60 protein-coding genes and 1 tRNA gene (1 of these 61 running past the window's edge) are annotated in these 53996 nt (G+C 66.1%); 31 read left to right on the top strand and 30 right to left on the bottom strand.

Annotation, left to right across the window (positions count from 1 at the left end; genetic code table 11):
- From GGR43_RS15125 to hemE, 11 genes are all read right to left on the bottom strand, one after another.
- Nucleotides 1-224, bottom strand: partial view of a nitroreductase family protein gene (locus tag GGR43_RS15125; protein ID WP_188072826.1) — the 5' end (the start) only. Its footprint begins 361 nt before the window's first position; only the first 224 of its 585 coding nucleotides appear in the window; its start codon is at nucleotides 222-224; the stop codon falls past the left edge of the window.
- A gap of 52 nt (nucleotides 225-276) precedes the next feature.
- Nucleotides 277-1281, bottom strand: coding sequence for a ParB/RepB/Spo0J family partition protein (locus GGR43_RS15120; protein WP_188072922.1), 1005 nt, complete (start codon nucleotides 1279-1281; stop codon nucleotides 277-279).
- Nucleotides 1282-1283: 2 nt separating this feature from the next.
- The gene (locus GGR43_RS15115) at nucleotides 1284-2063 is read right to left on the bottom strand and encodes a ParA family protein (RefSeq protein WP_188072825.1); all 780 of its coding nucleotides are present in this window, start codon (nucleotides 2061-2063) and stop codon (nucleotides 1284-1286) included.
- Nucleotides 2060-2707, bottom strand: coding sequence for a 16S rRNA (guanine(527)-N(7))-methyltransferase RsmG (rsmG, locus tag GGR43_RS15110; RefSeq protein ID WP_188072824.1), 648 nt, complete (start codon nucleotides 2705-2707; stop codon nucleotides 2060-2062). The genes GGR43_RS15115 and rsmG overlap by 4 nt, the downstream gene beginning before the upstream one ends.
- A complete protein-coding gene (mnmG, locus tag GGR43_RS15105) occupies nucleotides 2704-4557 on the bottom strand; it encodes a tRNA uridine-5-carboxymethylaminomethyl(34) synthesis enzyme MnmG (RefSeq protein ID WP_188072823.1) in 1854 nt (617 codons plus the stop codon). The genes rsmG and mnmG overlap by 4 nt, the downstream gene beginning before the upstream one ends.
- A 151-nt stretch (nucleotides 4558-4708) precedes the next feature.
- On the bottom strand, nucleotides 4709-6022 hold the full coding sequence (gene mnmE / locus GGR43_RS15100; RefSeq protein WP_188072822.1) for a tRNA uridine-5-carboxymethylaminomethyl(34) synthesis GTPase MnmE: 1314 nt from the start codon (nucleotides 6020-6022) through the stop codon (nucleotides 4709-4711).
- A gap of 27 nt (nucleotides 6023-6049) precedes the next feature.
- Nucleotides 6050-6310 (bottom strand): DUF6489 family protein, encoded by a 261-nt coding sequence (locus tag GGR43_RS15095; protein WP_188072821.1) that lies wholly within the window; start codon nucleotides 6308-6310, stop codon nucleotides 6050-6052.
- A gap of 46 nt (nucleotides 6311-6356) precedes the next feature.
- Nucleotides 6357-7082 carry a YjbE family putative metal transport protein gene (locus tag GGR43_RS15090; RefSeq protein WP_188072820.1) on the bottom strand — a complete coding sequence of 242 codons (726 nt, stop codon included), beginning with the start codon at nucleotides 7080-7082 and terminating at the stop codon, nucleotides 6357-6359.
- A 35-nt stretch (nucleotides 7083-7117) separates the two neighbouring features.
- Nucleotides 7118-8374: a transcription termination factor Rho gene (rho, locus tag GGR43_RS15085; protein ID WP_188072819.1), complete on the bottom strand. Its 1257-nt coding sequence runs from the start codon at nucleotides 8372-8374 to the stop codon at nucleotides 7118-7120.
- A gap of 168 nt (nucleotides 8375-8542) precedes the next feature.
- Nucleotides 8543-8986, bottom strand: coding sequence for a CopD family protein (locus GGR43_RS15080; RefSeq protein ID WP_188072818.1), 444 nt, complete (start codon nucleotides 8984-8986; stop codon nucleotides 8543-8545).
- Nucleotides 8983-10032 (bottom strand): uroporphyrinogen decarboxylase, encoded by a 1050-nt coding sequence (hemE, locus tag GGR43_RS15075; RefSeq protein ID WP_188072817.1) that lies wholly within the window; start codon nucleotides 10030-10032, stop codon nucleotides 8983-8985. Before hemE ends, GGR43_RS15080 begins: the two co-directional genes overlap by 4 nt.
- A 290-nt stretch (nucleotides 10033-10322) precedes the next feature.
- On the opposite strand from hemE, the gene GGR43_RS15070 reads away from it, so the two are divergent.
- From GGR43_RS15070 to GGR43_RS15025, 10 genes are all read left to right on the top strand, one after another.
- Entirely contained in the window at nucleotides 10323-11162 is an 840-nt protein-coding gene (locus GGR43_RS15070; RefSeq protein ID WP_188072816.1) for a pyruvate, water dikinase regulatory protein, read from the top strand.
- Nucleotides 11159-11767, top strand: coding sequence for a Maf family protein (locus GGR43_RS15065; RefSeq protein ID WP_188072815.1), 609 nt, complete (start codon nucleotides 11159-11161; stop codon nucleotides 11765-11767). Before GGR43_RS15070 ends, GGR43_RS15065 begins: the two co-directional genes overlap by 4 nt.
- Nucleotides 11764-12624 (top strand): shikimate dehydrogenase, encoded by an 861-nt coding sequence (aroE, locus tag GGR43_RS15060; protein ID WP_188072814.1) that lies wholly within the window; start codon nucleotides 11764-11766, stop codon nucleotides 12622-12624. The genes GGR43_RS15065 and aroE overlap by 4 nt, the downstream gene beginning before the upstream one ends.
- 16 nt (nucleotides 12625-12640) lie before the next feature.
- Nucleotides 12641-13237: a dephospho-CoA kinase gene (gene coaE, locus GGR43_RS15055; protein WP_188072813.1), complete on the top strand. Its 597-nt coding sequence runs from the start codon at nucleotides 12641-12643 to the stop codon at nucleotides 13235-13237.
- 26 nt (nucleotides 13238-13263) lie between these two features.
- Entirely contained in the window at nucleotides 13264-13983 is a 720-nt protein-coding gene (dnaQ, locus tag GGR43_RS15050) for a DNA polymerase III subunit epsilon (protein ID WP_188072812.1), read from the top strand.
- 61 nt (nucleotides 13984-14044) lie between these two features.
- Nucleotides 14045-14626, top strand: a complete 582-nt coding sequence (gene hpf / locus GGR43_RS15045; protein WP_188072811.1) for a ribosome hibernation-promoting factor, HPF/YfiA family — start codon at nucleotides 14045-14047, stop codon at nucleotides 14624-14626.
- Nucleotides 14627-14792: 166 nt separating this feature from the next.
- Complete coding sequence (locus GGR43_RS15040; RefSeq protein ID WP_188072810.1) at nucleotides 14793-15260, top strand: PTS sugar transporter subunit IIA; 468 nt, start codon at nucleotides 14793-14795, stop codon at nucleotides 15258-15260.
- Nucleotides 15247-15744 carry a PaaI family thioesterase gene (locus GGR43_RS15035; protein WP_188072809.1) on the top strand — a complete coding sequence of 166 codons (498 nt, stop codon included), beginning with the start codon at nucleotides 15247-15249 and terminating at the stop codon, nucleotides 15742-15744. The genes GGR43_RS15040 and GGR43_RS15035 overlap by 14 nt, the downstream gene beginning before the upstream one ends.
- 25 nt (nucleotides 15745-15769) lie before the next feature.
- Nucleotides 15770-16111 (top strand): DUF1491 family protein, encoded by a 342-nt coding sequence (locus tag GGR43_RS15030; protein ID WP_284277154.1) that lies wholly within the window; start codon nucleotides 15770-15772, stop codon nucleotides 16109-16111.
- A 179-nt stretch (nucleotides 16112-16290) separates the two neighbouring features.
- Nucleotides 16291-17001: a cell wall hydrolase gene (locus GGR43_RS15025; protein ID WP_188072808.1), complete on the top strand. Its 711-nt coding sequence runs from the start codon at nucleotides 16291-16293 to the stop codon at nucleotides 16999-17001.
- 249 nt (nucleotides 17002-17250) lie between these two features.
- On the opposite strand, the gene GGR43_RS15020 is transcribed toward GGR43_RS15025, so the two are convergent.
- A complete protein-coding gene (locus GGR43_RS15020) occupies nucleotides 17251-17868 on the bottom strand; it encodes an ankyrin repeat domain-containing protein (RefSeq protein WP_188072807.1) in 618 nt (205 codons plus the stop codon).
- A 119-nt stretch (nucleotides 17869-17987) separates the two neighbouring features.
- Here GGR43_RS15020 and GGR43_RS15015 point away from each other — a divergent pair, with 119 nt between their 5' ends.
- From GGR43_RS15015 to GGR43_RS15005, 3 genes are read left to right on the top strand one after another with little or no spacing between them, the layout of a single operon-like run.
- Nucleotides 17988-18623, top strand: a complete 636-nt coding sequence (locus GGR43_RS15015) for an SCO family protein (RefSeq protein WP_188072806.1) — start codon at nucleotides 17988-17990, stop codon at nucleotides 18621-18623.
- A gap of 26 nt (nucleotides 18624-18649) precedes the next feature.
- Nucleotides 18650-19081 carry a YcgN family cysteine cluster protein gene (locus GGR43_RS15010; protein WP_188072920.1) on the top strand — a complete coding sequence of 144 codons (432 nt, stop codon included), beginning with the start codon at nucleotides 18650-18652 and terminating at the stop codon, nucleotides 19079-19081.
- Complete coding sequence (locus GGR43_RS15005; protein ID WP_188072805.1) at nucleotides 19062-19772, top strand: M48 family metallopeptidase; 711 nt, start codon at nucleotides 19062-19064, stop codon at nucleotides 19770-19772. The genes GGR43_RS15010 and GGR43_RS15005 overlap by 20 nt, the downstream gene beginning before the upstream one ends.
- Here GGR43_RS15005 and GGR43_RS15000 read toward each other — a convergent pair.
- The 6 genes from GGR43_RS15000 to GGR43_RS14975 all read right to left on the bottom strand — a co-directional run bounded on the left by GGR43_RS15000 (nucleotide 19762) and on the right by GGR43_RS14975 (nucleotide 27089).
- A complete protein-coding gene (locus tag GGR43_RS15000) occupies nucleotides 19762-21882 on the bottom strand; it encodes a transglycosylase domain-containing protein (protein ID WP_188072804.1) in 2121 nt (706 codons plus the stop codon). The two genes, GGR43_RS15005 and GGR43_RS15000, sit on opposite strands and share 11 nt — an antisense overlap.
- A gap of 141 nt (nucleotides 21883-22023) precedes the next feature.
- Nucleotides 22024-22419, bottom strand: a complete 396-nt coding sequence (msrB, locus tag GGR43_RS14995) for a peptide-methionine (R)-S-oxide reductase MsrB (RefSeq protein ID WP_188072803.1) — start codon at nucleotides 22417-22419, stop codon at nucleotides 22024-22026.
- A gap of 46 nt (nucleotides 22420-22465) precedes the next feature.
- Nucleotides 22466-23494, bottom strand: a complete 1029-nt coding sequence (gene holA, locus GGR43_RS14990) for a DNA polymerase III subunit delta (protein WP_188072802.1) — start codon at nucleotides 23492-23494, stop codon at nucleotides 22466-22468.
- A 9-nt stretch (nucleotides 23495-23503) separates the two neighbouring features.
- Entirely contained in the window at nucleotides 23504-24049 is a 546-nt protein-coding gene (lptE, locus tag GGR43_RS14985; protein WP_188072801.1) for an LPS assembly lipoprotein LptE, read from the bottom strand.
- Nucleotides 24046-26568 carry a leucine--tRNA ligase gene (leuS, locus tag GGR43_RS14980; RefSeq protein WP_188072800.1) on the bottom strand — a complete coding sequence of 841 codons (2523 nt, stop codon included), beginning with the start codon at nucleotides 26566-26568 and terminating at the stop codon, nucleotides 24046-24048. Before leuS ends, lptE begins: the two co-directional genes overlap by 4 nt.
- A 71-nt stretch (nucleotides 26569-26639) precedes the next feature.
- Nucleotides 26640-27089 (bottom strand): DUF3576 domain-containing protein, encoded by a 450-nt coding sequence (locus GGR43_RS14975; RefSeq protein WP_188072799.1) that lies wholly within the window; start codon nucleotides 27087-27089, stop codon nucleotides 26640-26642.
- Between the two features lie 305 nt (nucleotides 27090-27394).
- Here GGR43_RS14975 and GGR43_RS14970 point away from each other — a divergent pair, with 305 nt between their 5' ends.
- Nucleotides 27395-28117 carry a hypothetical protein gene (locus GGR43_RS14970; protein WP_188072798.1) on the top strand — a complete coding sequence of 241 codons (723 nt, stop codon included), beginning with the start codon at nucleotides 27395-27397 and terminating at the stop codon, nucleotides 28115-28117.
- Nucleotides 28118-28199: 82 nt separating this feature from the next.
- Here GGR43_RS14970 and GGR43_RS14965 read toward each other — a convergent pair whose 3' ends face one another.
- Complete coding sequence (locus GGR43_RS14965; protein ID WP_343054497.1) at nucleotides 28200-28943, bottom strand: thiamine phosphate synthase; 744 nt, start codon at nucleotides 28941-28943, stop codon at nucleotides 28200-28202.
- Between GGR43_RS14965 and GGR43_RS14960 the strand changes: the two genes are divergently transcribed.
- On the top strand, nucleotides 28942-29631 hold the full coding sequence (locus tag GGR43_RS14960; protein ID WP_188072797.1) for a YggS family pyridoxal phosphate-dependent enzyme: 690 nt from the start codon (nucleotides 28942-28944) through the stop codon (nucleotides 29629-29631). The genes GGR43_RS14965 and GGR43_RS14960 overlap by 2 nt on opposite strands.
- A 297-nt stretch (nucleotides 29632-29928) precedes the next feature.
- Here the strand turns inward: GGR43_RS14960 and GGR43_RS14955 are convergent, their stop codons facing one another.
- On the bottom strand, nucleotides 29929-32688 hold the full coding sequence (locus GGR43_RS14955; RefSeq protein ID WP_188072796.1) for a TonB-dependent receptor: 2760 nt from the start codon (nucleotides 32686-32688) through the stop codon (nucleotides 29929-29931).
- A gap of 188 nt (nucleotides 32689-32876) precedes the next feature.
- On the opposite strand from GGR43_RS14955, the gene trhO reads away from it, so the two are divergent.
- On the top strand, nucleotides 32877-33713 hold the full coding sequence (gene trhO / locus GGR43_RS14950) for an oxygen-dependent tRNA uridine(34) hydroxylase TrhO (protein WP_188072795.1): 837 nt from the start codon (nucleotides 32877-32879) through the stop codon (nucleotides 33711-33713).
- A 366-nt stretch (nucleotides 33714-34079) separates the two neighbouring features.
- Here the strand turns inward: trhO and pgmG are convergent, their stop codons facing one another.
- From pgmG to GGR43_RS14935, 3 genes are read right to left on the bottom strand one after another with little or no spacing between them, the layout of a single operon-like run.
- On the bottom strand, nucleotides 34080-35462 hold the full coding sequence (gene pgmG, locus GGR43_RS14945; RefSeq protein WP_188072794.1) for a phosphoglucomutase/phosphomannomutase PgmG: 1383 nt from the start codon (nucleotides 35460-35462) through the stop codon (nucleotides 34080-34082).
- Nucleotides 35459-36001 carry a J domain-containing protein gene (locus GGR43_RS14940; protein WP_188072793.1) on the bottom strand — a complete coding sequence of 181 codons (543 nt, stop codon included), beginning with the start codon at nucleotides 35999-36001 and terminating at the stop codon, nucleotides 35459-35461. Before GGR43_RS14940 ends, pgmG begins: the two co-directional genes overlap by 4 nt.
- Nucleotides 36001-36810, bottom strand: coding sequence for a division plane positioning ATPase MipZ (locus tag GGR43_RS14935; RefSeq protein ID WP_188072792.1), 810 nt, complete (start codon nucleotides 36808-36810; stop codon nucleotides 36001-36003). The genes GGR43_RS14940 and GGR43_RS14935 overlap by 1 nt, the downstream gene beginning before the upstream one ends.
- 106 nt (nucleotides 36811-36916) lie before the next feature.
- On the opposite strand from GGR43_RS14935, the gene panC reads away from it, so the two are divergent.
- Nucleotides 36917-37771, top strand: coding sequence for a pantoate--beta-alanine ligase (panC, locus tag GGR43_RS14930; protein WP_188072791.1), 855 nt, complete (start codon nucleotides 36917-36919; stop codon nucleotides 37769-37771).
- Nucleotides 37772-37869: 98 nt separating this feature from the next.
- Entirely contained in the window at nucleotides 37870-38166 is a 297-nt protein-coding gene (locus GGR43_RS14925; RefSeq protein WP_188072790.1) for an SEL1-like repeat protein, read from the top strand.
- Here the strand turns inward: GGR43_RS14925 and GGR43_RS14920 are convergent, their stop codons facing one another.
- Genes GGR43_RS14920 through GGR43_RS14905 form a run of 4 tightly spaced genes read right to left on the bottom strand, consistent with a single transcriptional unit; the run spans nucleotide 38167 to nucleotide 41092 of the window.
- Complete coding sequence (locus tag GGR43_RS14920; RefSeq protein ID WP_188072918.1) at nucleotides 38167-39303, bottom strand: GNAT family N-acetyltransferase; 1137 nt, start codon at nucleotides 39301-39303, stop codon at nucleotides 38167-38169.
- A gap of 14 nt (nucleotides 39304-39317) precedes the next feature.
- A complete protein-coding gene (locus GGR43_RS14915) occupies nucleotides 39318-40088 on the bottom strand; it encodes a glycerophosphodiester phosphodiesterase family protein (protein ID WP_188072789.1) in 771 nt (256 codons plus the stop codon).
- Between the two features lie 36 nt (nucleotides 40089-40124).
- Nucleotides 40125-40778 carry an HAD family hydrolase gene (locus GGR43_RS14910; protein ID WP_188072788.1) on the bottom strand — a complete coding sequence of 218 codons (654 nt, stop codon included), beginning with the start codon at nucleotides 40776-40778 and terminating at the stop codon, nucleotides 40125-40127.
- Nucleotides 40775-41092: a DUF3572 family protein gene (locus GGR43_RS14905; protein ID WP_188072787.1), complete on the bottom strand. Its 318-nt coding sequence runs from the start codon at nucleotides 41090-41092 to the stop codon at nucleotides 40775-40777. Before GGR43_RS14905 ends, GGR43_RS14910 begins: the two co-directional genes overlap by 4 nt.
- Nucleotides 41093-41146: 54 nt before the next feature.
- Between GGR43_RS14905 and GGR43_RS14900 the strand changes: the two genes are divergently transcribed.
- Nucleotides 41147-41509 (top strand): response regulator, encoded by a 363-nt coding sequence (locus GGR43_RS14900; protein ID WP_188072786.1) that lies wholly within the window; start codon nucleotides 41147-41149, stop codon nucleotides 41507-41509.
- Nucleotides 41510-41633: 124 nt separating this feature from the next.
- Here the strand turns inward: GGR43_RS14900 and rpmG are convergent, their stop codons facing one another.
- On the bottom strand, nucleotides 41634-41801 hold the full coding sequence (rpmG, locus tag GGR43_RS14895; protein ID WP_021226203.1) for a 50S ribosomal protein L33: 168 nt from the start codon (nucleotides 41799-41801) through the stop codon (nucleotides 41634-41636).
- Nucleotides 41802-42017: 216 nt separating this feature from the next.
- On the opposite strand from rpmG, the gene GGR43_RS14890 reads away from it, so the two are divergent.
- The 3 genes from GGR43_RS14890 (at nucleotide 42018) to GGR43_RS14880 (ending at nucleotide 43709) form a co-directional block, all read left to right on the top strand.
- On the top strand, nucleotides 42018-42335 hold the full coding sequence (locus GGR43_RS14890) for a hypothetical protein (protein ID WP_188072785.1): 318 nt from the start codon (nucleotides 42018-42020) through the stop codon (nucleotides 42333-42335).
- A 197-nt stretch (nucleotides 42336-42532) separates the two neighbouring features.
- Nucleotides 42533-43096 carry a hypothetical protein gene (locus GGR43_RS14885; RefSeq protein ID WP_188072784.1) on the top strand — a complete coding sequence of 188 codons (564 nt, stop codon included), beginning with the start codon at nucleotides 42533-42535 and terminating at the stop codon, nucleotides 43094-43096.
- Nucleotides 43097-43196: 100 nt separating this feature from the next.
- On the top strand, nucleotides 43197-43709 hold the full coding sequence (locus tag GGR43_RS14880; RefSeq protein ID WP_188072783.1) for a Dps family protein: 513 nt from the start codon (nucleotides 43197-43199) through the stop codon (nucleotides 43707-43709).
- A 569-nt stretch (nucleotides 43710-44278) separates the two neighbouring features.
- Here the strand turns inward: GGR43_RS14880 and GGR43_RS23795 are convergent.
- Nucleotides 44279-45058 (bottom strand): cold-shock protein, encoded by a 780-nt coding sequence (locus tag GGR43_RS23795; RefSeq protein WP_188072782.1) that lies wholly within the window; start codon nucleotides 45056-45058, stop codon nucleotides 44279-44281.
- Between the two features lie 177 nt (nucleotides 45059-45235).
- The gene (locus GGR43_RS14870; RefSeq protein WP_188072781.1) at nucleotides 45236-46501 is read right to left on the bottom strand and encodes a glutamate-5-semialdehyde dehydrogenase; all 1266 of its coding nucleotides are present in this window, start codon (nucleotides 46499-46501) and stop codon (nucleotides 45236-45238) included.
- Nucleotides 46502-46653: 152 nt separating this feature from the next.
- On the opposite strand from GGR43_RS14870, the gene GGR43_RS14865 reads away from it, so the two are divergent.
- From GGR43_RS14865 to GGR43_RS14825, 9 genes are all read left to right on the top strand, one after another.
- Nucleotides 46654-47271, top strand: a complete 618-nt coding sequence (locus GGR43_RS14865) for a ribonuclease D (protein WP_188072780.1) — start codon at nucleotides 46654-46656, stop codon at nucleotides 47269-47271.
- A gap of 24 nt (nucleotides 47272-47295) precedes the next feature.
- Nucleotides 47296-47940, top strand: coding sequence for an LPS export ABC transporter periplasmic protein LptC (gene lptC / locus GGR43_RS14860; protein ID WP_188072779.1), 645 nt, complete (start codon nucleotides 47296-47298; stop codon nucleotides 47938-47940).
- Between the two features lie 2 nt (nucleotides 47941-47942).
- Complete coding sequence (lptA, locus tag GGR43_RS14855) at nucleotides 47943-48503, top strand: lipopolysaccharide transport periplasmic protein LptA (RefSeq protein ID WP_188072778.1); 561 nt, start codon at nucleotides 47943-47945, stop codon at nucleotides 48501-48503.
- Nucleotides 48504-48782: 279 nt separating this feature from the next.
- On the top strand, nucleotides 48783-49574 hold the full coding sequence (lptB, locus tag GGR43_RS14850; protein WP_425502229.1) for an LPS export ABC transporter ATP-binding protein: 792 nt from the start codon (nucleotides 48783-48785) through the stop codon (nucleotides 49572-49574).
- Between the two features lie 26 nt (nucleotides 49575-49600).
- Entirely contained in the window at nucleotides 49601-51136 is a 1536-nt protein-coding gene (gene rpoN / locus GGR43_RS14845; RefSeq protein WP_188072777.1) for an RNA polymerase factor sigma-54, read from the top strand.
- A 260-nt stretch (nucleotides 51137-51396) separates the two neighbouring features.
- Nucleotides 51397-51939 (top strand): GNAT family N-acetyltransferase, encoded by a 543-nt coding sequence (locus tag GGR43_RS14840; RefSeq protein WP_188072776.1) that lies wholly within the window; start codon nucleotides 51397-51399, stop codon nucleotides 51937-51939.
- Between the two features lie 124 nt (nucleotides 51940-52063).
- A tRNA-Ser gene (locus tag GGR43_RS14835) sits at nucleotides 52064-52154 on the top strand.
- A 932-nt stretch (nucleotides 52155-53086) separates the two neighbouring features.
- On the top strand, nucleotides 53087-53389 hold the full coding sequence (locus GGR43_RS14830) for a DNA methyltransferase (RefSeq protein ID WP_284278870.1): 303 nt from the start codon (nucleotides 53087-53089) through the stop codon (nucleotides 53387-53389).
- A gap of 98 nt (nucleotides 53390-53487) precedes the next feature.
- Nucleotides 53488-53673, top strand: a complete 186-nt coding sequence (locus GGR43_RS14825; RefSeq protein ID WP_188072774.1) for a DUF5681 domain-containing protein — start codon at nucleotides 53488-53490, stop codon at nucleotides 53671-53673.
- The last annotated feature ends 323 nt before the right edge of the window (nucleotides 53674-53996 follow it).

The following is a 53996-nucleotide window of genomic DNA, read 5'->3' as shown; positions in this document are numbered from 1 at the left end:
TTGCCGGGCATCAGCGCGGAGACATAATCGTCCCAGCAATCGTCCTGACGCAACGCATAGGCGAAACGCCAGGGCTGGATGTTCAGGCTGGAAGGCGCCCAGCGGGCGGCCTCGAACACGGACAGCAGAAGCTCCCTTTCGATCGGGCGGGGATCGAAGGCGCGCGGCGACCAGCGCTCGATGAAGATCGGCAGGATCTCATGATCGGCGACGCGCTCTGTCATGTCGAATAACTCCTCTGGCCGGGCCAGATCGGGATGGACGGGCAGCCGAAACCTAGATCAGTTCGCCGGACAGCCGCTGGCACAACATATCGAGCTGATCGAGGGTCGAATAGCGCAAGGTCAGCGTGCCCGCGCCATTGTCGCCATGATCGATCGTCACCTTGAGGCCGAGCATATCGGCCAGATGCTGCTCCAGCGCCTGAATGTCGGCATCGGGCTGCGCCTCGGCGCGCGACCGCTGGCTACGGGGCGAGGATGCGGCCTTGCCGGTCTTGCCCTTCGCCTGTTGCGCCAGCTTCTCGGTCTGGCGCACCGAAAGCCCCTTGTCGATGATGCGTTGCGCGAGTTGCGGCGCATCCTCCACCCCGATCAGCGCGCGGGCATGGCCCATGGAGAGCCTCCCCTCCCGCACCACGTCCAGCACGGTGCCGGGCAGGTCGAGCAGACGCATCATGTTGGCGACATGGCTGCGCGACTTGCCCACCAGCTTGCCGAGCACCTCCTGGCTATGGCCGAACTGCGCGATCAGGCGGGAATAGGCCTCCGCCTCCTCGACCGGGTTGAGATCCTGCCGCTGCACATTCTCGATGAGCGCGATTTCCATCGTCTCGGCATCGGTGAAGTCGCGGACGATCGCGGGAATCTGGTGCAGCCGTGCCCGCTGCGCCGCGCGCCAGCGCCGCTCGCCCGCGACGATCTGATAACCGCCCCGCGCCAGCGCGCGGACGATGATCGGCTGGATCACGCCGCGCTCGGCGATGCTGTCCGCCAGTTCCTGCAACGCCGTCTCGTCGAACTGCTTGCGGGGCTGATCCGGGTGCGGATAGATAGTGGAAATATCGATATGCTGCACCGACCGGCCATTGGCCGCCGACGCGGTCTCGCCCGGCGTTCCATCGGCGCGCGCGACCGGCTCTTCCTTCAGGCTTTCGCCCAGCAGCGCCGAAAGGCCCCGGCCCAGCCCATGGGCGCGACGCTGCGGCCGCACCGCCCGCTCTTCCCGTTCGTTCGCGCCATCCGTCGTCTCGCTCACCGCGCTCTCGCCTTCTTCCTTCATCGTCATGCGGCCATGTCCGGTCGCGGCAGACGATCGATCAATTCCCGCGCCAATTGCATATAGGCCTCCGATCCGACGCAGCGATGGTCGTAGATCAGCGCGGGCAGGCCATGGCTCGGCGCTTCGGACAGGCGCACATTGCGGGGGATCACCGTGTCGAACACGATCCGCCCCAGGCAGGCGCGTACATCGTCGGCGACCTGATCGGTCAGCCGGTTGCGGCGGTCATACATGGTGAGCGCCACGCCCATGATCGAAAGGGTGGGATTGAACCGGCCCTGAATCCGCTCCACCGTGGTGAGCAGTTGCGACAGCCCCTCCAGCGCGAAGAATTCGCATTGCAGCGGCACCAGCAGCGATTGCGCGGCGACCAGCGCGTTGACCGTCAGCAGGCCGAGCGAGGGTGGGCAATCGATCAGGCAGATATCCCAGCGGGCCGCGCTTTCATCGAGGCTGCGCTTGAGCCGATGGGTGCGCTCGGCCACCTCGATCAGTTCTATCTCCGCGCCGGAAAGATCCTGCGTCGCGGGGACGATATCGAGCTTCGGCACCTTGGTGTGCAATACCGCATCCGACAAGGGTGCGGCGCCGATCAGCAGGTCATAGCTGGAATAGTCGCGCGCGGCATGGTCGATGCCGAGGCCGGTCGAGGCATTGCCTTGCGGATCCAGATCGATAAGCAGGGTACGCTGCCCCGTCGCCGCCAGAGCCGTCGCCAGATTGATGGCCGTCGTCGTCTTGCCAACGCCGCCCTTCTGGTTGGCAATCGCGATGCGTATCATGCTTTACCACCCCTTTTTCGTACATTTTTCAGAACCAGGATCGCGCTTTCCGGCGCAGTCAGGCTCGGTTCGACCCGCGCGTCACTCTGCCACAGCGATTGGGCGATATCCAACTCATTTTGAAAATTTTGCCCTTTTGGCAAGACCCAGACCGTGTTCTTTCCGGCCAGTGGAAGCGCGGATGCGATCAATCTTTCCATCGGCGCATAGGCGCGCGCACTGATGACGGCAGCGGGGGGCGGAGCCGACGTCGCGGCGCGCTCGACCTTGCCCGCGAAAACCGAGGCGTTGGTCAAGCCGAGCGCGTCGATCACCTGTTCCAGAAACTGGACCCGCTTGCGGCGCATCTCGATCATCATCACGCGATAGCCACTGAGGATCGCGACGACGATGCCGGGCAGGCCTGCGCCCGCACCCAGATCGATCCACAGATCATCCTCCGCCGCTGGCGGCACGAGCGGAATGAGCTGCGCGCTGTCGACGATATGCCGCGCCCATATATGGTCGCGGGTCGATTCCGCGATCAGATTCTGCTCCTTCATCCCGGCCAGCAGCAGCGCCGCATAGCGCTCCAGCCGGTCCCATGTTTCACGTGAAACAGGAAAGCTGCGTTCCAGCCACCGCCGCGCCTCGTCCTCGGTCATGCCGCCGCCTGCCGCCGCAAATGGACGAGTATCGCCGCCAGCGCCGCCGGGGTTATCCCCGCGACGCGAGAGGCGGCGGCGAGCGTTTCCGGACGCGCCGCCTTCAACCGTTCCCGCATTTCGAGCGACAATCCCCCTACTCCGTCATAGTCCATTGCGGCCGGAATCCGTATCGCTTCATTGCGCCGCAATTCCTCTATCTCCGCCGCCTGCCGCTCCAGATAGGGCGCATAATGGGCGTCCTCCAATATCTCCTCGCGCAGGTCCGATTCGATCGTCGCGAGCAAGGGCGCCAGCTCGACGATCGCGTCCCCCACCTCCGGGAAGCGGGCCCATTCGAACAGACTGCGCCGCGCGCCGTCCTGCCGCACCATCATGCCATGACGCGCGAGTTCGGCGGGGGACCTCTCCGCCCTCAATTCCTCCATCGCCGCGCTACGGGTACGCTCGCGGAATTCATACCAGCTTCGCCGCTCCTCGCCGACAAGGCCATGGCTGATGGCGATGCCGGTAAGGCGCGTCGTTGCATTGTCCGCGCGCAGGCGAAGGCGATATTCGGCACGCGCGGTCAACATGCGATAGGGCTCCGTCACTCCGTGCAGGATCAGGTCGTCGATCATCACGCCGATATAGCTGTCGGTCCGGTCCAGCATCAGCGGCTCCTGCTCCAGCGCATGGGCGGCCGCATTCGCGCCCGCCACCAGCCCCTGCGCCGACGCTTCCTCATAGCCGGTGGTTCCGTTGATCTGTCCCGCGCAATAGAGGCCCGGCATCGCCAGCAGCCCCAGGGTGCGGCCGAGCGCGCGCGGATCGACATAATCATACTCGACCGCATAGCCGGGCACCGTCATCTCGACCTGCTCCAGCCCGCGCATCGAACGCACCATCGCCCATTGCACATCGACCGGCAAGGAGGTGCTGATCCCGTTCGGATAGACGAGCGGGCTGTCCAGTCCTTCCGGCTCCAGAAAAACCTGATGCCCGTCCCGGTCGCCGAAACGGAAAATCTTGTCCTCGATCGACGGGCAATAGCGCGGCCCCCTGCCTTCGATCGCGCCGCTGAACAACGGCGAACGATCGAGACCGGAGCGGATGATCGCATGGGTATCGTCATTGGTGCGGGTGATCGCGCAGGACAATTGCGGCAACAGACGGCCACCAGCCATCGCGCCCATCGTCCATTCGTCGGTATCGGAAGGCTGCTCCTCCAATATCGCCCAGTCGATCGTCCGCCCATCCAGCCGCGGCGGGGTGCCGGTCTTCAAGCGGGCGAGCGGCAGGCCCAGCGCGCGCAATCTTTCGCCCAGCCGCGTTGCCGCGCGCTCCTCCACCCGGCCGCCGACGGACACCTCCTCACCCCGGAACAGCTTGCCGCCGAGGAAGGTGCCGGTCGCCAGCACCACCGCCCGCGCACCCAATACCGAGCCATCCAAAAGCTCGACGCCCGTCACCTCGCCGGAGGGGCCGGTGCGAAGATCCGCCACCTCGCCCGCCAGAACGGCAAGGTCGCGCTGGGCGGCGATCTGCCGCTGTACCGAGGTACGGAACAGCGCGCGGTCGGCCTGGATGCGCGGCCCCTGCACCGCGCGGCCCTTGCTGGCGTTGAGCATGCGGTGATGGATCGCCGCCGCATCGGCCGCGCGCGCGAGGATGCCGTCAAACGCGTCCACCTCGCGCACCAGATGTCCCTTGCCCAATCCGCCGATCGCCGGGTTGCAGGACATCGCGCCAATCACAGCCGGATCGAAGGTGACGAGCGCGGTGCGCGCGCCCTTGCGCGCGGCCGCCGCCGCCGCCTCGGCGCCGGCATGGCCTCCACCCACGACTATCACATCGAAATCCCGGCTCATGCTGAAATCCTCAAGATATTGCCCGACGGACGACCGCCGCAATCGAAGCGGCCAAGCCAAAAGCCCGCTCGGCCTCCAGCCTCTAGACCGGCCCGGCGCGGTCGTCAAAGCCGCTTATGCGCCGTCCTGTTTCACGTGAAACAGACGCCCGCTATTTGCCGATGCAGAAGCGGGAGAAGAGGCTGTCCAGCATATCCTCCACACCGCTGCGACCGATCAGGCGGTCCATCTCCTCGCGCGCCAGCCGCAGATATTCCGCGACGATCAGCAGGTCGGAGTTCACCTGCGCGGCGGTCAGCGCCTCGACCATCGCGGCCACGGCCTTGCGCTGCCGCTCGTGCAGCGCATAGCTTCCCTCGGTCGGAAGAAAGCTTTTCGCCCGGTCGAGAATCATCTGCACCAGCGCATATATATTCTCACCGGTCAGCGCCGAAACCGCAATATCGACGCCCGCAGGCATCCTCCAGCCCGTGCGATCCTTTTGCGCGGCAACCCGAATGGCATCGGCGCGCGGACAGACGTTGGCCTCGCCCAGCCAGAGCAGGATATCCGCCGCCTCGATTGCCTGCCGCGCGCGGTCGATGCCGATCAGCTCGATGCGGTCCTCGCTGCGATCGGCCAGCCCCGCCGTGTCGGTGAGGACGAACGCCACGCCGCCGAGATTGACCGGCACCTCGATCCGGTCGCGCGTCGTCCCGGCAATGTCGGAAACGATCGCCGCCTCGCGACCGGCCAGCGCGTTGAGCAAGGTCGACTTGCCCGCATTGGGCGGCCCTGCCAGCACCAGATGAATGCCGTCCCGCAGCCGTTCCGCCGAGGGCGCGGCCAGCTGGGCGGCCATATCCTCGCGCAGCGCCGCCAACGCGTCGGCCAATGCGCGCTCCATGCCGCTGTCGGGCACGTCATCCTCGTCGGAAAAGTCGAGCAGTGATTCCACCTGCGCCGAACAGGCGAGCAGGCGGGATCGCCAGCCCTCCAGCCGCCGAGAAAAATGCCCGTCCGCCATCATCATCGCGGCGCGGCGCTGGCTCTCGGTTTCGGCGGCGAGAAGATCGGCCAGCCCCTCCGCCTCGTTCAGGTCCATGCGGCCGTTTTCGAAGCCGCGCCGGGTGAACTCCCCCGCCACCGCCTCGCGCACCGCAAGGCCACCGCCGCGCCCCTGCTCCTCCAGCGCGCCCAGCACTGCACGGATCACCGCCTGCCCGCCATGGCAATGCCATTCGGCGAGATCCTCACCGGTGACGCTGCCGGGGCCGGGAAAGAGCAGGACCACCGCCTGGTCCAGCACATCGCCGTCGGCAGGGTTATGGAGAGTCCGCAACGAAGCGGCACGGGGCGTCGGCAAGCGCCCGCCCTTCAGAAAGCGTGCGGTGAGCGCGAAGGCATCCGGCCCGCTGATCCTGATGACCGCGATCCCGGCGGGCGGGCGCCCGCTCGACAGCGCATAGATGGTGTCGCTCGCCATGTCAGACCGCGAAAGGCAGGAGGCGGTTCAGCCCTTGCCCTTGCCGCCGGTCGCCGCGGCCGCGCCGCTGAGGCCGATGTCCATCATCTGCTGGAACAGCCGCATCCCGGCATCGCCCATCGGGGCAAAGGCGCGCATCATCTTTTCCATCTGCTCCAGGCTGCCCGCGCCGTCCATCGCGCCGAGCAGCGAGGCCACATATTTCTCATGAACGGGGCTGAGGTCCGGCAGACCGAGAAAGCTACGCGCCTCCTCCGGCGTGCAATCGACATTCACTGTAACCTGCATAGCGTCGCTCACTCGTCCTGTGGCCGGGAAGGGAGACTGTCCCCCCTTATCCGATCAGCGTCAAGATGCCGACATTATGGTCGACAATGCCCTCATAGATCATCGACCCGGCGACATAGAGAATGACGACCAGACCGAGATAGGCGATCCAGCGATAACGCTCGATATATTTGGCGATCAGATTGGCGGCGACGCCCATCAGCGCGACCGAGAGGATCAGGCCGACGATCAGGATGCCGGGATGTTCGCGCGCGGCGCCCGCGACCGCCAGCACATTGTCGAGGCTCATCGAAACGTCCGCGACCGCGACCGACCAGGCGGCGCTGGCGAAGCTCTTGGCCGGGCGCAGGCCGCTGCTTTCGTCGCCGACGATTTCCGGCGACCCGGCATTGACCGCGTCATGGCGCAGCTCGCGATACATTTTCCAGCTCACCCACAGCAGCAGCAACCCGCCCGCGAGAATGAGACCGACGATCTGCATCAGCTCACTGACCACCAGCGCAAAGCCGATGCGCAGCACCAGCGCGGCGAGGATGCCGATCATGATGACCCGCTTGCGCTGCGCATCCGGCAGGCCCGCCGCCAGCGCGCCGACCACGATCGCATTGTCGCCAGCGAGCAGGATGTCGATCATCAGCACCTGCGCAAAGGCCGCCATCGCGCTGGGGGAACCGATATTGGAAAAATCGGCCACGATATGGGTCCAGGTATCCGCGAAATTCGTGGAAGACGCGGCGGCGGTGGCGGCAACGGAGGCCAATATTTCAAGCATGGGTGATCAACGCCCTGATGGAAAAGAACTTCGCTCTACTGGTTCATGGAATCGAAGAAATCCTCGTTGGTCTTCGAATCCTTCATCTTGTCGAGCAGGAATTCCATAGCATCGACCGTGCCCATCTGCATCAGGATGCGGCGCAGCACCCACATCTTGGAAAGATTGGCCTTGCCGACCAGCAATTCTTCCTTGCGGGTGCCCGACTTGCCGACATCCAGCGCCGGGAAGATGCGCTTGTCGGCCACCTTGCGATCGAGCACGATTTCCGAATTGCCGGTGCCCTTGAATTCCTCGAAGATCACCTCGTCCATGCGGCTGCCGGTGTCGATCAGCGCGGTGGCGATGATGGAGAGCGAGCCGCCTTCCTCGATATTGCGCGCCGCGCCGAAGAAGCGCTTCGGCCGTTGCAGCGCGTTGGCGTCGACGCCGCCGGTCAGCACCTTGCCCGACGAGGGCACCACGGTGTTGTAGGCGCGGCCCAGACGGGTGATCGAGTCGAGCAGGATCACCACATCCTTCTTGTGCTCGACCAGACGCTTCGCCTTTTCGATAACCATTTCAGCGACTTGCACGTGACGCGCGGCCGGTTCGTCAAAGGTCGAGGACACGACCTCGCCCTTCACCGATCGCTGCATGTCGGTCACTTCCTCCGGCCGCTCGTCGATCAGCAGCACGATCAGGAACACTTCGGGATGATTGTCGGTGATCGCCTTGGCGATATTCTGGAGCAGCACCGTCTTGCCGGTGCGCGGCGGCGCGACGATCAGCGCGCGCTGGCCCTTGCCCTGCGGCGAGATGATGTCGATGACGCGGGCCGACTTGTCCTTGACCGTCGGGTCGAGCGTGTCGAGACGCAGCTTCTCGGTCGGATAGAGCGGCGTCAGGTTGTCGAAATTGACCCGGTGGCGCACGGCCTCCGGATCGTCGAAATTGACGCTGATAAGCCTTGTGAGGGCAAAATAGCGCTCCCCATCCTTGGGGGCGCGGATCTCGCCTTCCACCGTGTCGCCGGTGCGGAGGCCATATTTCCTTACTTGATTGGGCGATACATAAATATCGTCCGGCCCGGCGAGGAAGTTCGCCTCCGGCGAACGCAGGAAACCGAAGCCGTCCGGCAGCACCTCGATCGTGCCCACGCCCATGATCTGTTCGCCATTTTCGGCCTCGGCCTTCAGAATGGCGAACATCAGGTCCTGCTTGCGCAGCGTGGACGCGCCCTCGACCCCCAGCTCTTCGGCCATGGTGACGAGTTCGGCGGGCGTGTGTTTCTTGAGGTCTTTAAGGTGCATGGGAAGAATCCGGGATGCGAATGGAGTGGATTTCGATAGGAAAGAAGGCCGCACGATATCATGGGAAGGACGACCATGCGAGGCCGCGCGGCGATAAGGACGGGATTCGCGTTATAGCCAGCCGCCGGGCAAGTCAAGCGACTGCGCGGGGGCCGTTCCCTTTCCCGGTCAGAAGGGTTTCACGACCGCCAATATGACGACGACGGCGGCCAATATCCCCGGCACTTCGTTGATCATCCGCAACTGCTTGTCGGAAAGGGCGCGCTGCCCGCGCGCGAGCTTCTTCGCATAGCCGACCATCCAGCCATGATAGCCGGAAAGCACCAGCACCAGCAGCAGCTTCAGGTGGAACCAGGGCATCGTCCATGCCTCTATGTTCACCATCAGCATCAGCCCCAATATCCACAGGATGACGATCGACGGGTTGAGGATGATCCGCCGCAGCTTGTCCTCCCGCTCTATCCATTTGCGGTCCTCGTCCGACCCGACCGGTGTTTCCTGATGATAGACGAAGAAGCGCGGCATCATGAACAGCCCGGCCATCAGGAAGATGGCGAAGATGATATGGGCGGCCTTCACCCACAGATAGGCGCCGCCGAGAAACCAGCTCATTTCCCGCCTCCCAGCCTGCCGAGCATCTGTTCCACATGGGCGATCGGCGTATCGGGCACGATGCCGTGGCCAAGGTTGAAGATATGGGGCCGCGTCGGGAAGGCGGCAAGGATGCGGTCGATCGCCTCGTCGAGCGCCTGCCCGCCGGCCACCAGCGCCAGCGGATCGAGATTGCCCTGCACCGGCAGGCCGGCGGGCAGATGGGCGTCGGCCCAGCGCGGATCGACCGTTTCATCGAGGCCCACCGCATCGACCCCGGTTTCCCGCGCATAGTCGACCAGCTTCGCCCCCGCCCCCTTGGGAAAGCCGATGATCGGAATGCCCGGCCTCGCCGCGCGCAGCCGCTCGACGATCGCGCGGTTGGGCGCGATCACCCAGCGTTCGAACTGTTGGGGCGAAAGGCTGCCGGCCCAGCTGTCGAACAGCTGCACCGCCTCCACCCCGGCGTCGATCTGGCCGATGAGATAGGGCAGAGTCGCCTCGACGATCGCGTCGATGATCGCCTGGAAGCGTGCCGGATCGGCATAGGCGAGGCGGCGCGCGGGGGCCTGGTCCTTGCTGCCCTGCCCGGCCACCATATAGGTGGCGATGGTCCATGGGCTGCCTGCAAAGCCGAGGAAGGTGGTTTCCGGCCGCAGCCGCGCCTTCACCTGCCGCACCGTTTCATAGACCGGCTCGTAGCGCGACCAGTCCGGCACCAGCGCGCCGATATCGCTTTCCGCCAGCGGCGGGGCGAGGCGCGGTCCCTCCCCCGTCTCGAACCAGAGCTTCTGGCCCATCGCATAGGGAACGATCAGGATATCGGAAAAGAGGATCGCGCCGTGCAGGCCGGTCGCGCCGGTGCCGAAGCGTTCGAGCGGTTGCAGCGTGATGTCGGCCGCCGCTCTGCTGTCATAGACCAGTTCCAGAAAGCCGCCCTTGTCGGCCCGGAGCGCGCGATATTCGGGCAGATAGCGCCCCGCCTGGCGCATCATCCAGCGCGGCGCGGGCGAAGGGCGTTCGCCCCGAAGGACGGCGAGGAGAGGTTTGACCGGCGCCGAGGACATGGCTTTACAAATATCCTGATTATTAAGAGTCTATTGTTGAATATGTTGTCTCGTTGAAGCCGGGGTTTATGCGTTGTCCCCGATTTTGCCAACAGGATAAGGGTTGCCCGGACCCCCAAAATGGAGGGGGTGAGGCGATTTGTCCCCATTTTCCACAGGCTGTCGATAATTTTACGCACCTCTGGATCGACTGTGGATAACAGGTCTGGCATTGGGGATGGAAGCAGGCGGCCGGTTTATCCCCGAAGCTGTCCCTTGATTTATCCACAGGTCGCCAACACAGTCCTCCCATGAACCGTCTCCACCTCCATCTGATATCGGATTCCACCGGCGAAACGCTGGAAAGCATCGTCAAGGCGGCGATCGCCCAGTTCGAGGATGTCGAGGCGATCCGCCATTTCTGGCCGATGGTCCGGTCGGAGGATCATCTCCAGCGCATCCTGCGGGAAATTTCGGGCAATCCGGGCCTCGTGCTCTTCACCCTGTTCAACCCGGTGCTGCGGCGCAAGCTGGAACATCAATGCCGGGCGCTGGGCCTGCCCCATGCCGCGCCGCTCGACAGCGTCACTGATTCCATGTCCAACATATTGGGGCAGGAAACCCGCAACCGGCCGGGCCGCAAGCATATATTGGACGAAGCCTATTTCGCGCGGATCGAGGCGATTCAATATACCATCGCCCATGACGACGGCGTCGGCGAGGAGAATTGGGAGGAAGCCGACATCATCCTGGTCGGCGTGTCGCGCACGTCCAAGACGCCTACCTCCATCTATCTCGCCAATCGCGGATACAAGACGGCGAACGTCCCGGTCGTGCCGGAATCCCCGCCGCCGTCCAGCCTCTATCATCTGAAGCATCCGATGATCGTCGGCCTCACCATCAGTCCGGACCGGCTGATCCAGATCCGCCGCAACCGCCTGCTCTCGCTCAACCAGGCGCCGGAAACCGCCTATGTGGACCTGGAGCGGGTGCAGCAGGAGGTCGCCTTCGCCCGGCGCATGATCGCCGACAATGGCTGGCCGACCATCGACGTCACCCGCCGTTCGATCGAGGAAGCGACGGCGGCGATCATCAACCTGTTCAACGACCGGTTGATGGGCCGGTCGGAATGGAGCGAGGCGAGCGCATGAGCGGCCCCGACCCCATTCTTCTCGCCTCGCAAAGCTCCAGCCGCCGGGCGATGCTCAAGGCTGCGGGCGTCCCGTTCGAGGCGCTGTCGCCCAATGTGGACGAGGATGCGTTCAAGGAGGATTTCCGCGCGCGCGGCCTCGACGCGCGCCACATCGCCGACGCGCTGGCGGAGATCAAGGCGCTGCGCCTCTCCTCGCGCGTGCCGGGCGGGCTGGTGCTGGGCTGCGACCAGACGCTGGAGCTGGACGACGGCTCGATGATCGACAAGGCGGTCGACCGGGCCGCCGCCGCCGCGATCCTGCGCCGCCTGTCGGGGCGAAGCCATATCCTCCACAGCGCGGCGGTGATCTGCGAAGGCGGCCAGCCGGTCTGGCGCCATATCGAAAAGGCGCGGATGACGGTGCGGCCGCTCTCCGATGCGTTCATCGAAACCTATCTCGATGCCGAGTGGGAGCAGGTGCGCTGGTGCGTCGGCTGCTATCGCATCGAGGGGGCGGGCGCGCAGCTGTTCAGCGACATAAGGGGCACGCATTTCGCGATTCAGGGACTGCCCTTGCTCGCCTTGCTTGACTTTTTGCGCGCGCGCGGCGTTTTGGCGCAATGACGAACGCAGACCTCCCTTCCGACGCCTCGCTGCCTTATGCCCCATTGCCTTATGCCGAGGTGATCGGCGACCCGATCGCCCACAGCAAATCGCCGCTCATCCACGGCTTCTGGCTGCGCAAGCTGGGGATAGAGGCCGATTACCGCAAGACCCATGTGCGGCCCGACGAACTCTCCGCCTATTTCCTCAAGCGCCGCGCCGATCCCGACTGGCTGGGTTGCAACGTCACCATACCGCACAAGGTGGCGGTGATGGACTATGCGAGCGATCCCGGCGAGGTCGGCCGGCTGATCGGAGCAATGAACACCATCGCCTGCGAGACCGCCGGGCCGCTGATCGGCACCAACACCGATGCAGGCGGCTTCCTGGCGCCGTTGCAGGCGATGGGGTGGAAGGGCCGCAGCGCACTTCTCGTCGGCGCGGGCGGCGCGGCGCGGGCGATCCTCTATGCGCTGACGCAGACGGGGACGGACGATATCACCATCATGGCGCGCGACGCGGCCAAGGGGCGGGAACTGCTCGACCGCGCCGGGGTGAAAGGCCGCGTCATCGGCATGGACGATCCGGTGCCGCCGGTCGACCTGCTGGTCAATTGCAGCCCGCTCGGCATGGCCGGAAAGCCGCCGCTGACCCTCGACCTCGCGCCGCTGCCCGACCATGCGGTGGTCTACGACATCGTTTATGTACCGCTCGATACGCAATTGCTGCTGGATGCGCGCGCGCGGGGTCTGCGCACGATAGACGGGTTGGAAATGCTGATCGGCCAGGCGGCGCTGGCGTTTGATATCTTCTTCGATGCGCCCGCGCCGCGCGAACATGATGCGGAGCTGAAGGCGCTGCTCGTGGCGGCGGACTGACGGGGCGCGGGGCGGCATGGCGAAGCGATATGGCCTGACCGGCTCCATCGGCATGGGAAAAAGCGCCGTCGCCGCGATGTTCGTGCGCGAAGGCGTGCCGGTGTTCGATGCCGATGCGACAGTGCACGCGCTGCAACGCCCCGGCGGGCGGGCGCTGCCGGCGATCGAGGCGCATTTCCCCGGCACGACCGGGCCGCAGGGCCTCGACCGGGCGAAGCTCGCCGCGATCATCCTCGCCGATCCGCGCGCGCGCAAGATGCTGGAGGGGATCATCCACCCGATGGTGCAGCAGGAACGGCGGACATTCCTGCGCCGCCACGCCGCGCGGCCGCTGGTCATCCTCGACATTCCGCTGCTCTACGAGACTCACGCGGAACGGCAGCTGGACGGCGTGATCGTCGTCACCGCGCCGCCGTGGAAACAGCGCCGCCGGGTGCTGGCCCGGCCGGGAATGACGGAGGGGAAATTCCGCGCGATCCTCGCGCTGCAAATGCCCGACGCATTGAAACGGCGCAGGGCCGATCATATCATCCACACCGGCACCACATTTCATCGGACGCGCGGCCAGGTTCGTGCGTTGCTTGCTTGCCTTCTCCGCAAGGCGGGGCGATAGTGGGAATCAGAGGGTCACTAGAGTCGATGCGAGAGATTATCTTCGACACGGAAACGACCGGCTTCGACCCCCAGACGGGGGATCGGCTTGTTGAAATCGGCTGCATTGAGATGGTCAATCGCGTTCCGACGGGCGCGACCTATCATTGCTATTTCAACCCGCAACGGTCGATGCCCGCGTCGGCCGAGGCGATCCACGGCCTGTCGGAGCGGTTCCTCGCCGACAAGCCGCTGTTTGTCGACAAGGTGGAGGAATTGCTGGAGTTTCTGGGCGATTCCATGCTGGTCGCGCATAATGCGCGGTTCGATTTCGGCTTTCTCAATCACGAACTGGGCCGCTGCGGCCGCACCGCGATCTCGCTCGACCGGATGATCGACACGATGACGCTGGCCCGCACCGCCCATCCCGGCGCCAAGCATACGCTCGACGCGCTCTGCTCGCGCTATGGCATCGATCGCAGCCACCGGGTGAAGCACGGCGCGCTGCTCGACGCCGAACTGCTGGCGCAGGTCTATATCGAGCTGACCGGCGGGCGGCAGATCGGCCTCGGTCTGGCCGACCTGCCCGCCACAGGGCCGGTCGTGGCGGTGGAGGCGGCGGCGCTGGTCGCCACAGCGCCGCGCATCAGGCGGGAACCCCGGCATTTCGCCGTCCCGCCGGAGGAATTGGAACGGCACAGGGCGTTCATCCGAACGCTGACCAATCCGCTCTGGGGTGTCGAAACCCCGGTCGCGGAAACGGCCTGAGCCGTTCCGAACATCGGAACCGGCTCTGCCGGTTTCGCAAGAAGCAAAGGAGAAACTTCAGATGGACATTCGTATTTCCGGTCATCAGGTCGATACTGGCGATGCGCTCAAGGAGCATGTTACGACCCGATTGGATGCCATCGCCGATAAATATTTCTCCCGCACCCTTTCCGCCAATGTGACCTTCCGTCCCGCGCCGCACGGCGCCTTTCACTGCGACATCGTCTATCATGTGATGTCGGGGCTGATCCTCAAGGGCGCGGGCGAGGCGCAGGACGCGCATGTCTGCTTCGACGTCGCCGCCGGGCGGATCGAGAAGCAGCTGCGCCGCTACATGCGCCGCCTGAAGAGCCGCCAGCTCCAGACCGCCGCGGCCGAGGCCGCGCGCGACCCGGAAAACGGCCTCGACAACGCCGCCTACACCATCTTCGCCTCCACGCCGGAGGAGGAGGAGCCGGCCGAGGCGCCCGTCATCATCGCCGAAACCCGCGTGGACATACCGGAAGCCAGCGTTTCCGACGCGGTGATGATGCTCGACCTGCGCAACACCAACGCGCTGCTGTTCGTCAATGCCGGCACCTCGACCTATAATATGGTCTATCGGCGGCAGGACGGCTCGATCGGTTGGGTAGAGCCGCGCTGACAGCGATATTCGCCATCCTCGGGCCCTTCGCTCATAGCGTTGCGGTTGACGTTGCGCGCCGCTGCGACTATGCGCCGGGCCTGAGGATCAATGCGGCGCCTGTAGTGACAAGGGAGCAGCGGTGCCGGGCAGCGGGGCCGACCCGCCGCACAGCCAGAGCATTTTGATGACAGATTTTCATGATCTCCTGGTGCCGAAGGCGGTTTGCAGCAGGCTTTCGGTAAACAGCAAGAAGCAGTTGTTCCAGAAACTCGCGGATATGGCGGCGCAGGCCTATGGCCTGTCGCCCGACCTCGTCTATGAGCGGCTGATGGAGCGGGAACGGCTGGGATCCACCGGCTTCGGCGGCGGCATCGCCATTCCCCACGCGAAGATAGAGGGGCTGGAAAAGGTGCACGGCCTCGTCCTGCTGCTCGACCCGCCGATGGCGTTCGAGGCGGTGGACGAAGCGCCGGTCGACATCGTCTTTTCCCTGCTGTCCCCGGTCGACAGCGGCGCCGAGCATCTCAAGACGCTGGCGCGCGTGTCCCGCCATCTGCGCAGTGGGCAGAACGCCACGCGCATCCGGGGCGCCGGGTCGGACGAGGCGCTGCTGGCCCTGCTCGCCGGGGCAGAGGCCCGTGACGCCGCCTGATACCGAAGGTGCGGCCGGGGGCGCATCCGTTCCCAGCGGGGAACAGGCCCATTTCCGCGCGCTGGAGCGGCTTTACGCCTCCGCGCCGATCAACCGCCTGTTCACCTCCCGACTCAGCATAGCCGAAGCCGGCCATGCGGTGATCGACTTTACTGTCGACGAATCGCTCTATCATGCGGCGGGCGCGGTCCACGGCACCGTCTATTTCAAGATGCTGGACGATGCGGCCTTCTATGCCGCCAACAGCCTGGTGAACGACCGTTTCCTGCTGACAACCGCATTCAACCTGCTCTTCACCCGCCCGCTGCGGACGGGCAAGGTGCGGGCGATGGGCCGCTGGATCAGCGGGCACCGCCGCGTGTTCGTGGCGGAGGCGAGTCTGGTCGACGGCAGCGGCGAGGAAATCGGCCGGGGCACCGGCACTTTCATGCGCTCGCAGCACGAACTGTCCGGCCTGCCCGGCTACAATCCGGAAAAGGGATGAGCCTCCTGCCGCCGGGGCGCGGGTAGTGAGCGCGCGGCTGACCAGCCAGATGCTGGCGCAGGCGCTGATCCGCCGGACGCAGGCCGAGGGCGGCTTTGCCGCAGTGCTGCACCGGGGCGATTCGATCAGCGGGGCGATCCTGCTTTCCTGCCCGGATTCCGACCATCGGCCCCGCCTTTTCGAGCGCGTGCCGGACCTTTCGCGGGGCTATGATATCTTGCCCGTGGCGCAGCCCCATTGGGGCGATGAAGAGGCGATAACCCAATATATTGAGCGTCGCCGCCGGTCGGACCCCGACCTGTGGGTGATCGAACTGGACGTCCCAAATGGGGAACGTCTCGCCGCCGCCATTTTGACCGGCGATTGACATAGCGGCCCCGCCCCTTATGAGGGCGCGAGTTTTAGCACCCATGCGCAGGTTGCCGATTGTCGTTCACGGGGGACGGAACGCGGTAAACACGCAGACGGGGGGCGGCGCGGCGTCCTATAACAAAAGATAAAGGATGCGACGTTTCGGGCCGACCAACCGCATGTTTTTGGATTGGTATGAGTTTTCCGGTGAAGTCCGCGTTCGTCGCGGCGCTGACGCTATGTTCCTTCACCGCGGCGGTGGCCAGCGGTGTTTCGAGGGCCGATGAAGCCCCCTCCGTCACGGGCACGCAGCCCGTCATGATCGATACGTCCCGTCCTTCCGTTGCCACCGCCGCGTCCGGTCAGATCCGTTTCGCGCCCCGGAAGGAAGTGGTCCAGCCGCTCGGCACGATGCAGGGCGCGCGCAAGGCCGGCGATATGGCATCCGCGGCGCCGCGCGCCGACGAAATGATTGCCGTGCCGGACAAGAATTATTCCTCGCTCGCCGCGATGGTTCGCGAAGTCGACACCTCGGCCTCGCTCGATGAAGAGACGCGCTGCCTCGCCACGGCGGTGTTCTATGAATCGCGCAGCGAGAGCCTGGAAGGCCAGCTCGCGGTCGCGCGGGTCATCATCAACCGCGCCGAATCGAATCGCTTCGGCGAGGATATGTGCGACGTCGTCGCCCAGCCCGGCCAGTTCAGCTTCGTTCGCGGCGGCGTGATCCCCGCGCCCAATGCGAGCCGCCCGGCGTGGAAGACCGCGATCGCGATCGCCCGCATCGCCCAGGAAAATGCATGGGCCAGCAAGGCCGAAGGCGCGCTCTATTTCCATGCCCGCCGGGTTTCCCCTTCCTGGCGCCGCGCCCGTGTCGCGGTGATCGACAACCACATCTTCTATCGCTGATGCACGGACGGCGGGGAAACCCTGCCTCCGGCCGCGCCGAGATACCGAGAGATTTGGGAAAAGACGGCACAAGCTGCCGCAAAAATGGCGTCGCCGCTCGATTTATCAGGATTTTGCTCTGAAGCTTGTCCTGAAAATGAGCGGCGGCGTTGCTACGTCCAATGGGTTTTCGTCGATACTGAGATCAACTCAACTCTGGATGCAAGACCAGCATACGCCTCCTGGGTGAGTCGCTCAAGCGAATATATTTCAGAACATCGGCCCCTGCACCGGCCCGCTCTTGCGGGTGGCGGCGCTGCCCGCCGCCGGTTTGCCGCTGTCCAATATGTCGAGTATCGCCTGGCTGCGCCCGTCGCGCCGCGCATAGTCGCGGGCGGTCATGCCGGCCAGCGTGTCGGCCTTGTCGGGGTTCGCGCCCTTGCTGACCAGCAGGCGGATCAGCGGCAGGTCGCGCAGCTGCACCGCGCGGATCAACGGCGTCTCGCCGCTGTCATTGGCCTTGTCCACCTGCGCGCCATTGTCCAGCAGGACCTGCGCCCCTTCCAGAAAGCGCAGCCGCGTCGCCACCATCAGCGGGGTGCTGCCCTGCCCGTCCGTCATATTGGGGTTGGCCCCCTTGCCGAGCAGGAAGCCGAGCCAGGCCGCGTCGCGCCGTTCCACCACGATATGCAGCGCGGTCTGCCCGTTCGATATGTCGCGCGTGTTGATGATGGTGGAGCCGGGCTTGCTGATGATCTCCGTCACTTTCGCGCCGTCCTTGTCCCGCACCGCCTTCAGAAAGTTGTAGCTGTCGGAAAACTGGGCCATGGCGACGGCGGGCCAGAGCGAGAGGGCGACGAGAGCGGAGGAAAGAACGCGCAATTTCATGATACGGGTCCGAAACAGGAAAGGATGCGCCGAATATGGCGCTGCCCCGCCCGTTTTCAAAGCGAATTTGCAGGGGATTAGCAATTGCCAAAGCCGGCGCTTCGCGGCATGGCAGGGCGATGGTCAGGACATTTCTTCTTGCGATGCTGGGCGGCGGCGCGCTGGCGCTGGCAGGGTGCGGATCTTCGGGCGGCGGTCCGTTCTCCCCCATCGAGCAGGGCAGCCTTGCGGGGGCGCGGATCGGCGGCCCGTTCACGCTGACCGACCAGGATGGCCGCAAGCGCAGCTGGAGCGATTTCGAGGGCAGCTATCGCCTCGTCTATTTCGGCTACAGCTATTGCCCGGACGTCTGCCCCGTCGATCTCCAGCGCATCGCGCAGGGCTATGCCGCGTTCGAGAAACAGGCGCCCGACCGCGCGGCGAAAGTGCAGCCGATCTTCATCACGCTCGACCCCGAACGGGATACGCCCGAGGTGCTGAAAAATTATGTATCGGCCTTTCACCCGCGCCTCGTCGGCCTGACCGGCACGCCCGACGAGATCGCCGCCGTCGCGAAATCCTTCGTCGTCGTCTATATGAAGGATACGCCCAAGGGTTCGACCGACTATCTCGTCAGCCACAGCCGCACCCCCTATCTGTTCGGGCCCGACGGTGCGCCGATCGCTCTGGTGCCGGTCGACGATCCGGCCACGCCCAATAAGGACGAAGGCACCGCCGCCGAGATCACCAGGGTGCTGGACCGCTGGGTGAAATAGATGAAGGGCCGGGCAAAGTGACCGGGCTGCGTCCGCATTTCTGGGAATTGCCGCTCGACGCGCTGAGCGGGGAGGAATGGGAGGCGCTGTGCGACGGCTGCGGCAAATGCTGTCTGCACAAGGCGGAGGACGAGGATAGCGGCCGCATCTATTTCACCAATATCTGCTGCCGCCTGCTCGACAAGGACAAGGGCTGCTGCACCCGGTATGAAACGCGCCACGCCTATGTGCCCGATTGCGTGCGGCTGACCCCGGAAACGCTGGACGACATACCATGGCTGCCGAAAAGCTGCGCCTATCGCCTGCGCAACGAGGGGCGGCCCCTGCCCGCCTGGCACTATCTGGTCTGCGGCGACCGGGAAGCGGTGCATCGCGCCGGGGAATCGGTGCGCGGCTGGACGGTGGACGAGGACGAGTCGCTGGATTGGGAAGAACATCTTGTCGAGCGCGAAATCTGAAGCCTTTCTGACCGTGGACGGCGCGCCGGTGCCGGTGCTGGTCCGCCGCTATGCGCAGGCGCGCGGCTATCGCCTGCGCTATGACCCCACCCATGGCCGCTTGCTGCTGTCGGTTCCGGCGCGGGGCGGGCTGAAGGCTGCGCTCAGCTGGGCGCAGACGCAGGAGGGCTGGGTGCGCGGCCAGATCGGCAAGGCGCCCGACCTTTTGTTCCTGCAACCGGGCGCGCTGGTGCCGGTCGAGGGGGTGGAGCGTCTCGTCCGCTGGGACCGGGCCTTTGCGCGCACGCCCCGGCTCGACGGCGGGGAGCTGCGCGTGGGCGGGCCGGAGGAACAGGTCGGCCCGCGCCTGCTGCGCTGGCTGCGCGCCCATGCACTCGACGTGCTGACGCGCGAGACGCTGGTGATCGCCGCGCGCGAGGCGCTGCGCGTCGCGTCGGTGAAGATCGGCGATCCGCGCAGCCGCTGGGGCAGTTGCGCGACGGACGGGACGATCCGCTACAGCTGGCGGCTGATCCTCGCCCCGCCGGAGGTGCGGCTGGCGACGGTCGCGCATGAGGTCGCGCATCTTCTCCACATGGACCACAGCCCCGCCTTCCACGCGGCCCATGCGCGGCTATTGGGCAGCGATCCCGCCCCCGCCCGGCGCTGGCTTCGCGCCCATGGCGCGGCGCTGCACCGGGTCAGGGCCTGACGGGAACGGCGGTGGTGGGCGGCTCGGCGGGGCGGCCGCCATTGCCGCCCGCGGGCCGCGCGCCCCCTCCTCCGCCATTGCCGGTGCGATTGGGATCGCGCCCCAGCACATTGTCGATCCATTGCTGGTCGAGCCTGCCACCGGGCGGCGGCGGTTCGGCCGGGGGTGTCCCGTCGCTCTCGTCGGGCGTGGTCGGATAGGGGCTGTCGCGGGCGGCGCCGGGAATCGGGTTGCCATCCTCGTCGACCAGCGGCCCCTCGTCCGGGTCGCCATAATAGGCCTCGTTGTCCGGTTCCAGCTGCCATTCGGGCAGCGTCACCTCGGTTTCGAACTTCTCGGCCGGGCGGCGGGCGACGGCGACCTTCATATAGCTGGCGAACGCCTGCGCGGGCGCGCGGCCGCCTTGCAGGCCGCCGACCGGCTTCGCATCGTCGCGGCCCATCCACACGCCGGTGGTGATGCCGCTCGAAAAGCCGAGGAACCAGCCGTCCTTGTTGCTGTTGGTGGTGCCGGTCTTGCCCGCCACCGGGCGGCCGATCTGCGCCGCGCGGCCGGTGCCGGTGTTGACGGCGGTTTGCAGCAGGTCGGTGATCCCCGCCGCCACCCAGGGCGCGACCAGCACGCGGCTGGTGTCGTCCTCATGGCTGTAGAGCAGGCGCCCGTCCGCCGTCGTCACCTTGGTGATGCCATAGGGCGCCACCGCCACCCCCTTGCGCGCGACCGAGGCGAAGGCGCGGGTCATGTCGATCAGCCGCACGTCGGACGAGCCGAGCACCATCGACGGATGGGTGTTGACCGGCGTCGATATGCCGAAGCGCCGCGCCATGTCGGCGATGGTGCCGAAGCCCACATCCTGCCCGATCTTCGCCGCAACGGTGTTGATCGAATAGGCGAAGGCGGTGCGGATGTTGATCTCGCCCGAATAGCGGCCGCTGCTGTTGCGCGGGCTCCAGCCGTTAATGTCGACCGGCTCGTCCACCACCTTGGTTTCGGGCGTATAACCCCCCTCCAGCGCGGCGAGATAGACGAACAGCTTGAACGCCGAGCCCGGCTGGCGCATCGCGGTGGTCGCGCGGTTGTAGTTGGACGTTACATAATCGAGGCCGCCTACCATCGCGCGCACCGCCCCGTCGCGGTCCAGCGAGACGAGTGCGGCCTGCGCGCCCTTCGGCGCATTGGCCCGCAGCGCCGCCGCCGCCGCCTTCTGCATGTTGAGGTCGATGGTGGTGTAGACCTCCAGCGGCTCGTTCTGCTCGTCGATCAGCGTGTCGAGCTGCGGCAGCGCCCAGTCGGTGAAATAGCGCACGCTGTTCTGCGGCGGTTCCGGCGCCATCGTCACATTGTCGAGATTGGCCGCCTCCCGCTCCGCCCGCGTGATGTCGCCATTGGCCGCCATCACGTCGAGCACGACGCCCGCGCGGCCCAGCGCGGCCTCCACGTCGGCGGTGGGGCTGTAGCTCGACGGCGCCTTCACCAGCCCGGCAATGATCGCCGCCTCCGGCAGGCTGAGCTTCGTCGCCGGGTGGCCGAAGAATTTGCGGCTGGCCGCATCGATGCCATAGGCGCCGCCGCCGAAATAGACCTTGTTGAGGTACAGCTCCAATATCTGCTGCTTGGAGAATTTCCGCTCCATCGCCAGCGCGAGGATCATTTCGCGAGCCTTGCGGCCAAAGGAATAGCTGTTGTTGAGGAAGACGTTGCGGGTCAGCTGCTGGGTGATCGTCGACGCGCCCTGCATGCGGCGGCCGGTGCCGCGATGCTCGACCGCGAACCACGCGGCGCGCGCCATGCCGACCGGATCGACGCCGGGATGGTGGTAGAAGCGCTTGTCCTCCACCGACACCATCGCCTTTTTCATCACGTCGGGAATCTGGTCATGGGCCAGCCAGCGGCCGAAGCTCGGCCCCAGCGAGACGATGACCGAGCCGTCGGCGGCGTGCACGCGGATCATCTGTCCATTGGGCGAGGATTTGAGGCTTTCGAAGCTGGGCAGCGACTGCATGGCGACGAAAACCGCCGCCACCAGCGCGATCAGGCCGCCCAGTGCGGTGAATATGCCCAGCTTGAGGAAACGCACGAGCCAGAGTTTCGCCTTTTGCGGCAGTGCCATGCTGTATTCAGTCCGCCTTCTTGGTTCTCCAGCGGCTTAGCCTGACGGAATATCCGCCGCAAGGCCGCAGGCCCACGCCCCGCCTTTTCTTGCGGGCCGTTCCTCCAAAGCCATGCCGGGGTTTAATCGCCGCTGAACGGATCAGCGCGGCCTGAATTCCATCGACGCGCTGTTGATGCAATAGCGCAGGCCGTTCTCGCCGGGGCCGTCGGGAAAGACATGGCCAAGATGCCCGTCGCAGCGGGCGCAGCGCACCTCGACCCGGCGCATGCCGTGGCTGGTGTCGACATGCTCGTCGACCGCCTCCTGCGCGACCGGATCGGTGAAGCTGGGCCAGCCCGACCCGCTATTATATTTGCGCGCGGAATCGAACAGCTCCGCCCCGCATCCGGCGCACAGATAGACGCCGTCGGCCTTCAGCTTTTCATAGGCGCCGGTGAAGGCGCGCTCCGTCCCCGCCTCGCGCAGGACATGAAATTGCTCCGGCGTCAGCCGCTCGCGCCATTCAGCGTCGCTCAGGTTCAGTTTGTCAGCCATGCCGGATATATGTTGCGTGGCCCCCGCTCATGCAAGAGGGCGCGGGTCATCCCCGCGACCGCGCCGCCTGCCGGGCGATGGCGAGCAGTGTCTGCCGCACCGCGATATCGCCGGGGCCGCGGGAATCGCGCGTCGCCCGCTCGGCTTCCAGCAGCCGGTGCATCAGCCGGGCGACGCTGTCGAGCGGCCAGGCGCGGGCCTGCCGCTGGACCGCCGGCTTGTCCTTCCAGAAGATCGCCCTGCCCATCGCCTCGATCGCGCGGTCGAGGCCGCTGCGTTCCGCCTCCGCGTGGATCTGGCCGATCAGCGTCGCGCGGGCGATCAGCGGGCGGGTGACGGAAGCGAGCGCGGTGCCGCTCGCCGCCATCATCGACAGTTCATGATGCAGCGTGTCGATATCGCCGCCGAACACCGCATTGACCAGTGGGCCGACATCGGCCTCCACCGCCTCGGCCGACAGCGCATCGAAGGCCTCGGCGCTGGCGTTGGCGGGCTGTTCGGGCGTGGCGTCGCAATAGAGCGCCAGCTTCTCCACCTCCCCCGCCATCAGCGCGCGGTCGTTTCCGGCTGCCTCGGCGATGCGGCGGACGAGATCGGGCGTCAGCCGCAACCCCCGCTCCCGCGCGAGTCCCGCGACGATCTGCGCGGCATCCTTGTCGTCCGGGGCATAGCTGGCATAGGCCAGCGCGGCAGGATGATCGAGGCACAGCTTCGCCAGCTTCGACGTCGCTTTTATAGCGCCTGCTACAATTACCACGGGATTGCCTGCCTGCGGGGCGGTCAGCAGCGCCTCCACCGCGGCGACGCTCTCTTCCCCCGCGCCGCTGACCCTGATCCACCGCCGGTCGCCGAACATCGAAAGCGAGGCGGCTTCGTCGGCCAGCCGCGCCGGGTCGCCGCGCAGCGTCGCGCCGTCGAGGTCGATCCGCTCCGCCTGATCGCCCATCGCGCGTTCCAGCCGCTTGACCAGCGCCATGCTGCCCGCCTCATCGGGGCCGTAGAGCAGGAAGAGGCGGACGTCCGGCGAGGGTGCGTCCATCGCCTTTTCCATCTGGGGAAGCCTCGCCGCCTTCATGGCGCGGGCCTAGCGGGTGCCGGAAGCGACGGCGGGATCGGCCGTGACCTTCCGCGCCATATGGGTGATGATCTGGTCCGCGACGATCTGCGACAGGCGTTCGAGCGCGGTGTCTTCCGCCGCGATGGTCGCATATTCGCTGCTGGCGACGTCGATGCCGACATCGGACCCGGCGGTCGCGTCCATCACCACCGCCCCGGTCGCCACGTCGAACAGCTGATAGCGGGCGCGCAGCGTCCTGCGCTCGCGCGTCACCGCATCGTCGGGGCGGACGCCGATGCCCATGATCTCGTCGTCCAGCTTCACCACCAGCCGGTAATGCGGGCCGTTGCCGCCGGAAATCGCCGCCAGCCGGTCATGCAGCGCATTGCGGACCAGCCAGCCGCCCTTCCCCTCGATCGGCGCGATCTCGACGCTGCCGAGCGTGCGCGCGACCGCGCCGCTGGTGCCGCCCGCATAGAGCGGCCGCAGCCCGCAGCCCGCCAGCAGCGGCGTCAGGGCCAGCAACAGCAGCGCGGCCCGGTGCGGAACGGTGCGGGCGATCAGGCGAGTCATACCACCAGATTGACCAGACGGTCGGGAACCACAATGATTTTCTTCGGCACCGCCCCATCCAGCGTGCGCGCGACATTGGGCGCGGCGAGCGCCAGCGCCTCCACCTCCGCCTTGGGCAGGCCCTTGGCGACGGTGATGGTGTCGCGCAGCTTGCCCATCACCTGCACGGCGATAGTCACCTCGTCATCGACCAGCAGCGCCGGGTCGACCGGCGGCCAGGCGGCGTCGGCGATCAGCCCCTCGCCGCCCATGTCCGCCCATGCCTCCTCGGCCAGATGCGGCACCATCGGCGCGACCAGCAGCGCGAGCGCGCGGATCGCCTCCGCGCGGCTGGCCGAAGGCGCGGCCTTCTCGATCACATTGGCCAGCTCGTAGATCTTCGCCACCGCCTTGTTGAAGGACAGCGCCTCGATATCCTTGGCGATGCCGTCGATGGTCTGGTGCAGCTTGCGGTCGAGCGCCTTGTCGGAACCGTCCTCGCCCCGCTCGCCCGCCTCGCCGAACAGCCTCCAGAGGCGATTGACGAAGCGCCACGACCCTTCGATGCCGCTCGCCGTCCATGGCAGGTCGCGCTCCGGCGGGCTGTCGCTGAGCATGAACCAGCGCACCGCGTCGGCGCCATATTGATCGATGATGTCGTCGGGATCGACGACATTCTTCTTCGATTTCGACATCTTCTCGACACGGCCGAGCGTCACCGGCTCGCCTGTATCGCTCACTACAAAAACATCGCCGCGCTTCTCGATCTCCTGCGGGGCGAGCCAGCGGCCGTCGGGCGCCTTGTAGGTTTCGTGCGTGACCATGCCCTGCGTGAACAGGCCCGCAAACGGCTCCTTCACGTCAATGAGGCCGATATGGCTGAGCGCCCGCGTCCAGAAGCGCGCATAGAGCAGGTGCAGGATCGCATGCTCGACGCCGCCGATATATTGCCCGACCGGCAGCCAGCGCTCCGCCTCCGCCTTGTCGAACGGCCTGTCGTCGGGCTGGCTGGCGAAGCGGATGAAATACCAGCTCGAATCGACGAAGGTGTCGAGCGTGTCCGTTTCCCGCCGCGCCGGCTGGCCGCATTGCGGGCAGTCGACATGCCGCCAGGTCGGGTGGCGCTCCAGCGGGTTGCCGGGTATGTCGAAGCTCACATCCTCCGGCAGCTTCACCGGCAGCTGGTCCTTGGGCACCGGCACCACGCCGCAGCCGTCGCAATGGATGAACGGGATCGGCGTGCCCCAATAACGCTGGCGCGACACGCCCCAGTCGCGCAGGCGCCAGATCGTCGTCCCCAGCCCCCAGCCTTCGGCTTCGGCGCGGGCGATGACGGCGGCCTTGGCGGCTTCCACGTCCATGCCGTCGATGAAGCCGCTGTTGATGAGCCTGCCCGGCCCGGTATAGGCTTCCTCGCCGATCGGCTTGTCCTCATCGCCGGGCGCGGCCACCACGCGCGGCGTGGGCAGCATGTACTTGCGCGCGAAATCGAGGTCGCGCTGGTCGTGCGCGGGCACTGCCATCACCGCGCCGGTGCCGTATTCCATCAGCACGAAATTGGCGACGAACAGCGGCAGCCTGCGATCCGGCAGGAACGGGTGGATCACGCTGAGGCCGGTGTCGTAGCCCTTCTTCTCCTGCGTCTCCACTTCGGCGGCGGCGGTGCCGGTGCGGCGGCATTCCTCGGCGAAGGCGGCGAGCTGCGCGTCCTTTTCCGCCAGCGCCAGCGCGATCGGGTGATCGGCGGCGATCGCGGCGAAGCTCGCGCCGAAGATCGTGTCGGGCCGGGTGGAGAACACCTCCAGTTCCGTGATGTCGCCCACTGGGGCGTCCAGCCGGAAGCGGAATTGCAGGCCCTGGCTCTTGCCGATCCAGTTTTCCTGCATCAGCTTCACCTTGTCGGGCCACTGGTCCAGCCCCTTCAGCCCTTCCAGCAGATCGTCGGCGAACTGGGTGATCTTCAGGAACCACTGGTTGAGCTTGCGCTTTTCCACCAGCGCGCCGGAGCGCCAGCCGCGCCCGTCGATCACCTGCTCATTGGCGAGCACCGTCATGTCGACCGGGTCCCAGTTGACCGCGCTTTCCTTGCGATAGACGAGGCCCGCCTCATAGAGGTCGAGGAACAGCGCCTGTTCGTGCCCGTAATAGTCCGGCTCGCAGGTCGCGATCTCGCGGCTCCAGTCCAGTGCGAAGCCCAGCTTCTTCAACTGCGCCTTCATGTTGGCGATGTTGGAGCGGGTCCAGTCGCCGGGGTGCACCTTCTTTTCCATCGCCGCGTTTTCGGCGGGCATGCCGAACGCGTCCCAGCCCATCGGGTGCAGCACCTCATGGCCGATCATCCGGCGATAGCGCGCCAGCACGTCGCCCATCGTATAGTTGCGCACATGGCCGATATGGATGCGCCCGGACGGATAGGGGAACATCTCCAGCACATAGGACCGGGGCTTGGTCGAGGCATCGTCCGCGCGGAAGCTCTGCTTCTCGTCCCAGATGCGCTGCCATTTGGCATCCGCCTCCAGCGGATTGAAGCGCCTTTGCATGTCTACAGCTCCCTGACGGGGCTGCGCCAAGGGCGGCCCCGACCTGTTCAATCGAAAATCAGGACGGGCGATCAGCCCTGGCCGAGCGCCATGTGGCGCAGGCTGCGCGCGCGGGTGAGGATGATCTCCTCCAGCTTCTGCACGGTGGCGGCCTTGACCGGCGCGTCGACCCACTGGCCGTTCTGCAGCACCTGGCGGCTGGCGGCGACGCGCAGCGCGTCGGCGCGCAGATCCTGATCCAGGATCGACACGGTCAGCTTCATCCGCTCATTGGGCGCGGACGGGTTGGCATACCAGTCGGTGACGATGACCCCGCCGTTGGAATCGGTCTGCACCAGCGGCATGAACGACAGGGTGTCGAGCGTCGCCCGCCACAAATAGCTGTTGACGCCGATGGTCGTCACCTTGGAGGCGGCGAGATCGGCCTTCGGCCTGCTCTTGCCGCCGCAGGCGGCGAGCGCGCCCACCAGGGCAAGCACGCAGAGTCGGGTGAGAAGGCTGGACGATAACCGCACGGTCATGGGGCACTTTCTTCAACTGGCGGAACGGGGGACGCCCGATCCCTTGATGATCGCTTGCCGCATCTATAGCCGCACTGGCCCGATCGGCAAGCCTGCCTGATGGCATGGAGCCGCCCGTCGCGCAAGTATCGCGCGCGGATGCGAGCCAGATGCGAGCGCGCGATTCGCCGTGCATCGGCGGGCGGGCTGTGTGTTTTTCGCAACAAGGGAAAAAATAACCGAGTCCGGTTCTGGTCTTTTGCGAGCCGTTCGCCTATCCTCATGTCAGACATATAAATGGACTTGCGAAGAGTCGGGCTGGAGTCATGGTTGGGCTAAGGGGGTATATCACAGCGATCGCGCTGGCGGGCAGTGTTTCCGCACTTGTCGCCGCGCCTGCGATCGGCGCCGCGAGCGACCTGCTGAAACAGGCCGCCATCGCCCCCGTATCGCTCAACGAACTGGGCAGCATCACCTCCTTCACACCCACCATTCGCGACGAAAAGCTGTCCTCGGCCTATGCGAAGGCCAGCCTCAGCCGCAATGCGCGCAATTTCCGGTTTACCCCGACCAGCGGATCGATGAGCGGCCGCCGCTCGATCACCGTGCTGGTGCGCGCCGACAGCGCGATGGTGCGCGCCGCCGAGCGGGGCGCGTCGCCGCTCAATATCGAACCGCTGGCCTTCAACCTCGACGCCTCGCGCGGCTGGCGCAAGTTTGCGCTGCCCGAAGCGGTCGGGCGCAAGCCGCTCGACCCGGTTTCGACCGAGCTGGCCGGTGGCGCGCATAATTTCTCGCTGGAGAGCAAGGGCGGTTCGCGCCTGAAGGCGAATGTGCAGCTTGAGGCGCGCCGCGATACCGGCGTGACGCCGACGCTTGCGCCGGAACTGCCGTACAGCGTCGATCTGGGCAGCAGCTATTCGCTGACGCGCAACCTCAACGTGACGGCGGGCGTCCGCTATGGCGGGCCGGACAATCGCCTCGGTCCGATCACCGATCAGCGGCAGGACAACCAGGCCGTCTATATCGGCACGATCTTCAAATTCTGATTTTGATGGCTGGCTTCGGAGCCTGACGGCCACGCCTGCCGGTCCTGAGTCGCAGTGGCAGGCTGGAGCAGGCTCGCCAGCTTCATCCGCCTCCGTTCAGGCTGAACCCCCGTTTGTGCCGAACCTGATTTCCGTTCGGGCTGGGCCTGTCGAAGCCCAGCCCTTCTTCGGTATTGGGGTCACGCCTTTTGGATCGTGTGGCCCCGCCTTTGCTCAGCGCATCGATAGCAGCCCAGCCATGGGCGCCGAACGGCCGCACCCGCCGAAAGCGCGCGGCGTCCATTCCGCCCAGCGCGATGACGGGCAACCCGGCCCCCTGCGTCAGCAGGCCGAAGCGGATCGGGCCGAGTGCGGCGGCGCCGGGATGGGAGCGGGTCGAGAAAACCGGGGAGAGAAAGACGATATCGGCCCCGGCCCGCCGCGCGGCGACCAGATCGCGCCGGTCATGGGCGGGCATCGACAACAGCAGGCCCGCACGGCGGAGCGTCCGGCTTCCCCCCGCCCCCGCCCAGCCGGGCCGGTGCACGCCATCCAATTGCAGCGGGGATCGCTCCCCGTCGCTTCCCGCGTCGAACAGCAGCAGGCCGCGCCGCCGCGCCACGTTGCCGATCCGGCGCAGCAGCGCCCGGCGACGGTCGGAAGGCAGGCGATAATGGCGGAAGACGACGCCGCTGCCTCCGGGTAATCGCGCGAGCGCGTCGAACAGCGCGTCCTCGTCCACCCGCTCGTCGGTGAACAGCCACAGACGGGGCAGGGGGCGCCCGGTTCGGGAAAGCCTGTCTTTTCGGTGGAACCGGGCCATCGGCTTTTCTATAGCGTCCTCCATGACGAGTGCCAGCCCCGATACCGCCCCCTCCACGCCGCTGGAGGAAGTGCATGCCGCCATCGCCCGTGCCGCGCGGATCGCGGGGCGTTCGCCTGCGGACGTGCATCTGGTCGCGGTTTCCAAAACCCAGCCGGTCGAGGCGATCCGCCCGCTGCTGGCGACAGGGCATCGCGAATTCGGGGAAAACCGCGTGCAGGAAGCGCAATCCAAATGGCCCGCGCTCAAGGCGGAGCATCCCGATATCGTGTTGCACGGCGTCGGCCAGTTGCAGAGCAACAAGGCGGCCGATGCCGTCGCGCTGTTCGATTGCATCCATTCGCTCGACCGTCCGTCGCTGCTCAAGGCGCTGGCGCACGCGATGGATGCGGCGGGGCGGCGCATCCCCTGCTTCGTGCAGGTGAATATCGGCGAGGAGCCGCAAAAGGGCGGCTGCGCCATCGCCGATGTCCCCGCGCTGCTCGCCGCCGCGCGGGATGCCGATATCCCGGTTCTCGGCCTGATGTGCGTGCCGCCCGCCGATGTCGAGGCCGCGCCCTATTTCGCGCTGCTCGCCAAGATGGCGCGGGACGAGGGGCTTTCCGGCCTCTCCATGGGCATGTCCGGCGACTATGAAACGGCGATCATGCTGGGCGCGACCCATGTGCGCGTCGGCACCGCGCTGTTCGGTGCGCGGAATTATAGCGCCTGATAAATAAAGGTTGCCTCGGGTAAGCGGGGCGGGTGGAGCGCCTCCCATATTGGTCGAAAATTTTCACGCGGAGACGCGGAGGCGCGGAGGAGAAGGACTGAGCCTCAGGCTCTGCGTACCTTGCATGGGCTTGGCCAAGAGAGAGCAGGGTGTTTCTTTTCGGCTGGGCGCCAATATCTCCGCGCCTCCGCGCCTTCGCGCGAACCAAATGCGATCCATCCGCAGAACGGGAATCATCCCAAAAGAAAAAGGCGCCCCCGATCATGCAGGGGCGCCTCATATTCTGTAGTTTACGCTTCAGAACTTGCCGCGCAGCGTGATGCCATAGGTACGCGGTTCGGCCAGATAGGCGGAGAAAAGCTGGGTTCCCGCCGCGAAGCTCGGCGCTCCGATCGCCTGCACCTGCGCCACCGAGCCCGCGCCTTGCAGCGGGGTGTTGAACGCCACCTGCGTATATTTGGTGTTGAAGACGTTCTGGCCCCAGAACTCCACCGCCCAGCGCTCGTCCGGGCCGCGCACGCCGACGCGGGCGTTCCAGATGCTGTAGCCGTCCTGGATCTTCTCCGGGAACAGGTCGGACCCGGTGTTGTAGTCGCCGGTCATGCGCCCGTCGAAATAGACGAGGCCGGAAAGGCCGCTCGACCCCAGCGGCGGGGTCCAGGCGAAGCTGACCGTCGCCACATATTCGGGCGCATTGCTGTTGATGCTGCCGGGCAGCAGGAACAGCGCGGTGTCGAGCGGCGTGTTGCCGTCGCCGCTGCCCACCAGTCGGCTGCGGAACTTCGCCCGCGCATAGGTCATGCCCGCGCCCACCCGCACATAGGAAATGGGCGAGGCGCTCAGTTCCACCTCGATGCCCTGGCTGATGAGGCCCGCGGTCACGTCGTCGCAGGTCCGGCCCGCCGTCAGCGCCTCGTCGCAGCCGTTGATGTTCTGCACGACGAAGCTGGTGCCGTTGAAGGTGTTCAGCTGGAAATCGCTGAATTCCTGCCGGAACGCGGCGATATTGGCACTGAACCGGCGGGTGGCGTATTTGAGGCCGATCTCGAACGCATCCACCTTCTCCGCCGCGAACCGCAGCGACGGCGCGTCGGCGGCGCTGCGCGGGAAGAAATAGGTGGCCGGGGACGAGGTCAGGGCCGACAGGCCGGTATTGCCCAGCTCGAACCGGTCGAGATTGTATCCGCCCGCCTTGTAGCCGCGCGAATAGCTGGCATAGACCAGCGTTTCCGGCGTCGGCTTGTAGGAGAGGACCGCGGTGCCGGACAGTTCGTCGTCGCTGAAGCTGTCGGAGAGCTGCAACGCGTTGAGGCCGGTGCTGCTGTTGCCGAGGCAGCCTAGCGACAATATGCCCTGCGCCAGCGCGGTGCCCGTGCCGAACGAGCCGAGCGCGAGATCGACCAGATCGTCGACCGCCCCCGGATTGCGCGCCTGCAGCGCGGCGCAGGCCGCATTGTCGTTGACGAAGCTCGCGCGCAGGCTCTTCTTTTCATGGGTATAGCGCAGGCCCAGCGTCAGATCGAGCTTATCTGTAATGTGCACTATATTATGCGTGAAGGCGGCGAAGCTCTCGCTCTTCTGCCGGTACCGCGCGTCCTGATCGCCCGCCGTGGTGCCATTTGCACCGATATTGAGCAGCGTCTTCATCGCGCTGTTCAGGATCGGGTTGGTCACCTGCGGATCGATCACGAAGGCGCTCATCGCCGCGCGGTTGTTGCACGGCAGCGCCGCCGCCACCTGCGGCGAGGTCGCGAGAATGCGGCAGGCCGCGAACAGTCCGTAATCATTGCCGAAGCGGATATTGTCGACCAGCGTCAGCTTCTCGTTCGAATAATAGCCGCCGACCAGCCAGTCGAGCCTGTCGTCGAACGCCGCGCCCTGCAAGCGCAGCTCCTGCGTGAAGGTCTTGAACTGGCGATAGGTGTTGGGGTCGCGATAGAGGATGTCGGCGGCGTTATAGTCGTAATCGCCATAGTCGCGCGACTTATAGTCGCGATAGGCGGTAATGCTGGTCAGCTTCGCCCCGCCGAAATCATATTCGATCTGGCCCGAAACGCCCCAGTCGCGCAGCTTGCTGACATAATCGCGGCCCGGCGTGATGCTGGTGCGGCGGCTGTAGGGATCGACGGTGATCGGCTGGCCGCTGATCGTGCCCAATATGGTGGCGATGCGGCTGGTGCCGTTTTCGGCATAGTCGCCCGGCACACCCGGCGTCGGGTCGACGACCTCGCGCGTCGAGATATAGACCGCGCCGCAGCAGCTTTCGTCGCGGCGGGTATAATCGCCGATCAACCGGATGGAGAGCGAGTCGTTCGGCTCCAGCAGCGCCTGCCCGCGCAGGAACCAACGGTCGCGATCGTTGGTTTCCCCGACCTTCGCCCCGGTGCGGTCGACCAGCTTCATGAAGCCGTCGCGTTGCGACCAGACGCCGTCGAGCCGCAGTGCGACCGTTTCGCTCAGCGGGCCGGTGACGCTGCCCGACAGGCGCCAGAAATCATAGTTGCCGTAGGTGACTTCGCCCTTCGCGCCGAAGGTGAATTCGGGCGACTGGGTGACGATGTTGATGAGGCCCGCCGACGCGTTGCGGCCGAACAGCGTGCCCTGCGGCCCGCGCAGCACCTCGACCCGCTCGATCTCGCCCAGATCGGTCAGCCCCGCGCCGGTGCGGGAGCGGTAGACGCCGTCGATGAACACCGCGACCGAGCTTTCGAGGCCGGGATTGTCGCCCACCGTGCCGACGCCGCGAATGCGGGCGGCGCCGTTCGCCTCGCTGCCGCTCGACGAAACGAGCAGCGACGGCGCGAGCTGGTTGAGTTGCCTGATGTCATTGGCGCCGCTGTTCTGAAGGCTGGCGGCCGATACCGCCGACACGGCGACCGGCACGCTCGACAGCGGGCTGGCGCGCTGGGTGGCGGTGACGATGATGACCATCGGGTCGTTCTCGTCCGCCGCCGCCTGTGCATTTTCCCCGGCGGGGGTGGTTTGCGCCTGGATGGACATGGGAATAGCCAGCGCCAGAACGGCCACGCCTTCCCAAAGCAGATTGCCCCTTTTCATAGTGCATCCTTCTCCTGTTTACCCGACATTATGGCACGGCATTTATTTCTGTTTTGTAAGGACAGGCTAACAAAAGAATGGAGCCCCTGCCAGAGAAGGAATAGGGGGTTCGCCCTTCTTTTTTCATTCTTTTTCATTTGTCCCGGCCCCCTATCTTCCGGGGCGCGGCGAAGCTATAGCGCCGTTTCATGTCATCGCCCCGCGTTCAAGCTGAAAGCGCCGCGCCTTTTCGCATGGCGGCGCTCTATCACTTCACCCGTTTCGACGATCCCGCCGCGCTGCGCGGGCCGGTGATGGAGCAGTGCCGCGCGCTCGACATATGCGGCACGCTGCTGCTTGCGGCGGAGGGGCTGAACGGCACGGTCGCGGGCATGGGCGACGCGGTGGAGCGGCTGGTCAGCTGGCTGCGCGCGCTGCCGGGCTGCGCGGAGATGGACATCAAATATTCGACCGCATCCGAGCGCCCCTTCGGCCGGATGAAGGTGAAGCTGAAGCGGGAAATCGTCACAATGGGGGTGGAGGGCGTGGACCCGGCGCGCGACGCGGGCCTCTATGTCGAGCCGTGCGACTGGAACGCGCTGCTGGCCCGGCCCGATGTGGTGCTGATCGACACGCGCAACGATTATGAGGTGGCGATCGGCAGCTTCGCCGGGGCGATCAACCCGGACATCCGCACCTTCCGCCAGTTTCCCGGCTGGTTCGCGGAGCAGAAGGCGCAGTGGGAGCGGGAAGGCCGCGCCCCGCCCGCCGTCGCGATGTTCTGCACCGGCGGGATACGATGCGAGAAATCCACCGCCTTCGCCCGCTCCATCGGTTGCGAGGAGGTCTATCATCTGAAGGGCGGCATCCTCAAATATCTGGAGGAGGTGCCCGCCGAACGGAGTCTGTGGCAGGGCAATTGCTTCGTCTTCGACGAGCGCGTGTCGGTGGGCCACGGCCTCGCGCCGACGCAGGACCGTATGTGCCGCGCCTGCGGCCATGCCCGTGGGCCGGACGGGGAGCATGTCTGTCCGGCGGGGGAATAGGGTGGGTCGCTTTGGCCCAATGGGGGATCTTGGCCTTTACCGTCACCCTGAACTCGTTTCAGGGTCCATTTCACCGGATTGAGCGGAGGCTATTGGGGCCTTGTGGATGCTGAAACAAGTTCAGCATGACGATGGGGCTATGTCCCTGCAACAACCCAAAAAAAAACCGCCCCGAAGGGCGGCTTGAAAGTTCTAGGAGAGGATGCCTGAAAGGCAGGTCCCTTTTGCGGTTGCGGCCGGAATCCCGCAAGTGCGAAGAAATTGTCACAGTTGCATTAATTGCAACTCACAGAGACAGCCCCGCTTTCCGTAGCGTCAATTCTACGCAGATCGCCACTATTTTTCCGTTTTTTCCATGATCTTCGCTCAATGCGCCGCCTGCTCTCCCCGTTGCAGGCCGGAGGCAGCGAGCTGCGAATCGATTTCGGACATCAGCCCGTGCAGCGCGGGCAGGTCCTTCGCCTCGGCGCGCGCGACCAGAACGTCCTGCGTGTTGGACGCGCGCAGCAGCCACCAGCCTTCGGATGTGCTGACCCGCGCGCCGTCGGTCGCGTCCACCTTCGCGCCGGACGCGTGGAGCCGGGCGAGCACCTCGTCGATCACCGCGAACTTGCGGCTCTCGTCGACCTGAAAGCGCATTTCCGGCGTGTTGATCATGTCCGGCATGTCGGAACGCAGCTGCGTGACGCTCTTGCCCAGCAGCGTCGCCGCGCGAATCAGGCGGATGGCGGCATAGAGCGCATCGTCGAAGCCGTAATATTGATGCTTGAAGAAGATGTGGCCGCTCATCTCGCCGGCGAGCGGGCTGCCCGTTTCCTTCATTTTGGACTTGATCAGGCTGTGCCCGGTCTTCCACATCAGCGGCTGGCCGCCCAGTTCGGCGATGCGGTCATAGAGCGCCTGGCTGGCCTTCACGTCGGCGATCACGGTCGCGCCCGGCTCTTCCTTCAGCACCGCCTCGGCATAGATCATCAGCAGCTGGTCGCCCCAGATCACCCGCCCCTCGCCGTCGATCGCGCCGATGCGATCGCCGTCGCCGTCGAAGGCCACGCCGAAATCGAGCTTCTTCTCCGCGACAAGGGCGCGCAGGTCGGCCAGATTCTTCTCTTCCGTGGGGTCGGGATGATGGTTGGGAAAATTGCCGTCGACATCGGTGAACAATGTGTGATGCTCGCCGGGGAGGAGCTTGACCAGCTTCTCCACCACCGGGCCCGCCGCGCCGTTGCCCGCGTCCCAGCCGATGCGGAACGCGCCGCCGTCGAAACCCTCGACCAGCCGCGCGACGTAGCGATCCATGATATCGATGCGCTCGCTGCCCGCGCTGCCCTCGACCCAGTCGCCCGCCGCCGCCATCGCGCCGAGCTGCTGGATGTCCGCGCCGAAAAAGGGCCGGCCCTGGAAAACCATCTTGAAGCCGTTGTAATTGGCGGGGTTATGGCTGCCGGTTATCTGGATGCCGCCATCGACATCCTCCGTCGCCTCGGCATAATATAGCATCGGCGTGGGCCCCAGGCCGATGCACAGCGCATGGATGCCGCTGTCGTTGAGGCCGCGCACCAGCGCTTCCTCCAGCACCGGCGAACTGGTGCGCCCGTCATAGCCCACCGCGACCTTCGTTCCGCCCGCGCGGGCGATCAGCGTGCCGAAGCCCCGGCCGATGGCGTAGGCGTCTTCGGTGCCGAGGGTTTCGCCGATGATGCCTCGAATGTCATATTCACGCAGGGAAGTAGGGTGGAATTGGTGGGTCATGAGGGTCCTGTCGGTTCTTGAGGGAAGCCAGAAGGCGATAGGTGCGACCTTTTGTTTTCAGCGGCATGACGCAGCAAGATAGTGCGCGCGTCATTGATTTTCTCGGCCAGGGCCTGGGTGCCGCCGACATCCGGATGGTTTTTTGCGATCAGCCGCCGGTGCGCGGCGCGGATCGCCTCCTCATCGGCGTCCTCATTGAGGCCCAGCAGCGCGCGGGCCTCGGCCAGTCCGGCCGGTTCCGCCGGGGGGGGCAGCGACGGTGCGGTGCGGCGTTGGTCGAATTCGGGCGGAGGTGAGCCGGGCGAGGCCGAGGCCGCTCCGCGCCGGGTGCGCGCCTTCCCCGCGAGCCGCCGCCAGCCGTGCAGCGCGGCGATGGCGAGCGCGCCGCCGCCCGGCAGGCCTTGCCCCTTGGCGGCCATGATCGCGCCGACGATCGCCAGCCCCAGCATCAGCCCGTCCGTCATCGTCATGCGCTGCAACCGCCCGGTCAGGATCAGCCAGCCCGCCAGAGCGAGCAGCAGCAGCACGAGCAGGCCCATCAGGCGGCGCTCTGCTCGATCTTGTCCCGGTCGGCCTCGGACACCAGCGGCAGCGCGAGGCCCGCCACCATCTCGCGCAGCTCCTGCCGCGCGGTCAGGTGGCTGAAGCCGAGGTCGCCCAGATGCCCCTTGTCGAGCAGGGTCAGGCCGGACGGGAACAGCTCGCGGAAGATCACGCGTTCGGACAGGCCCGGAATCACGCGGAAGCCGACGCGTTTGGAGAGTTCGTTGAGGGCATCGCCGACGCGCTTCTTGTTGCGCGCGTCATGATGCTGCACGCGGTTGCGCAGCACCACCCAGTCGATCGACACGCCGTCCGCCTTGGCGCGGCTCTTGCGCGCCTCGAAGATCAGCTCGGAATAGAAGGAAAGGCGCTTCACCTTGAAGCTTTCGGCATCGACCTGCCCGATCAGGTCGAAATCGACGAAGCTGTCGTTCATCGGCGTGACCAGCGTGTTGGCGCGGGCGGCCATGTGGCGGGCGAAGGCGTCGTCGCGGCCGGGCGTGTCGACGATCAGGAAATCCTTGCCGTCCGCCAGCGCCCGATAGTCGGCGTCCAGCTCCGCCTCGGTCGAGCCGGTGAACACGCGGAAATCCGGCGTTGGCAGGTCGATCTCGCGCCGCCGCGCGGTGTCGGCGCGATTCTCCATATAGCGCGTCACCGTGCGCTGGCGCGGGTCGAGATCGATCAGGCCGACCTCGTGGCCCATCATCGTCAGCGCGACGGCGGTGTGGACAGCCGTGGTCGATTTGCCGGTGCCGCCCTTTTCATTGGCGAAAACGATAATATGCGTTTGCTGGCCAGCCATAGAAGACTTTTGAACTCCCCGAAAACCGTATAGATGCGGGCATGACCCGCTGCCCCGCCCGCTCGGCGCGGGGCATCAACCGTGCCTTACCGGAGCCTCAACCGCCGTGCAAATAATCCGTGACCTCGCCCCGCTTCGCGACGCCGTTTTTTCCCTGCGCGGTCAGGGGGGAAGGATCGCCCTCGTGCCCACCATGGGCGCCTTGCATGAAGGGCATGTCAGCCTCGTGCGCGCGGCCAGGACCCATGCCGATCATGTCGTGGTGTCGATCTTCGTCAACCCGATGCAGTTCGGCCCCAATGAGGATCTCGACGCCTATCCCCGGCAGGAGGCGCAGGACGCCGCGCTGCTGGAGCAGGAGGGCGTGGCGATCCTGTGGGCGCCCACGGTCGATGTGATGTATCCGGCGGGCTTCGCCACCTCCATTTCCGTCAGCGGGGTTTCCGAGGGGCTGTGCGGCGCGGCCCGGCCCGGCCATTTCGACGGCGTGGCGACGGTGGTGACGAAGCTGTTCAATCAGGTGCGGCCCGACGTCGCGCTGTTCGGGGAGAAGGATTATCAGCAACTCGCCGTGATCCGCCGCTTCGTCGCCGACCTCGACCAGCCGCTGGAGATTGTCGGCGTGCCCACCGCGCGGGCGCAGGACGGCCTCGCCCTTTCCTCGCGCAACGCCTATCTGAGCGCGGACGAGCGCGGGCGGGCCGCCGAGCTGCCGCGCGCGATGCAGGCCGGGGTCGCCCGGCTGGAGGCGGGGGAGGATGCCGGAGCGGTGCTGATCGATATCCGCGCCGCGCTGGAACGGGCGGGCTTCGATCCGATCGATTATGTCGAGCTGTGCGACGCGGCGTCGCTGGCGCCGGTGCGCAGCCTCTCCGCCGAGGCCCGGCTGCTGGTCGCCGCGCGGCTGGGCAAGACCCGGCTGATCGACAATTTCCCGGTCTTTCCGGGCGGAAAATTGTAAATTGGCGTCACATTTCGGCCGCTGGCGGGCGGATTAACCAAATATTAGCCATGATTCGCAAATCTCCACCGGCATGGAACCAAGTGGGGGTTTTGATCATGGGGAACAGTCTGCGAAGTGCGCAGTTCCTGATGGAGAGCAGGTTGGCCGATGCCTCGCGGGGCAACAGCGAGGCCTGCTACGAATTGGGGATCGCCTATAGCTGCGGCACCGGCGGGGTCGATGTCGATCTCGTGCAGGCGCATAAATGGTTCAATCTCGCGGCGCTGGGGGGCAATGCGGAAGGACAGGCGCTGCGGGCCGAGGTTGCGGAGGAAATGACCCCGCAGCAGATATCCGAGGCGCAGCGGCAGGCGCGGGCATGGCTTTCGGGCCGTGGCGCCTCGCTGAACTGACTAGCTGTCCGGCTTGCGGAAGGGCGTCCGTTCGTCGAGCCAGGCGCGATCCTGCGCTACCGCCCGCCGCTCCTGATCGAGAAAATGCGCGACCGCTGACCGGAAATCCGGATTGGCGATATAATGGGCCGACCATGTCGCGACCGGGCGATAGCCGCGCACCAGCTTGTGCCCGCCCTGCGCGCCCGCCTCGACCCGGCGCAGCCCATGGGCGATGGCGAAATCGATCGCCTGATAATAGCATAGCTCGAAATGCAGGAACGGCACGTCCTCGACGCAGCCCCAATAGCGGCCGTAGAGGGTGTCGGCGCCGATCAGGTTGAGCGCGCCCGCGATCGGCCGCCCGTCGCGCAGCGCGAAGACCAGCAGTACGCGCTCGGCCATGCGCTGGCCGATCAGGTCGAAAAAGGCGCGGGTCAGATAGGGCCGGCCCCATTTGCGCGCGCCGGTATCCTGATAGAAGGTCCAGAACGCGTCCCAATGCTCCGGTCCGATCGCATCCCCGGTCAGGTGGACGATCTCCAGCCCCTTGCGCGCGCGCTGGCGTTCCTTGCGCAGCGTCTTGCGTTTCGCGCTGGACAGCGCGCTGAGGAAATCGTCGAAATCGGCATAGCCGTCATTTTCCCAGTGGAACTGGCTGTCCTCGCGAATCAGCCACCCGGCCTGTTCGAACAGCGGCACCTGCTCCGGCGCGATGAAGGTCGCGTGGGCGGAGCTGAGGCCGTTCTGCTCCACCACCGCCTCGGCGCCGCGGATCAGCACCGTCGCCAGTTCCGCCGCCGCGCCGTCGGCCAGCAGCAGCCGGTTGCCGGTCACCGGAGAGAAGGGCACGGCGATCTGGAGCTTGGGATAATAGCGCTTGCCCGCGCGCGTCCAGGCGTCGGCCCAGCTATGGTCGAACACATATTCGCCCTGGCTGTGCGACTTGAAATAGGCGGGCGCGCAGGCGAGCAACTGGTCATCCTGCTCCCCCGCCTCGATCAGCAGCGGCGCGGCCTGCCAGCCGGTGCCGGGGCCGACGCTGCCCGATTCCTCCAGCGCGGCGAGGAAATCATGGGTCAGGAACGGGTCGCCGTCCCCGGCGCAGCGGTCCCATGCGGCGGCATTGACCGAGCCGATGCCCTCGCCCAGCCGCATGACGGGCGGACCGCTCACCGGCCCGGCCCTTTCACGGCGGATGCGGGCAGCGGGCCTTCGAAGATCGCCGCGTCCGCCTCCGCCTCCACCAGCCGCCATTGCCGTTCGTCCCGCACCGTCCAGCTCAGCACCCTATAGCCTCTTTCGCGCAGGGTCCGGACGAGGGGGCTGGGCAGGTCGCGTATGTCATAGGCGAGGAAATCGGGATGGGCGTGGGCTATTGCAAGATGCCGCGCGATCCGCCCGCGCATGCCCTTGCGCCGCTCCTCGGTCATGACGAGGCCGTGGACGATGTGCGGTGCGTGGAAATGGAACCAGCGCGACACGCGGGGGGAGAAGGACATCACCGCCACTTCCCCCTCATAGTCCGCCAGATCGCGCCGCACCGCCTCGCACAGCGGGCGGGTGTCGCGCAATCGGTCGACCTTCAGCTCGATCAGCAGCGGCGCACGGCCCGCCACCAGATCGAGCAGCGCGGACAGGCGCGGGATCGGACCGCCGCCGTCCCTCAGCTCGATCGCGGCGAGCCGGGCGGCGTCGAGGGCGGCGAGCGCGCCCGGCTGCCCGGTCATCCGGTTCAGCATCGCGTCGTGAAAGACATGGGCGATGCCGTCGGCGGACAGGCGCACGTCGCATTCCATGCCGTGGCCCGCATCGAGCGCGGCGGCGAAGGCGGGCAGGCTGTTCTCGGGCGGCCCGTCGGGGCTATGCAGCCCGCGATGGGCATAGGACCGGCCCGCGAGAAAGGCGAGGCGGGAAGGATCGGCCGGCCCCCGCGCCGTCATGCACACCCCCATCCGCATCCCGTTTTCATCCCGTCCTCATCCGCGCGGGTCGCCGTCCCCCGGCGGAAACGGCGCCGGTCCGTGCAGCAGGCGGGCCCTGATCCACTGCTCCGCCTCGCGCCAGCTGTCGATCCGCGCATGGGCGTGGGGCGACGGCTCGATATGGCCGGCCAGTTCCGGCTCGCCGACCATGTGCAGCCGCCAGACCTCAGGCGCGTGGCGGGAGACCGAATCATGATGAGCGCCGAGATCGTCGACGAACAACGTCGCGCTGGGCCGGTATTCGTCGATCAGCCGCCGCACCGGCCTGCCCTTGCCGCCCTGATTCCAGTGGATCGGGAACGGCACGCCGACCGCGCGCAGCTGGTCGATGCGGCGTTCATGATCCTCCTCGCTGATATTGGTGAGGATGACGACATCGGCCAGCGCCGACAGCTCCATAAGCGTGGGCAGCGCGCCGTCGATCGGATATTGGCGGTGCATCTCCGTCTCGAAAAAGGCGCGCAGCAGCGTCCAGACCTCGCCCGCTTCCAGCACGAGGCCGGTTTCCTTGTAGCGCAGCGCGCGCGTGAAGTCGCGATGGGCGAAGCTGAACTCCACGCCGTGGGTTTCGTCCACCCATTGGCGGAACGGCACGACCATGTGCAGCAGCACCTCGTCGCAATCGGTGATCAGCAGCGGGCGGCTCATCGCCCGGCCTCCCGCCCGATCTCCCTGCCTGCCTGCACCAGCCGTTCGGGCGGCAGGCCGAGCGCGTCGGCGCAGGCGAGCAGATCCGGCTCATGCGCGGCGAGGAATTCGAACGCGGCTCGCCACAGCGCGGGGTCGGCCGCTCGCGCGCGCAACTGGTCCGCGTCGAGCCCGGTGAGGTCCAGCAGCCGCCGCGCCCGCGCCTCCTCGCTCACGATCCAGCCGAGGGCCTGCAATGCAATGACATCCGGGGCGCTGTCATCCGGGGCCTTGGCAGCGGGGGCGCCATTGCCATTTTGATCGGGGGAGAGCATGAGGTTCCTTCGAATATGCGAGGATTTCGGTCAAGCGCCGAAACGGGGTGACAGGTGGCGAAGCGCATACTGGTTGTCGAGGACAATGAGCTTAATCTCAAGCTCTTTTGTGACCTGCTGCGGGCGCATGGTCACGAAACGCTGGCCGTGTCCGACGGGCGGGAGGTGCTGCAACAGGCGGGCGCATTCCAGCCGGAGCTGGTCATCATGGACATCCACCTGCCCCATGTCAGCGGCCTCGACCTCATCATCGCGCTGAAGGCGGACCCGGCGCTGGCGAGCGTGCCGGTCATGGCGGTGACCGCCTATGCGGGCAAGGGCGACGAGGAACGCATCCGCGAGGCCGGGGCGGAAGCCTATGTGTCGAAGCCGATATCGGTGATGAAGTTCATCGAGGTGGTGAACAGCCTGCTGTGACGCGCCGCGGCGCAGGCGCGCGGCCGGCCTTCCCGCGCGGGACGAACGGAAAAAGCCCGGACCATAGCGGCCGGGCCTCATCCTTTTCGCCCATGTCTCCCTCCGGCGGAGGGGGACGGAAGCCTTACTTGATCTTGGCTTCCTTGAACTCGACATGCTTGCGCGCGACCGGATCATATTTGCGGAAGCTCAGCTTCTCGGTCTTGGTGCGCGGATTTTTCTTGGTGACATAGAAAAAACCGGTGTCGGCGCTGCTCACAAGCCGGATTTTCACAGTGGCTGGCTTTGCCATGGCCCGTTCCTTCAAAAAACCGTTGAAAAAATAAGGCGGCCGATGCCGCCCCGTTTCAGCGGGCGCTCATGGGGCAGTTTGCCCCGCTTGTCAACAGGACAGTGCGGCGATCCGCGCCTTCGCGCCCGCCCCGGCCGTAAAAACAGCGTCATCTAAGCTGGCTATTAACGGTTTTCCGTCACCATGGCGGAAATTGCGGGAGGGAGAGACTCGGAAATGCAACAGGCAGGCATATCTTCCGTCCGGTCCGGCCTCAGGGCGCGAATCGATGCGCTGGCCACCGGTGAGGGGCGGGACACTCTCCCGGCCCTGCGCGAACAGCTGGACCGGATTCGCCGGGACGCGCACCGGCACGGGCTGCTGCCCGCCGCGCAACTGGCCGCGACGCTGGGCGAGATGCTGGCGGCGGGCACGCTGGGCTGGGCCGTCGCCTCCTCCTTCGACCTGATGCGCGACGCGCTGGAGTGCGAGGATAACGGCCCGGAAAGCGGCGCCGTTTATATCGCCGCGCTGACCTCCCGCTTCGGGCATTAAACCGGTCGAAATTCAGCCCATGCGGGCCTGCGAAGCGCGCTTCGGTGCTCACGGACCTCAAGTCCGCTGCGCTCCGATGCCCGCAAATCACGCTTCTCGGCTCCACCTGGACTGAATTTCGACCGGTTTGGTGGCCGGGTGCCTCATCCGAGTCGCTGCTCTGGCGGATTCGGGCTTCCCGTTCCATAAGGGCGGCCATGGATGCCTTGCTGATCGCCTTTTTCCTCAACCTTCTCGCCGAGGCGGGAGGGCGGGTTCCTTCGGTCTATCGCGCGCTGCTGGGCCGTTATCGCGCAACCGCGCTGGTCGTGACGGGCATGGTCGCGGCGCTGACGGCCAATGCGGCGGCGGGCGCGGTGGCGGGCGGCATGATCGCCGGGATGCTGACGCCCGAGGCGCGCAGCCTGTTTCAGGCGCTCACCCTCGCGGGGGCGGGGATCGGGCTGCTGTGGACCGGGCGGGGGACGGACGATCTTTCCGGCTGGCGGCTGGGGCCGCTGCTCACCGCCGCGCTGGGCCTGGCCCTGCTCGGCTTCGGGGAGGGCCCGGCCTTCCTGACGGCGGGCGTCGCGGCCGCCCGCGCCGATCCGTGGATGGCGGGAATCGGTGGCGCGGCAGGCGGCATCGCGGCCTGCCTGCTGATCGCGGCGGCGGGCGATGCGCTGCCCCGCCGCGCCATCGCCGCCTTCCGCAAGGGCGTGGGCATCCTGTTCCTGATCGGCGCCTTCCCCATCGCCATGACGGCGCTGCGGCTTGTGTGATCGGCAAAAGCGATTAGTGATACCGCAATATTCCACGGGCTTTTTGGCACAAATTGCGCGATAAGACGTTTGGATGATGGACTCGATAAGGAGGGTATTCATGGCATCGAAAAAGCAAAAAGCATCCCCTGCGGCGCTCAACACGCCGACCGACCTTGCGAGCAATGCGACCCTGAGCGTCGCGGAGGCGCTGAACAAGGCACTGGCGGACAGCTATGCGCTCTATTTCAAGACGAAGAATTTCCACTGGCACGTCTCCGGCCCGCACTTCCGCGACTATCATCTGCTGTTCGACGCGCAGGCGGCGCAGATTCACGCGGTGACCGACGCGATCGCCGAGCGCGTGCGTAAGACGGGCAATACGACCCTCCGTTCCATCGGCGACATTGCGCGGCATCAGACGATCAAGGACAATGACGCCGATTTCGTCAGCCCCAAGGATATGCTGGACGAGCTGCGCGAGGATAATCTCTCGCTGGTGCAGACGTTCCGCGCGGTGAAGGAAGCCGCGACGCAGGCGGGCGACAATGCGACCGAGGGTATTGTCGACGACTGGACCGACCAGGCCGAGGAACGCGCCTGGTTCCTGTTCGAGGCGGGCCGTCAGGGCTGATCTTCGTATTTTCGAAAGCCGATGAGGCTTATGGGCGGCGCTTCCGTGTGGCGGGGGCGCCGCTTCGCATGGGGCGGGATTATCCTTTGCAAACGGGCTTTGGGCCGATGTCTGCTTTCGGTCAGGAGCGGACGTAGAAGATTGGTTTCACGCGGAGGCGCGGAGACGCGGAGAGATAGTAGCGCGAAGCGCTTTCCCTCGTCATTCACCCCGGCAACCGACGCAAGGAGAATGAAATGGGGCCTGCGGCCCGGAACGTCCTTCTCCGCGCCTCCGCGTCTCCGCGTGAGCTTTCTACTCCAGCACGATATGTCCGCTTCCCACCAAAATCAGCCATATATTCCCGTCATGCCTGTGCAGGCCGGCCTCTCAAAAGGTGGCGCGCGATATGGCCCGCGACCCCGGCGTTCGCTGGGGTGACGATTGGCGGAGGTCCCGCTTCCCACCCCAAGCAGCCATTGCGCCAACCGCTCGGCAAACCCCATAACCGCAAAAAAGGCCGCTTCCCCGAAGGAAAGTGGCCTTTTTCATAAACTACCGGGAGGATATCGGGCTCCTCCCGCCGCGAATCAGTCCGCCTTGGACTGGAGATTCACGGCGGCATATTTGCCGCGGCGGTCGATCTCGATCTCGAAATCGAGCCGGTCGCCTTCCTGCAGGCCGGGCAGGCCCGCGCGTTCGACCGCGCTGATGTGCACGAAGGCGTCGGGCTGGCCGTCGTCGCGCTGAATGAAGCCGAAGCCCTTCATCGCGTTGAAGAATTTGACGGTGCCGCTGGCGCGCTCGCCGGTCAGCTGGCGCTGGGGGCCGCCGCGATCCGACCGTTCCGGACGATCCGACCGCTGCGGGCGGTCTTCCACCGGCAGGGGCTCGCCCTCGATCTTGAGATCGGTCGCGGAAACCTTGCCGCCGCGATCCACCAGCGTGAAACCGAGCGGCTGCCCTTCGGCAAGCCCCGTCAGACCGGCCTGTTCCACCGCGCTGATGTGGACGAACACGTCCTCGCCGCCGTCATCGCGAACGATGAAGCCGAAGCCCTTCTGCCCGTTGAAGAATTTGACGACGCCGGTGCCTTCGCCGACGACCTGGGCCGGCATGCCGCGGAACCCGCCGCCACCGCCACCGCCGCCCCGGCCACCGCCGAAGCCGCCGCGATCGCCGCCGCCGAAACCGCCACGGTCACCGAAGCCGCCACCGCCGCCGAAGCCGCCGCGATCATTGCCGAAACCGCCACGATCGCCGAAACCGCCGCCGAAACCGCCGCGATCCGGAAAACCGCCAAAATCGTCGCCGCCGAAATTATCCCGTTTGTCCCTGCCGCGTCCGCGGCGACCTCTATCAAAACTCATGCCCTGTTAGTCACTTTCACTTCGCCCGCTCTCATCTCGGATGAACATGCCGGACGAAAGACATGCATTATCCGCCGCGCAGTACGGTCAGTTCCGCACTATATCAGCTTTGTAGCGCAGGGCTAATCTTTTCTTCGCGGCATCTGATACAATTGCGGGACAGCAATTCGCGCCCGTTCAGGGCCGGGTCTGGCCGGTGCCGCGCACCACCCATTTGTAGGTAGTAAGCCCTTCCAGAGCGACCGGGCCGCGCGCGTGCAGCCGTCCGGTGGAGATGCCGATTTCCGCGCCCAGTCCGAATTCCCCGCCGTCCGCGAACTGGGTGGAGGCGTTCCACATCACGATCGCGCTGTCGACGGCGTTGAGGAATCGCTCCGCCGCCTCCGCATCCTCCGCGACGATCGCATCGGTATGGTGGCTCGAATGGGCGGCGATATGGTCCAGCGCCTCGTCGAGTCCGTTCACCTGCGCGGCCGCGACGATGGCGTCGAGATATTCGGTGTCCCAATCCTCGTCCGTGGCCGGGGTCACGCGCGGGTCGAGCGCGCGAATCGCCTCGTCCCCCCGCACCGCGCAGCCCGCGTCGATCAGCGCGGCGAGCACGTCTTTCGTCGCCGGGAAGGCGGCGTCGAACAGCACCGTCTCGGTCGCGCCGCAAATGCCGGTGCGCCGCATCTTGGCGTTGAGAATCAGCTCGCGCGCCATCTGCGGGTCGGCCGATCCGTGCACATAGCTGGTGTTCATGCCGTCGAGATGGGCGAGCACCGGCACACGCGCCTCCTCCTGCACGCGGGCGACCAGCGACTTGCCGCCGCGCGGCACGATCAGGTCGATCAGGCCCGAGGCGCGCAGCATCGCGCCCACCGCCGCGCGATCGGTGGTGGGGACGATCTGGATCGCGTCGACCGGCAGGTCCGCCGCGGCGATGCCCTCGGCCATCGCCGCATGGATCGCGCGGTTGCTCTCCACCGCCTCGCTGCCGCCGCGCAGAATCGCGGCATTGCCGGCGCGCAGGCAGAGCGCGGCCGCGTCCGCCGTCACATTGGGGCGGCTTTCGTAGATGATGCCGATCACGCCCAGCGGCACGCGCACCCGTTGCAGCACCATGCCGTTGGGGCGGGTCGTCTCGCTGATCGTCTCGCCCAGCGGATTGGGCAGGCGGGCGACCTGCTCCACCCCGGCGGCGGTCCCCTCGATCCGCGCGGTGTCGAGCTTCAGCCGGTCGAGCAGCGCCGGGGAAAGGCCGCGCTCGGCTGCATTGTCCATGTCCTGCGCATTGGCGCGGCAGATCGCGTCGCCATGGTCGCGCAGCGCCTGCGCGGCCAGTTCCAGCCCGCGCGCCTTCTGCGCGTCGCTGGCCAGGGAAAGGGCGTGGCTGGCCTTGCGCGCCCGCGCGGCCATCGCCGCGATCAGCATTTCGGGGGTCTGGGTCATATCGTTCATGGGGTCTAAAGGGGTCCGCTGACTGTTCGGTTTGTATCTGGCCGGTTGAGGCGCTCTATCATGATGGCGCCGTGTAGGAAAGCGCGATGGACGGAGGCGATGCCTCCATTGCGGCGTTGAGCTTTGCCGCGCGGACCGATAAGGGGAACCGCATGACCATCTATTTTCACGAGGAAGACCTGCCCGCCGGCGTGCTGGCCGACGGTCCCGTCGCCATCGACACCGAAACCATGGGCCTCATCACCCCGCGCGACCGGCTGTGCGTGGTGCAGATCAGCGACGGCAGGGGCGACGAGCATCTGGTGCGCTTTTCGCCCGGCAGCGCCTATGACGCGCCCAATCTGAAGGCGGTCGTCGCCGACCCGGCGCGGCTGAAGCTCTTTCATTTCGGCCGCTTCGACATCGCCGCGCTCCAGCATTATCTGGGCGTGCTGGCGACGCCGGCCTATTGCACCAAGATCGCCTCGCGCCTCGTGCGCACCTATACCGACCGCCACGGCCTCAAGGAGCTGGTGCGCGAGCTGCTGGGGCAGGAGATCAGCAAGCAGCAGCAAAGCTCCGACTGGGGCGGGCCGGTGCTGTCGGAGGCGCAGCGCGACTATGCCGCGTCCGACGTGCGCTATCTCCACCGGCTGAAGGAGGAGCTGGACCGCAGGCTGGAGCGGGAAGGGCGCATGGAGCTGGCTCAGGCCTGCTTCGATTTCCTGCCGCACCGGGCGCTGCTCGATCTGGCGGGCTGGCCCGAAATCGATATATTCTCGCACGTCTGACACCGGACGGGAGGACGCCGCCCCATGTCGCAACTGGCAGATACCCAACGCACCGCGCGCCAGCACTGGGCGATGCCCGGCGGCGCGCACGACCGGATGGTGCGGCTGCTCAAGAACCTGCTGCCGATGGGCGTGGGCGCGCTGGCGGCCTTCCTCGCCGCCGCGCCCTTCACCAGCCAGAACGAGGTGAGCTTCGTGCTCGACAAGAAGGGCGTCGACATTGCCAGCGAGCGGATGAAGGTGCGCGAGGCGCTCTATCGCGGCACCGACAGCAAGGGGCGGCCCTTTTCGCTGCGCGCGGGCTCGGCGGTGCAGAAAACCTCGCGCGAGCCGATCGTCGAGATGAAGGACCTGTCCGCCCGCCTGTTGATGAGCGACGGCGCGGCGGTGCTGAAGGCAGACCGGGGCCGCTACAATCTGGACAATGAGCAGATGATGGTCGTCGGCCCGGTGCAGTTCGATTCGGCGCAGGGCTATCGCCTGACGACGCGCGACGTGAACATCGATCTGAAAACGCGCAACATGCGCAGCGCGGGCCGCGTCTACGGGCGCATACCGATGGGGCCGTTCGATGCGGACCATTTGCAGGCCGACCTCAATGAACGGACGGTCACGCTGGTCGGCAATGCGCGCTTGCGTATAGAGCAAAATGCCGTCAAGGGGCGATAATCATGGTGCGGCCGTTCTTCCTTGCTTCCCTGTCGCTGGCGGCCGGTCTCTCCGGCGCCTTCCTCTACGGCTCCGTGGGGCAGCCCGCGCAAGCGCAGATATTGCGCGGGCATGACAGCAGCGCGCCGGTCAATTTCGCCGCCGACCGCATAGAGGTGCAGGACCGCGCCGACCGCGTGGTGGTTTCCGGCAACGTCCATGTGACGCAGGGCAATCTGACGCTCGATTCGGCGCGGATGACCGTCGCCTATCGCAACACCGGCAGCATAGAGATCGACCGCATCGACGCGGCGGGCAATGTCCGCGTGACGCGCGGCAATGAGCGCGCGCGCGGCGACACCGCGATATACGACCTCAACCGGCGGATCATCACCATGGTCGGCAATGTCGAGCTGACGCAGGGCGCCAACCGCCTGACCGGCGGCCGGCTGGTGATGGACTTGCAAAGCGGGCGCTCCACCGTCGACGGCCAGGCCTCCTCCTCCGGCGCGGGCGTGACGCAGGGGTCGGGCGGGCGCGTCACCGGCACCTTCACGGTGCCCAGGCGCGACGGCGACAACTGAGCGCAGGTTTTCCGGGATTGGGCGTTTGGTTACCGCTCTCCCTACCCCCGTTCGCCCTGAGCCCTTCGACAAGCCCAGCCCGAACGGTTCCATATGTTGGAACCATCCAACCGCGATTCGTGCGAGAAATCGGGCGTATCGGCCATCTTTCCTCTAGGCGGACGGCTTTCGCTCATGCATAAGCAGGCCGTCGGGTTGCGGCCATGCAAAAAGCTTGCCGTTTGACGGCCCGTCCCAATCTGCCCCTGTCCGCGAGGGTTTTTTCAGCGAGGATATGTGATGGACGACATCGCGATAATGGATCGGCCCGGCCCGAATGGCGACGATGGCGCCGCCGCGCTCGCCCGCTCCGGCGGGCTGGAGGTCGTCTCCATCGCCAAGAGCTACGACCGCCGCCCGGTGCTGACCGACGTGTCGCTGACCGTCGCCAAGGGCGAGGTGGTCGGCCTGCTCGGCCCCAATGGCGCGGGCAAGACGACCTGCTTCTATTCGATCATGGGGCTGGTGCGGCCCGACAGCGGCCGTATCGCATTGGACGGCCACGACATCACCGGCCTGCCCATGTACCGCCGCGCGATCCTGGGCCTGGGCTATCTGCCGCAGGAAACCTCGATCTTCCGTGGCATGACGGTGGAGCAGAACATCCTCGCCGTGCTGGAGCTGGCCGAGCCCGACGCCTCCGCCCGCGCCACCCGGCTGGAGGAGCTGCTGGGCGAATTCGGCCTCACCCGCCTGCGCGACAGCTCCGCCATGGCGCTGTCGGGCGGCGAGCGCCGCCGCTGCGAGATCGCCCGCGCGCTGGCGGCCAACCCGTCGATCGTGCTGCTGGACGAGCCCTTCGCGGGCATCGACCCGCTTTCCATCGCCGACATTCGCGATCTGGTGAAGCAGCTGCGCACGCGCGGCATCGGCGTGCTCATCACCGATCACAATGTGCGCGAAACGCTGGAGATCGTCGACCGCGCCTGCATCATCTATGACGGCAAGGTGCTGTTCGCCGGCAACCCGGAAGAGCTGGTGGCCAATGCCGATGTGCGTCGCCTCTATCTGGGCGAAAGCTTCTCGATGTAGGGGCATGGCGGCATGAGGACGCGATAATGGCATTGGCACCGCGCCTCGACCTGCGGCAAAGCCAGTCGCTGGTGATGACGCCGCAGCTACAGCAGGCGATCAAGCTGTTGGCGCTGTCGAATATCGAGATCGAGGCCTGGCTGGCCGGCGAGCTGGAGCGCAACCCGCTGCTCGAACTGGCGCGCGGCGACGGGAGCGACGGTGAAGGCGCCCCCGCCGATGCCGTGCCGGAGAGGGAGGGCGCCGCCGTCTCCTCCGCCGAGGCGGGCAGCGACGCGATGATGCGCGACGATGCGGTGATGGCCGAAAGCCCGCTCGATGTGGAAAGTGGGCCGGAGGAGGGCGCCGATCGCGGCCTTGCCGATCCCGACATGGCGGGCGGGGCGGGGCTTTCCGGCGCGGGCGGCCTGTCGGACGATTATCCGCTCTCCGGCGGCTTCGGCGAGGACGGGCCGGATTTCGACAGCTTCGCCAGCGGCGAGACGGGCCTCTACGAACATCTGATGGATCAGGCGCGGCTGCGCTTTTCCGGCCGCGAGCTGCTGATCGCCAGCCAGATCATCGGCCAGATCGACGAGGCCGGCTATCTGGAGGCGGAGCTGCTGCCGATCGCCTATGCGTTGCAGGTGCCGCTCATCGAGGTGGAGGCGGTGCTGGCGGTCATCCAGGGGTTCGATCCGGTCGGCGTCGCCGCCCGCTCGCTGTCCGAATGCCTTGCGTTGCAGGCGAAGGAGGCCGACCGCTACGACCCGGCGATGGCGGCGCTGCTCGCCAATCTCGACCTGCTGGCCAGGGGGGCGCTGCCGCAGCTGCGCCGCATCTGCGGCGTCGATGAGGAAGACCTCGCCGACATGATCCGCGAGCTGCGCGCCTATGATCCCAAGCCCGGCCTGCGCTTCGCCGCGCCCGGCGCGGGGCAGGCGGTGATCCCCGACATCTTCGTGACGCCGCGCGGCAAGGGCTGGGGAATCGAGATCAACGGCGCCACCCTGCCGCGCCTGCTCGTCAACCGGGTCTATTATGCCGAGCTGTCGGGCGGGGTGCAGGACAAGGCGTCGAAGGCGTGGCTCGCCGATTGCCTCGCCAGCGCCAACTGGCTGATCCGCGCGCTCGACCAGCGGCAGCGCACGATCATCAAGGTGGCGACCGAGATCGTGCGCCAGCAGGAGGAATTCTTCCGCCACGGCATCGCCCATCTGCGCCCGATGACGCTGCGCTCCGTCGCCGAGGCGATCGGCATGCACGAATCGACCGTCAGCCGGGTGACGAGCAACAAATATCTCTCCTGCCCGCGCGGGCTGTTCGAGCTGAAATATTTCTTCACCAGCGCGATCGCCTCGGCGGCGGGCGGCGAGGCGGTGTCGGCCGAGGCGGTCAAGAGCCGCATCAAGGCGCTGATCGCGGCGGAGGACCCGCGCAAGATCCTCTCCGACGACACGCTGGTCGACCTGCTGCGCGCCGAAGGCTTCGACATCGCCCGGCGCACCGTCGCCAAATATCGCGAATCGATGGGCATCGGCTCCTCGGTGCAGCGGCGGCGGCAGAAGGCGCTGGCCGGATAGACGCCGACCCCGCTACCCGTTCGGGCCGAGCCCGTCGCAGCCTGCCCTTCCCGAAAACCCCCGCCACCGGCCGGACCGTCCTCATGCCCCTGGTATTGGCCGCATATCCGGTCCGCGCGGCTTGTCGGCGCGGCGGGCGGGATGATAGGCTGCGCCCGGCTTTCCTGTTGATCCGGGTCAAGGCATCGGCGGCAGGGGTCCTTATGCAGCCACGCGGAGGCAGGCCGTCCGCCTGCCCTTTTTGAAAAAGGATCTTCGGCATGGACAGTGGAATTCAGACGATCAAGGTTTCCGACGGTTGGGAGCGGGAACTCGTCACGCGCAGCGGCTATCGCTTTCACGTCCGCCCGGCGATGGATCTGGACGTGCAGGCGCTGGAGGGCTTTTTCGCCAATGTCGCGCCGGCCGACCTGCGTTTCCGCTTCCTGACCGGCGTGTCGCATGTGCCGGAGGAGATCATCACCTCCATGGTCCGCGTCGACCACCGCAAGACCGAGAATTTCCTCGCGATCGATTCCGACGGATCGCTGGTGGGCAGCGCGATGGTGGCGGCGGACGACCGGCTGGACACCGCCGAGGTCGCGATCTCCATCCACAAGGATTACAAGGGGCGCGGCATCGGCTGGATGCTGCTGGAGCATGTCGCGGCCTATGCGAGGGCGCGGGGCATCCGCCGTCTCCAGTCGATCGAGAGCCGCGAGAACCATGCGGCGATCGAGCTGGAGCGCGAAATGGGCTTCACCGCCCGCCCGGTGGAGGGCGAGCCGGGCCTGGTGCTGGTGGAAACCATTTTGAACCCGTGAGGGGGCGGTTGGGGGTGCGCCGGTGAAGCGGAAGGGCGGCGGCCGGTTTTCTTTCGGCCGCGCTTCATTCTGGGTGTTGCCAGAACCGGCCCGACCGGCTAGAGGCCGCCATTCCAGCACGTGCGGAGCGGTGGCCGAGTGGTCGAAGGCGCTCGCCTGGAAAGTGAGTATACGTCAAAAGCGTATCGAGGGTTCGAATCCCTCCCGCTCCGCCACTCAGTCAGCTTCATGTCTGCATGATCATGGTTCTTGCGTCGAAAAGGCCGCGGTTCCGCAGCTTTTCGCACGCAATTTCTGTGTCGGAGAATCAATCCGCGCCGGAGAAGCAGGCAACTCTCCCCGATTTTCTCTGCTGATTTTGTCGCACTACGCTTTACGCTTCCAAGCCTGTTTCACCTGTTAAGTAGGAAAATGCCTCCTTCCGGGGTGCCGTCCATGACGGCCTGCAAGCCTATTGCCCCCTGATTTCCGCTGGATATGGCTGTCTCGACATCGGGAAGCGGGGAATATTTATCAGGACGCATAACAGGTGAGAAACAGGAGCCATAACAGGTAGGGAACAGGCGGACGGCAGGAGGCAGATCAGGCCCTCTCCATGACCGTGCAGGGCGCGGAACAAAAAATAGGAGCGGAATAAAAAAAGAGCTTGGAACGGACCCACAACGCATGAGATCCCTTATTCATCGGTAGCGGATCGAGACTTATCTCTCTGCCCGGTCCGGGTTGCTGCGGCTGTTCGGAGAGCAGAAACCAAGGAAGGTAGCTCACACAAGTTCGTCCGGTCGGAGACCGGGAGGATGGATGTGCGTTGGCCTTTCCGTTTTCCCATCCCGGCCATTTCGTTGGTTTCCAGAAGGGCGCAGCCCTTCCGGAGAAGAAGTGGAGGGTATAGTCATGGCGTTCAAGATTGTCAGTTCGGGCAAGAAGTCCGTCAAGCAGGGGGTCAACCACAAGGCGCGGCAGCGCCGGGTCCACGTGGCGAAGAAGCCTTCCGGGACCATTGTGGCCATCCGCAACGAGATAGGGTGCGACCTGGAGATCGAGCAGCGCCCGCCCGCCGATCTCAGGCCTGCCTCCCGGCGCACCCGTAAAGCCAACCCTGTCCATGTAGAGGAAGTGAGTCGCTCCATTTTGGCGATGGGCTTTTGTGCCGATCCTGATCGATTCGGATGCACGCCACGCCCAAGCCCGTGGAACTGGTCGAGGATTTCATCATGGATGCCTCGCGCCGGGCAGCATCATTCTCGACCCGTTCATGGGGTCGGGAACCACCATCATCGCGGCGGAACGGTGCGACCGGCGGGCCTGCGGCGTCGAGATCGAACCGCTGTTCGTGGATCGGGCCATCCGGCGCTGGCAGGACCTGACGGGCAGGCAGGCCATCCATGCCGAAACCGGGCGCAGCTTTTCCGACATCGCGATCGAGCGGGCGGAAACCGACAGCGAATAGCAGTGTCACAAAAGGGGGATAAGATGGCCAATATATCTGTGCGACGCCCCGCGGATCGCGGGGCAAAGAGGAAGACGCGGGACGGAAGGGGCCGCTTTGTGCCCGGCAAATCGGGGAATCCTACGGGTAGGCCCAGCAAGAAGAAGGAGGTGCCGATTCCTCCCGATCTCCTTTCTGCCCTTGTCGAGATCGCGCTTGAAGAGAGGGAGGTATCCATCAACGGCAAGCCGGCAAGGATCTCGATGATCGAGCTCATTATCCGCAAGATGATGAACGATCCCTGAAGTCGAAGGGCTATGAATGCGCGCGCACTATTTCCCTGCTCAAAAGCCTGGGCCTCTTCAAGGCCTTGGAGGAAAAGCGGAGCGAGGCCGAACGGGCTGCCGAAGAGGACGAGGACATTGGCTGGACCGAGGAGATGGAAAAGCATTATCGGATGATCGAGGGCATGTTCTCGAAACCGCCGAAGAAGCGCGGGGAAAAGAAGAGCAGGGGCAAGGGAAAGGGCGATCCTAGAGCGTTCTGCGATTAGATTGACGCATATCCGGAGTTTTTGAGGTAATTGGCGCATTCGTCGGGCGTGAAGGCATCGAGAAGGGTTCCGATG

This window comes from Sphingobium jiangsuense, from assembly GCF_014196495.1.
Lineage (GTDB): Bacteria > Pseudomonadota > Alphaproteobacteria > Sphingomonadales > Sphingomonadaceae > Sphingobium > Sphingobium jiangsuense.
The sequence above is the reverse complement of the archived record's forward strand: the minus strand, read 5'-3'. Positions and strand labels throughout refer to the sequence as shown.

What these genes read in the sequence shown, in the direction of transcription:
- GGR43_RS14965 (WP_343054497.1), bottom strand. Translation starts at nt 28,943, where the DNA reads ATGGAGGACGCTATAGAAAAGCCGATGGCCCGGTTCCACCGAAAAGAC.
- GGR43_RS14910 (WP_188072788.1), bottom strand. Translation starts at nt 40,778, where the DNA reads ATGAGCCGCCCGCTGCTGATCACCGATTGCGACGAGGTGCTGCTGCAC.
- GGR43_RS15015 (WP_188072806.1), top strand. Translation starts at nt 17,988, where the DNA reads ATGGTCAGGACATTTCTTCTTGCGATGCTGGGCGGCGGCGCGCTGGCG.
- GGR43_RS14905 (WP_188072787.1), bottom strand. Translation starts at nt 41,092, where the DNA reads ATGCTCTCCCCCGATCAAAATGGCAATGGCGCCCCCGCTGCCAAGGCC.
- GGR43_RS15115 (WP_188072825.1), bottom strand. Translation starts at nt 2,063, where the DNA reads ATGATACGCATCGCGATTGCCAACCAGAAGGGCGGCGTTGGCAAGACG.
- GGR43_RS15025 (WP_188072808.1), top strand. Translation starts at nt 16,291, where the DNA reads ATGAGTTTTCCGGTGAAGTCCGCGTTCGTCGCGGCGCTGACGCTATGT.
- GGR43_RS14970 (WP_188072798.1), top strand. Translation starts at nt 27,395, where the DNA reads ATGGTTGGGCTAAGGGGGTATATCACAGCGATCGCGCTGGCGGGCAGT.
- GGR43_RS15070 (WP_188072816.1), top strand. Translation starts at nt 10,323, where the DNA reads ATGAACCGTCTCCACCTCCATCTGATATCGGATTCCACCGGCGAAACG.
- msrB (WP_188072803.1), bottom strand. Translation starts at nt 22,419, where the DNA reads ATGGCTGACAAACTGAACCTGAGCGACGCTGAATGGCGCGAGCGGCTG.
- GGR43_RS14925 (WP_188072790.1), top strand. Translation starts at nt 37,870, where the DNA reads ATGGGGAACAGTCTGCGAAGTGCGCAGTTCCTGATGGAGAGCAGGTTG.
- GGR43_RS15080 (WP_188072818.1), bottom strand. Translation starts at nt 8,986, where the DNA reads ATGAGCTGGTTTCTCGGCGGCGCCTATCTGTGGGTGAAGGCCGCCCAT.
- GGR43_RS23795 (WP_188072782.1), bottom strand. Translation starts at nt 45,058, where the DNA reads ATGAGTTTTGATAGAGGTCGCCGCGGACGCGGCAGGGACAAACGGGAT.
- GGR43_RS14920 (WP_188072918.1), bottom strand. Translation starts at nt 39,303, where the DNA reads ATGCGGCTGGGCGAGGGCATCGGCTCGGTCAATGCCGCCGCATGGGAC.
- GGR43_RS15095 (WP_188072821.1), bottom strand. Translation starts at nt 6,310, where the DNA reads ATGCAGGTTACAGTGAATGTCGATTGCACGCCGGAGGAGGCGCGTAGC.
- GGR43_RS14940 (WP_188072793.1), bottom strand. Translation starts at nt 36,001, where the DNA reads ATGGGCCTGCTCGTGCTGCTGCTGCTCGCTCTGGCGGGCTGGCTGATC.
- GGR43_RS14880 (WP_188072783.1), top strand. Translation starts at nt 43,197, where the DNA reads ATGGCATCGAAAAAGCAAAAAGCATCCCCTGCGGCGCTCAACACGCCG.
- pgmG (WP_188072794.1), bottom strand. Translation starts at nt 35,462, where the DNA reads ATGACCCACCAATTCCACCCTACTTCCCTGCGTGAATATGACATTCGA.
- aroE (WP_188072814.1), top strand. Translation starts at nt 11,764, where the DNA reads ATGACGAACGCAGACCTCCCTTCCGACGCCTCGCTGCCTTATGCCCCA.
- hemE (WP_188072817.1), bottom strand. Translation starts at nt 10,032, where the DNA reads ATGTCCTCGGCGCCGGTCAAACCTCTCCTCGCCGTCCTTCGGGGCGAA.
- lptA (WP_188072778.1), top strand. Translation starts at nt 47,943, where the DNA reads ATGGTGCGGCCGTTCTTCCTTGCTTCCCTGTCGCTGGCGGCCGGTCTC.
- GGR43_RS14915 (WP_188072789.1), bottom strand. Translation starts at nt 40,088, where the DNA reads ATGACGGCGCGGGGGCCGGCCGATCCTTCCCGCCTCGCCTTTCTCGCG.
- coaE (WP_188072813.1), top strand. Translation starts at nt 12,641, where the DNA reads ATGGCGAAGCGATATGGCCTGACCGGCTCCATCGGCATGGGAAAAAGC.
- GGR43_RS15040 (WP_188072810.1), top strand. Translation starts at nt 14,793, where the DNA reads ATGACAGATTTTCATGATCTCCTGGTGCCGAAGGCGGTTTGCAGCAGG.
- GGR43_RS15065 (WP_188072815.1), top strand. Translation starts at nt 11,159, where the DNA reads ATGAGCGGCCCCGACCCCATTCTTCTCGCCTCGCAAAGCTCCAGCCGC.
- hpf (WP_188072811.1), top strand. Translation starts at nt 14,045, where the DNA reads ATGGACATTCGTATTTCCGGTCATCAGGTCGATACTGGCGATGCGCTC.
- GGR43_RS15120 (WP_188072922.1), bottom strand. Translation starts at nt 1,281, where the DNA reads ATGAAGGAAGAAGGCGAGAGCGCGGTGAGCGAGACGACGGATGGCGCG.
- lptC (WP_188072779.1), top strand. Translation starts at nt 47,296, where the DNA reads ATGTCGCAACTGGCAGATACCCAACGCACCGCGCGCCAGCACTGGGCG.
- lptE (WP_188072801.1), bottom strand. Translation starts at nt 24,049, where the DNA reads ATGACTCGCCTGATCGCCCGCACCGTTCCGCACCGGGCCGCGCTGCTG.
- trhO (WP_188072795.1), top strand. Translation starts at nt 32,877, where the DNA reads ATGTCATCGCCCCGCGTTCAAGCTGAAAGCGCCGCGCCTTTTCGCATG.
- GGR43_RS14975 (WP_188072799.1), bottom strand. Translation starts at nt 27,089, where the DNA reads ATGACCGTGCGGTTATCGTCCAGCCTTCTCACCCGACTCTGCGTGCTT.
- holA (WP_188072802.1), bottom strand. Translation starts at nt 23,494, where the DNA reads ATGAAGGCGGCGAGGCTTCCCCAGATGGAAAAGGCGATGGACGCACCC.
- GGR43_RS14865 (WP_188072780.1), top strand. Translation starts at nt 46,654, where the DNA reads ATGACCATCTATTTTCACGAGGAAGACCTGCCCGCCGGCGTGCTGGCC.
- rho (WP_188072819.1), bottom strand. Translation starts at nt 8,374, where the DNA reads ATGCACCTTAAAGACCTCAAGAAACACACGCCCGCCGAACTCGTCACC.
- dnaQ (WP_188072812.1), top strand. Translation starts at nt 13,264, where the DNA reads ATGCGAGAGATTATCTTCGACACGGAAACGACCGGCTTCGACCCCCAG.
- GGR43_RS15090 (WP_188072820.1), bottom strand. Translation starts at nt 7,082, where the DNA reads ATGCTTGAAATATTGGCCTCCGTTGCCGCCACCGCCGCCGCGTCTTCC.
- lptB (WP_425502229.1), top strand. Translation starts at nt 48,783, where the DNA reads ATGGACGACATCGCGATAATGGATCGGCCCGGCCCGAATGGCGACGAT.
- GGR43_RS14870 (WP_188072781.1), bottom strand. Translation starts at nt 46,501, where the DNA reads ATGAACGATATGACCCAGACCCCCGAAATGCTGATCGCGGCGATGGCC.
- leuS (WP_188072800.1), bottom strand. Translation starts at nt 26,568, where the DNA reads ATGCAAAGGCGCTTCAATCCGCTGGAGGCGGATGCCAAATGGCAGCGC.
- GGR43_RS14960 (WP_188072797.1), top strand. Translation starts at nt 28,942, where the DNA reads ATGACGAGTGCCAGCCCCGATACCGCCCCCTCCACGCCGCTGGAGGAA.
- GGR43_RS14890 (WP_188072785.1), top strand. Translation starts at nt 42,018, where the DNA reads ATGCAACAGGCAGGCATATCTTCCGTCCGGTCCGGCCTCAGGGCGCGA.
- rsmG (WP_188072824.1), bottom strand. Translation starts at nt 2,707, where the DNA reads ATGACCGAGGACGAGGCGCGGCGGTGGCTGGAACGCAGCTTTCCTGTT.
- GGR43_RS14935 (WP_188072792.1), bottom strand. Translation starts at nt 36,810, where the DNA reads ATGGCTGGCCAGCAAACGCATATTATCGTTTTCGCCAATGAAAAGGGC.
- rpoN (WP_188072777.1), top strand. Translation starts at nt 49,601, where the DNA reads ATGGCATTGGCACCGCGCCTCGACCTGCGGCAAAGCCAGTCGCTGGTG.
- GGR43_RS15020 (WP_188072807.1), bottom strand. Translation starts at nt 17,868, where the DNA reads ATGAAATTGCGCGTTCTTTCCTCCGCTCTCGTCGCCCTCTCGCTCTGG.
- mnmG (WP_188072823.1), bottom strand. Translation starts at nt 4,557, where the DNA reads ATGAGCCGGGATTTCGATGTGATAGTCGTGGGTGGAGGCCATGCCGGC.
- mnmE (WP_188072822.1), bottom strand. Translation starts at nt 6,022, where the DNA reads ATGGCGAGCGACACCATCTATGCGCTGTCGAGCGGGCGCCCGCCCGCC.
- GGR43_RS14840 (WP_188072776.1), top strand. Translation starts at nt 51,397, where the DNA reads ATGGACAGTGGAATTCAGACGATCAAGGTTTCCGACGGTTGGGAGCGG.
- rpmG (WP_021226203.1), bottom strand. Translation starts at nt 41,801, where the DNA reads ATGGCAAAGCCAGCCACTGTGAAAATCCGGCTTGTGAGCAGCGCCGAC.
- GGR43_RS15000 (WP_188072804.1), bottom strand. Translation starts at nt 21,882, where the DNA reads ATGGCACTGCCGCAAAAGGCGAAACTCTGGCTCGTGCGTTTCCTCAAG.
- GGR43_RS14955 (WP_188072796.1), bottom strand. Translation starts at nt 32,688, where the DNA reads ATGAAAAGGGGCAATCTGCTTTGGGAAGGCGTGGCCGTTCTGGCGCTG.
- GGR43_RS14885 (WP_188072784.1), top strand. Translation starts at nt 42,533, where the DNA reads ATGGATGCCTTGCTGATCGCCTTTTTCCTCAACCTTCTCGCCGAGGCG.